This window comes from Spirillospora sp. NPDC048819 (genome assembly GCF_040650055.1).
In the GTDB taxonomy this organism is placed as follows: domain Bacteria; phylum Actinomycetota; class Actinomycetes; order Streptosporangiales; family Streptosporangiaceae; genus Spirillospora.
In genome coordinates this window covers 111,415-167,098 of sequence record NZ_JBEZGN010000019.1, presented here as the reverse complement: position 1 = coordinate 167,098, position 55,684 = coordinate 111,415, and the positions used below count along the sequence as shown (strand labels likewise).

At 63.8% G+C, this 55,684-nt stretch carries 33 protein-coding genes and 1 pseudogene (1 of these 34 cut by a window edge); 22 read left to right on the top strand and 12 right to left on the bottom strand.

The features are described from left to right. Positions 1 to 815 precede the first annotated feature (815 nt). The 5 genes from AB0C35_RS24830 to hisS all read left to right on the top strand — a co-directional run bounded on the left by AB0C35_RS24830 (position 816) and on the right by hisS (position 6,964). Positions 816 to 2,159 carry a tyrosine-type recombinase/integrase gene (locus AB0C35_RS24830; protein ID WP_358459997.1) on the top strand — a complete coding sequence of 448 codons (1,344 nt, stop codon included), beginning with the start codon at positions 816 to 818 and terminating at the stop codon, positions 2,157 to 2,159. Positions 2,160 to 2,282: 123 nt separating this feature from the next. Next, positions 2,283 to 2,819, top strand: a complete 537-nt coding sequence (locus tag AB0C35_RS24825) for a hypothetical protein (RefSeq protein WP_358459994.1) — start codon at positions 2,283 to 2,285, stop codon at positions 2,817 to 2,819. 301 nt (positions 2,820 to 3,120) lie between these two features. Next, positions 3,121 to 4,431 (top strand): hypothetical protein, encoded by a 1,311-nt coding sequence (locus AB0C35_RS24820; protein WP_358459992.1) that lies wholly within the window; start codon positions 3,121 to 3,123, stop codon positions 4,429 to 4,431. A gap of 623 nt (positions 4,432 to 5,054) precedes the next feature. Then, positions 5,055 to 5,516, top strand: a complete 462-nt coding sequence (locus AB0C35_RS24815) for an NUDIX domain-containing protein (RefSeq protein ID WP_358459989.1) — start codon at positions 5,055 to 5,057, stop codon at positions 5,514 to 5,516. Positions 5,517 to 5,647: 131 nt separating this feature from the next. After that, on the top strand, positions 5,648 to 6,964 hold the full coding sequence (gene hisS, locus AB0C35_RS24810) for a histidine--tRNA ligase (RefSeq protein WP_358459986.1): 1,317 nt from the start codon (positions 5,648 to 5,650) through the stop codon (positions 6,962 to 6,964). Between the two features lie 125 nt (positions 6,965 to 7,089). On the opposite strand, the gene AB0C35_RS24805 is transcribed toward hisS, so the two are convergent. The 6 genes from AB0C35_RS24805 to AB0C35_RS24780 all read right to left on the bottom strand — a co-directional run bounded on the left by AB0C35_RS24805 (position 7,090) and on the right by AB0C35_RS24780 (position 20,178). Continuing rightward, entirely contained in the window at positions 7,090 to 8,820 is a 1,731-nt protein-coding gene (locus tag AB0C35_RS24805; protein WP_358459983.1) for an Hsp70 family protein, read from the bottom strand. After that, on the bottom strand, positions 8,817 to 9,962 hold the full coding sequence (locus AB0C35_RS24800) for a hypothetical protein (RefSeq protein ID WP_358459980.1): 1,146 nt from the start codon (positions 9,960 to 9,962) through the stop codon (positions 8,817 to 8,819). The genes AB0C35_RS24805 and AB0C35_RS24800 overlap by 4 nt, the downstream gene beginning before the upstream one ends. After that, a complete protein-coding gene (locus tag AB0C35_RS24795; protein WP_358459978.1) occupies positions 9,946 to 11,256 on the bottom strand; it encodes a hypothetical protein in 1,311 nt (436 codons plus the stop codon). Before AB0C35_RS24795 ends, AB0C35_RS24800 begins: the two co-directional genes overlap by 17 nt. A gap of 458 nt (positions 11,257 to 11,714) precedes the next feature. Continuing rightward, on the bottom strand, positions 11,715 to 17,177 hold the full coding sequence (locus AB0C35_RS24790; RefSeq protein WP_358459976.1) for a DEAD/DEAH box helicase: 5,463 nt from the start codon (positions 17,175 to 17,177) through the stop codon (positions 11,715 to 11,717). After that, complete coding sequence (locus tag AB0C35_RS24785) at positions 17,177 to 18,145, bottom strand: hypothetical protein (protein WP_358459973.1); 969 nt, start codon at positions 18,143 to 18,145, stop codon at positions 17,177 to 17,179. The genes AB0C35_RS24790 and AB0C35_RS24785 overlap by 1 nt, the downstream gene beginning before the upstream one ends. Next, a complete protein-coding gene (locus AB0C35_RS24780) occupies positions 18,142 to 20,178 on the bottom strand; it encodes a hypothetical protein (RefSeq protein ID WP_358459970.1) in 2,037 nt (678 codons plus the stop codon). Before AB0C35_RS24780 ends, AB0C35_RS24785 begins: the two co-directional genes overlap by 4 nt. Positions 20,179 to 21,040: 862 nt before the next feature. On the opposite strand from AB0C35_RS24780, the gene AB0C35_RS24775 reads away from it, so the two are divergent. Both AB0C35_RS24775 and AB0C35_RS24770 read left to right on the top strand, forming a co-directional pair. Then, positions 21,041 to 24,616 (top strand): ATP-dependent RecD-like DNA helicase, encoded by a 3,576-nt coding sequence (locus AB0C35_RS24775; protein ID WP_358459967.1) that lies wholly within the window; start codon positions 21,041 to 21,043, stop codon positions 24,614 to 24,616. Positions 24,617 to 24,972: 356 nt separating this feature from the next. After that, positions 24,973 to 25,272 (top strand): DUF6082 family protein, encoded by a 300-nt coding sequence (locus AB0C35_RS24770; protein ID WP_358459964.1) that lies wholly within the window; start codon positions 24,973 to 24,975, stop codon positions 25,270 to 25,272. A 211-nt stretch (positions 25,273 to 25,483) separates the two neighbouring features. Here the strand turns inward: AB0C35_RS24770 and AB0C35_RS24765 are convergent, their stop codons facing one another. Further along, positions 25,484 to 25,693, bottom strand: a complete 210-nt coding sequence (locus tag AB0C35_RS24765) for a DUF397 domain-containing protein (RefSeq protein WP_358459961.1) — start codon at positions 25,691 to 25,693, stop codon at positions 25,484 to 25,486. A gap of 13 nt (positions 25,694 to 25,706) precedes the next feature. Then, on the bottom strand, positions 25,707 to 26,552 hold the full coding sequence (locus AB0C35_RS24760; protein ID WP_358459958.1) for a helix-turn-helix transcriptional regulator: 846 nt from the start codon (positions 26,550 to 26,552) through the stop codon (positions 25,707 to 25,709). A gap of 413 nt (positions 26,553 to 26,965) precedes the next feature. Between AB0C35_RS24760 and AB0C35_RS24755 the strand changes: the two genes are divergently transcribed. The 6 genes and pseudogenes from AB0C35_RS24755 to AB0C35_RS24730 all read left to right on the top strand — a co-directional run. After that, on the top strand, positions 26,966 to 27,361 hold the full coding sequence (locus tag AB0C35_RS24755; RefSeq protein ID WP_358459955.1) for an ATP-binding protein: 396 nt from the start codon (positions 26,966 to 26,968) through the stop codon (positions 27,359 to 27,361). A gap of 1,330 nt (positions 27,362 to 28,691) precedes the next feature. Continuing rightward, entirely contained in the window at positions 28,692 to 29,024 is a 333-nt protein-coding gene (gene mobC, locus AB0C35_RS24750) for a plasmid mobilization relaxosome protein MobC (protein ID WP_358459952.1), read from the top strand. Beyond that, complete coding sequence (locus tag AB0C35_RS24745; RefSeq protein ID WP_358459949.1) at positions 29,021 to 30,562, top strand: hypothetical protein; 1,542 nt, start codon at positions 29,021 to 29,023, stop codon at positions 30,560 to 30,562. The genes mobC and AB0C35_RS24745 overlap by 4 nt, the downstream gene beginning before the upstream one ends. Before the next feature lie 221 nt (positions 30,563 to 30,783). Then, positions 30,784 to 31,350 (top strand): hypothetical protein, encoded by a 567-nt coding sequence (locus tag AB0C35_RS24740; protein WP_358459946.1) that lies wholly within the window; start codon positions 30,784 to 30,786, stop codon positions 31,348 to 31,350. 2 nt (positions 31,351 to 31,352) lie between these two features. Continuing rightward, the gene (locus tag AB0C35_RS24735) at positions 31,353 to 31,562 is read left to right on the top strand and encodes a helix-turn-helix domain-containing protein (RefSeq protein WP_358459943.1); all 210 of its coding nucleotides are present in this window, start codon (positions 31,353 to 31,355) and stop codon (positions 31,560 to 31,562) included. 531 nt (positions 31,563 to 32,093) lie between these two features. Then, positions 32,094 to 33,392 (top strand): annotated as a pseudogene (locus tag AB0C35_RS24730) (IS1634 family transposase); the annotation flags it as partial. A 340-nt stretch (positions 33,393 to 33,732) separates the two neighbouring features. On the opposite strand, the gene AB0C35_RS24725 reads toward AB0C35_RS24730, so the two are convergent. Further along, a complete protein-coding gene (locus AB0C35_RS24725) occupies positions 33,733 to 34,065 on the bottom strand; it encodes a hypothetical protein (RefSeq protein ID WP_358459941.1) in 333 nt (110 codons plus the stop codon). 850 nt (positions 34,066 to 34,915) lie between these two features. Here AB0C35_RS24725 and dpdE point away from each other — a divergent pair. The 9 genes from dpdE to AB0C35_RS24680 all read left to right on the top strand — a co-directional run bounded on the left by dpdE (position 34,916) and on the right by AB0C35_RS24680 (position 52,843). Further along, on the top strand, positions 34,916 to 38,230 hold the full coding sequence (dpdE, locus tag AB0C35_RS24720; protein WP_358459938.1) for a protein DpdE: 3,315 nt from the start codon (positions 34,916 to 34,918) through the stop codon (positions 38,228 to 38,230). Continuing rightward, complete coding sequence (dpdF, locus tag AB0C35_RS24715) at positions 38,217 to 40,808, top strand: protein DpdF (protein ID WP_358459935.1); 2,592 nt, start codon at positions 38,217 to 38,219, stop codon at positions 40,806 to 40,808. The genes dpdE and dpdF overlap by 14 nt, the downstream gene beginning before the upstream one ends. Further along, entirely contained in the window at positions 40,808 to 41,707 is a 900-nt protein-coding gene (gene dpdG, locus AB0C35_RS24710) for a protein DpdG (protein ID WP_358459932.1), read from the top strand. Before dpdF ends, dpdG begins: the two co-directional genes overlap by 1 nt. Continuing rightward, positions 41,700 to 44,717: a protein DpdH gene (gene dpdH, locus AB0C35_RS24705; RefSeq protein ID WP_358459930.1), complete on the top strand. Its 3,018-nt coding sequence runs from the start codon at positions 41,700 to 41,702 to the stop codon at positions 44,715 to 44,717. Before dpdG ends, dpdH begins: the two co-directional genes overlap by 8 nt. Further along, the gene (locus AB0C35_RS24700; RefSeq protein WP_358459927.1) at positions 44,710 to 45,393 is read left to right on the top strand and encodes a hypothetical protein; all 684 of its coding nucleotides are present in this window, start codon (positions 44,710 to 44,712) and stop codon (positions 45,391 to 45,393) included. The genes dpdH and AB0C35_RS24700 overlap by 8 nt, the downstream gene beginning before the upstream one ends. Then, a complete protein-coding gene (gene dpdJ / locus AB0C35_RS24695) occupies positions 45,390 to 49,880 on the top strand; it encodes a protein DpdJ (protein WP_358459924.1) in 4,491 nt (1,496 codons plus the stop codon). The genes AB0C35_RS24700 and dpdJ overlap by 4 nt, the downstream gene beginning before the upstream one ends. Continuing rightward, positions 49,877 to 50,407 (top strand): phospholipase D-like domain-containing protein DpdK, encoded by a 531-nt coding sequence (gene dpdK, locus AB0C35_RS24690; protein ID WP_358459921.1) that lies wholly within the window; start codon positions 49,877 to 49,879, stop codon positions 50,405 to 50,407. Before dpdJ ends, dpdK begins: the two co-directional genes overlap by 4 nt. After that, the gene (dpdD, locus tag AB0C35_RS24685; protein ID WP_358459918.1) at positions 50,404 to 52,368 is read left to right on the top strand and encodes a protein DpdD; all 1,965 of its coding nucleotides are present in this window, start codon (positions 50,404 to 50,406) and stop codon (positions 52,366 to 52,368) included. Before dpdK ends, dpdD begins: the two co-directional genes overlap by 4 nt. Before the next feature lie 331 nt (positions 52,369 to 52,699). Continuing rightward, complete coding sequence (locus tag AB0C35_RS24680) at positions 52,700 to 52,843, top strand: hypothetical protein (RefSeq protein WP_358459915.1); 144 nt, start codon at positions 52,700 to 52,702, stop codon at positions 52,841 to 52,843. Positions 52,844 to 52,989: 146 nt separating this feature from the next. Here the strand turns inward: AB0C35_RS24680 and dbpB (AB0C35_RS24675) are convergent, their stop codons facing one another. The 3 genes in view from dbpB (AB0C35_RS24675) to dbpB (AB0C35_RS24665) are tightly spaced (at most 29 nt apart) and all read right to left on the bottom strand, a layout consistent with a single transcriptional unit that may run on beyond the window. Further along, positions 52,990 to 54,099 carry a DGQHR domain-containing protein DpdB gene (gene dbpB, locus AB0C35_RS24675; protein WP_358459912.1) on the bottom strand — a complete coding sequence of 370 codons (1,110 nt, stop codon included), beginning with the start codon at positions 54,097 to 54,099 and terminating at the stop codon, positions 52,990 to 52,992. After that, the gene (gene dpdA, locus AB0C35_RS24670) at positions 54,096 to 55,322 is read right to left on the bottom strand and encodes a tRNA-guanine transglycosylase DpdA (RefSeq protein ID WP_358459909.1); all 1,227 of its coding nucleotides are present in this window, start codon (positions 55,320 to 55,322) and stop codon (positions 54,096 to 54,098) included. The genes dbpB (AB0C35_RS24675) and dpdA overlap by 4 nt, the downstream gene beginning before the upstream one ends. A gap of 29 nt (positions 55,323 to 55,351) precedes the next feature. Further along, positions 55,352 to 55,684 carry the 3' end of a DGQHR domain-containing protein DpdB gene (gene dbpB / locus AB0C35_RS24665; protein WP_358459906.1) on the bottom strand. Its footprint extends 816 nt past the window's final position, so only the last 333 of its 1,149 coding nucleotides appear in the window; its start codon lies beyond the right edge, outside the window; the stop codon is at positions 55,352 to 55,354.

Genomic DNA, 55,684 nt, shown 5'->3' with positions numbered 1-55,684 from the left:
GACCAACCACGCCGCAGCCTGCGACCACTACCGCGACCGCCCTGACCACGCCCTTCAGCTACTCGGTCTCGCAATATGAGAACGCATCAGCCCTGGGGTACAGGTGCGGGCACCAGAACTGGAGGAACAGCCAGACTCTAGCGCGCTGACGTACGTAGCCGATCTTGTCTCCCAGAGTTTGGACGCTTGTCTCCAGGCCGGAGATGGTGGAGCGGGGGCATGGAGGCGGTTGGCCAGGCCGCGTTGTGTCCAGCCGTGGGCGAGGCGGGCAAACCGTACGAGCAGACCGGGGCCGCGGGCTCATGGCGGCCCCCTGATCGACGAACTCGGGAGAGTCATGCCTGTCGAGGGACTCGTCCGCAGCCCTGGTGAGCTGGCCATGTCGGGTCGGTTACGAGGTCCGGCCGTCCTGGGTGGCTCGGTGTCATGAGCGTGTGGGCGGCGCGCGTGAACGGGGTTCGTGTTTGAACGCTGGCAGACGAGTCGGTTGTCTCTCACTCACGGACACCGTCCGCCCATCGCCACCAGTGAGGCAGCGTTCGCGGACGAATGTCGCACTAAAATTGAGGCCGGTCTCCTAACAAGAATTGGCCTCCAGCACGGCGTTATTTATCGGGGTCGCGGAATTTGAACCCACGACCTCTTCGTCCCGAACGCCAAAACATGGCCATTCGGGGGTCATGCAGGTAAAGCTGATTCGCGTTAAAATCCCAGGTGGACGGCGGGTTCCGGTGTCAATCGCTCACGGACAAGGATGGCCGGTTCGTCACCGTCCACGGACAAATCACGGACGGATGATCATGGGAGATCGCCTCGTGGGATACGCGAAGAAGCGCAAAGGCAACAACGGAAAGTACCGCTACACGGCCTGCTATGTCGACATCAAGGGTCGCCTGCGGTCAGCCGGGACATACTCCAACAAAAGGGAAGCCGACAAGGCATGGCAACGAGCCGAGGTGGAGGTCTCAAGAGGACGAACCGGCGACCCGGGCCGCGGAAAGCAGCGGTTCAAGGATTACGTCGAGCAGGTCTGGCTCCCGAACCACCAGGTCGAGGCCACCACCCGTGAGAGCTACACCTACGCGATCTACAGGAACATCATGCCGACGTTTGGCTCGATGCGGATGATCGACATCCTCCCCGAGCACGTCCGCGCATGGATCACGGCCCTCAAGAACCAGGGCATGAAGCCCGTGAACATCCGCTACAACAAGATCGTCCTCAGCGCCATCTTCACCACGGCGATGGACGACCAGGTCACCTTCATCCACCCCTGCCGCGGCGTCCGCACGCCCCCGGTCGTCCGCAAGCCCCTCGAGATCATCACGCCGGAGCAGTTCGACGACGTCTACAACGCCCTCCCCGAAGGCACCTTCCGCCTCCTCGCCGAAACCGAGATCGAGAGCGGCCTCCGCTGGGGCGAACTCAGCGAGTTGCGCGTGAAGGACGTCAACCTCAGAACCCGCATCCTCACGGTCAGCCGCACCGTCGTCGAGCTGAACCCGAAGTTTCACCCGGAAGGCCGCCACTTCCTCGTCAAGGACTACCCGAAGGACAAGGAGTTCCGCCGCTTCAAGCTCAGCACACAGATCATCGAGAAGCTCGAAGACCACATCCAGGCCGCCAACCTGACCCAGGACGACCTCCTCTTCCAGATGCCGCCCCAGGACAAGCCCCGGGCCCGCATCACCGAGATCCCAGACCCGGAGACACTCGGCCGCACCGAACCGAACGAGAAGGGCCGCACCTACAACCACGGCACCCTCAGTGGGTACACCGCCGGCCGCTGCCGCTGCGACTACTGCCGAGGCGCCTTCACCCTCTACCGAGCCGCCCGCCGCGCGAACGGCAAGGACAACCCTCGCCCTCGCCGCGTCCGCGAGACCGACGGCCACATCCCGAACGACTGGTTCCGCCGCAAGATCTGGTACCCCGCCCTGGCCGCTGCCGGTCTCAACTTCAAACCCACCATGCGCGACCTACGCCACGCCCACGCCTCCTGGCTCCTCAACGGCGGCGCCGACCTCCAGGTAGTCAAAGAACGCCTAGGCCACGCTTCCATCGCCACAACCGAGCGCTACCTACACACCCTCCCCGACGCCGACGAAACAGCCCTCGAAGCCCTCGCCAGGACGCGCAACCGCTCAACCGCCCGTTAGACGAAAGAGGTCGACGAGAAGGGCCGGACACCCCGGCCCTTCTCGCTTCGGAAGTCCTGACCGCGAGCTCGCGTGAGCCTGAACGATCCACTCAGTCTGCAACTCTGCAGCTATCGTGCGGCCGTGACCGGATCCAAGCAGCGTCCGCTCCTCTTCGTCGATGTCGACGGCCCTCTCATCCCCTTCGGAGCCGCGCCCGGGGAGTATCCGGCCTACCAGGCGCGCTCCTCACGCCATGCCGAAGAGAATCCGCTTGTGGCCCGAATCAATCCCGAGCATGGAAAACGGCTCTCGGCGCTCGACTGCGAGCTGATCTGGGCCACCAGCTGGATGGACGACGTGAACGACTGCATCGCGCCACGCCTCGGGCTGCCTCAGTTGGCGATCGTGGCCTGGCCAGACGCACCTGCGACCGAAGAGCCGGACGTACGCGACAGCAGTGGAAGACCCGGACCCTCGTCGCCGAGGCCGGAGGGGCGCCCCTTCGTCTGGCTCGATGACGAGATCACCAACAGCGATCGTGTCTGGGTATCCGCAAACTACCCTGGCCCAGCCCTCTTGCACCGAGTCAACCCAAACAGCGGCCTAACCCACGACTACTCCGCTGTGGAGGAGTGGCTACGCACGATCCACACCGCTCCGCCATTGGGTGTGCCGTGAAAGCCCCAACGAGGTCCGCCAACAGCAGAAGACATCGCCTCTATAGGACCGTCGCGAGTTTTCGAGGAAGCTCGCCCTTGTCTGGGCTTCTTTTATTTTGTGGGCATGGCTTACGAACCTCGTAGCCTAGGTGATTCTCCGCTGATTGCAGCAAGTCCAACGAACGCCTGAGGCCAGAGGTTGTTCACCGTCCCAAGGTTGCCGCCTGACCTGTCTGCGCCAGCCATCGACCTGGATAGGTTGCTCGACTGAAAGCAGGCGGAACAGGTATTAGGCTCTCGGTGGAGGACAAGGGGAGACGATGACTGACGACCGCACGGCAATCGTTCCGGTGTGGACGCTGGCGACTGGTGACGTTCAGGTGCCCTCTCTGACCGGGGACGAGTCGATGACGGCTGAGCGCCTGGCTGAACTTCGCAGCGTGCTGGCAGTGCTGGCCGACGAGCCAATCGCCACACTCGAGGTGCATCCGCTGCCCGAGAAGCTCGACCGCAGCCCGGGTCTCCCGTTAGATGCAGCGAGTCCCTTGGCGCAGCAGTTGTCGCAGCTCATCACGCAATCAGCACAGCGTTCCTCCGCGGCGGCCACGGCGACCTCCTCCGGCGAGGGCTTGTATCGCATGGTGGTCCCGGCGAAGTTCGCCGCCCAGTTCGGGCAGGGCATCGTTCGCCCGATGGCGTCGAAGACGGTGGCCGGTGGAGTCCGCGGTCCACTCGTGAACTCAACGGGCATCGTCGGCGGCGCGACGTTCGTGCCAGTCGGCAAAGTGGCAGCAGCGGGCGCGGCCGGTGGAGCCGGTACCACAGCCGGCGTCGCGGTCGGGGGTAGCGCGGCGCTCACCGTGGCCGCGCCGCTCGTACTCATGGCCGTAGCGGTGGGGGTTAGCGCGCACGCCGACTACAAACGCCAGCAGGCCATCGAGCACATCACAGTACTGCTGGAGCAACTGCACGAAGACAGGCTCGAGGACGAGCGCAACCAGCTCGACGGCTGCCGCGACGCCATTGACAAAGCCACCGCTATCCTGCTTGACCAGGGCAAGCTCGGTGTCTCGCTGGGACTGGACTCGGCGTCGTACGCCATCAGCACAGCGTTGGTCGCTGCCGAGCGGCGTCTTGCCAAGTGGCGAAGCGCGCTCGACACGCTGGCCGACGGCGCGCCCGTCGAGATCGGCACGCTGACCAAGTCGTTCCCCGGCCTCGCCGACGACCGTGGCGGCATGTTCCGCGCCCACCTCGAACTCGCCGCGCTGGCGATCGCGCTGGAGCGGCGGGTCATCGTCCTCCAAGCCGTCGAGCATGCGCAGAGCGACCCCGGAAACCCGTTCAAGAACTTCATCCGCAACCTCGAGGACCACCAGCAGCGCCTCGACAACCTGGAGTCGGGCATCGCCAGTGTCCTCGTGCGCCTGTCGGTGTTGGAACTGGCGCGCTCGTCCGGTTTGCGGCCCGTCTTCACGACCGGTGAAGTCGAGCGCCTGATGCGCGAGGCGCACAGGATTCGCAAGTTGGGCGACGGCGTCACATTCGACGGCCGCGCGAGGGACGTGGCGATCGAGATCGCCCGCGACAAGGACGGCTCGGTGGTCGTGTTCCCTGCGCTGCCCGCGTAGGTTGAGTGCTCACCCGCAGTTGGTGCGTCGTGCGAGAACGTGTTTGTGAGGTGGTCGTTTCGGCTACCGGAGGTTTCAAGGGACGGCGGCCGGGGCGCCAGGCAGGCCGGCCTGGGGTGACCTGGCGGGCCATCCGGGCGATGGCGGCCCAGTGGATCAACGCCTCCGACATCGCCGGATCACGCTCGTAATCGCGGACCAGATGGCGGTGCAGCATCAACCAGCCCAAGGTTGGCGTGCTCATCCCGACCGGCTCCGATCGGACCGCCACCTTCTACACCTTCGGTGTCCACGTCGACTCGCAGACCGCCGGGTTCTCTCGCGATGATCTCCGCTGCACTCTCCGGCAGTGGGAATACGGCGAGATCAGCACCTGCGACACAATGCGGTCGTTGCACGCCTGCCGCGTCTTCGCCGCATCCACGCCACTGGTCACATCTACAAGACGTCCCGTATCCGATGTGAACCGCACCGTCAGCGAAGGCCTGGCCGCCACCTACCTACGGATAAGGTTCTCGCCGAAGCCGGACCGCACGGACGCTCCTACATCGATACCGAATCAACATGCTCGACCGAGTCCTCAACTCCCTCGCCTCGCCGCCCTGCCGGACTATCCTGCCATCGTGACCACTGCATCGGGCCTCGACATCCAGCAGTTGCACACGGACGCCGACCGCGACGGAATAACCAAACTCGTGGTCGGCGCCATTGTCCATGCCGATGGCCAAGTGCTCATCCTGCGCCGCTCGGCCGAGGACGCGTTCATGGCCGGCATCGAGGAACTCCCCTCCGGCGGCGTCGAGCCAGGTGAAAACCTTCTCAGCGCACTGGAACGCGAACTCGCCGAAGAAATCGGCTGGACCGGACCACTCACTCTCGATCCGGGCTTTGTCGCCCATTTTGACTACATCTCCGGATCTGGTCGCAAAGCCCGCCAATACACTTTCGGGCTTGCCCATCACGGTCGGTCCATCGTCCTGAGCACCGAACACACCGCCTACCGATGGCTCCACCCCGCTGCCCTGACCCACTCCGACGTCACTGACGAGACCGCTAAAGCAATCCGAACATGGGCTGCCTTCTGACCTCGGCAGCGCAGTGAGGAAGCCGTCGATACGATCGGAGAGTTTGGTCTTTGGAGCGCTCGGCGTCCGGATGCGGCCGGGTTCTCTGACCCATCTACCGCGATGAGCCGTCGCGTTGATCTGGAGTTCTCATGGCGTCACAGCAGTTCGAGCCGCCCTCGGGCACCCGGGACTTCCTCGCCGGTGCGCTGCGCACTCGTGAGCATGTCTTCGCGCAGATCCGCGGGGTGTTCGAGCGGTACGGGTTCGAGCCTTTGCAGACGCCGGCGTTCGAGCGGCTGGAGACCCTGACCGGCAAGTACGGTGACGAGGGCGACAAGCTGATCTTCAAGATCCTCCGGCGCGGAGAGCACGAGGCCACCGGCGAAGCCGACCTGGCCCTGCGATACGACATGACCGTCCCGCTTGCGCGGGTTGTCGCCGGCTATGGGTCACAGCTTCCGACGCCTTACAAGCGATACGCGATGGGTCCGGTGTGGCGTGCCGACCGTCCTGGGAAGGGCCGGTTCCGCGAGTTCGCGCAATGCGACGTGGACGTGGTCGGGTCAGCATCCCCGCTCGCGGACGCCGAGGTGGTGTGCGCGCTGACCGATGCGCTGGATGCGGTCGGTCTACGTGACTACCGGGTGCTGGTGAACTCGCGCCAAGCGCTCTCTGGCCTGCTGGAGGGTTACGGCGTTCCCGTCGACCTCGGCGGCGGCGTGCTCATCACCCTGGACAAGCTCGACAAGCTGTCGCCGGAAAAGGTCGCGGCCGAGCTGGTGGACGCCCGGTCGCTGGCCCCCGGCATCGCCGAGGTCCTGGTCGGTGACCTGACGGCCGCCGATGCGGTGGAGCGGATGCAGACCGCCTTGAAGGACAGCGAGGCCGGACGCGCGGGCCTGGAGGAGATCGGCTGGCTGCTGGAGTTGGCGTCGCCGAAGGTGGGCGAAGACCGGATCGCGTTCACGCCGAGCCTGGTCAGGGGCCTGGACTACTACACCGGTGTGATCTTCGAGGTGGCCGCCGAGGGCATGCGGGGTTCGATAGCCAGCGGCGGACGTTACGACAGGTTGATCGCCGCGCTCGGCGCCCCGGACGTGCCGGCCTGCGGCGGCTCCCTGGGGGTCGAACGGATTATCGGCCTGCTCAGCGACGACCACGGTGACGCGCACAGAATTGATGTTGCCGTCACAGTGATCGCCGAAGACACCGCGTCCGAAGTCATGGGTTTCGCCGCGCGGCTGCGGGATGCGGGTCTGCGGACCGAGGTGTATCTGGCCGCCAGTCGCAAACTGGCCAAGCAGCTGAAGTGGGCTGCCGACCGCAGGGCCCGCTTCGCGCTGATCTACGGGGCGTCCGACCACGAAGCGGGGATGATCACGGTCCGAGACATGGATTCCGGGGAGCAGGCCCATATCCCAGCCGACGGGATTGCCGAGCATCTCGCCAAGAGATGCCCACGGTAGGTGGCTGTAGGGCGACCACCTGTTCGGCGGTGTATCAGCCACCACCCTGGTCATCAAGATTCCGGTCTTCCGGCTGAAACTTCGCCGGTTTGCTGCCGTAACGATTGTAGGTTCGAGGCCGGATCCTAAAGTCGTGTCTGCGGTACCCCATTGACTGTGAGTGCACCATCCAAGCTTCCTGCAGTGGGTGGAGAAACGGTTTTCGCGCTCGGCTGCTCGACGGGTCCAGTAGTCTCCGTTTTCTCAGCGCGGGGGGTCGGCTCGGACTGAGAAGTGTTAGGGAACGGGGTCTCGATGTAACTGAGGAGGCGCTCGAGTTCGCTATCCAAGCCCTGTTGGAGAGGAGTTCCGTCCTTGCCGAAGGAGTCGATCTCATTCTCTCTCAACACTTGACCAGTGCGTTCATGGGTGACTCTGACGTGCAAAATTCCGCTGATGTCGTAGCGAAAGTGAATGAGAACCGCGTTGTCGTCCGGAATGCGCTCGGGCTTGGGAAGCCTGACCTCAAGCCGCGAGAGTGGAAAGGCGCGGTCGCTGTCGGCTGGGTACCCTTCTTCTCCTTCGATGATTTCCACGTTGAGTGAGGATGCACCAGGCTTCGCAGGAATGAAGCGTTCCTCACCTTTCGCGATCAACGTGCTGTTGCGCTTGATGATCGGTTTGAAGCCCTTACGGGCTCCCGCGGCGAAGGCCGTTCCGAGGGCGTGGCTGCTGACGAGAGTGAACTGTTCGTACTTATCGGGATCGTCCAGGGCCGCTGAGTAGATGGCTGCGCCCCGGGCCACCGCCGTCATCGGATGGCACAGCCCTGGATCGACGATGCGGTCCTCACCTAGAAGTTGGCCGACGGCCTCGCGGGCTTCGGGTATCTGTGATGTGCCGCCGATCATCAGGACGGAGTCGATGTCGTCAGGGCCGTAGCGTAGGTCGTCTAGAGCCTGCTGGAGGGGCTCCATGGCGTGATGAATGAGCGGGGTGACTGCTGTCAGATACTCATCGCGAGAGATAGTGACCGTGGTTCCCAACTCGGGGATGTCGAAGGGGATCTCCTTCACCTCACGGCGGGACAGCGCAATCTTCGTAAGTTCGACATTGCGGCGCCACCGCTGGCGTTCTTGGCGGGTCAGACGCTCAGGGACCTGCCCCAACTTTCTCAGGATGACACGGGCCAGGGTCTCGTCAAATTCCAGGCCACCGAGCGCAGAGACACCACGGGAGGTCTGTTCCTCGAAGTACTTGCCGTCGTACTCGAGGATGGTGACGTCAATGGTGCCGCCGCCCCAGTCGAACACCAGCAAGTTTCCGGGGATGTCGACGTCGTTGACGTAGGAGATGGCCGCCGCGGTCGGCTCGTTGAGCAGGGCCTTGACCTTGATGCCCGCCAGTCTGGCCGCAGCGCGTGTCCGGTAACGGGCACCACCCGTCGCGTGTGCCGGGACGGTGACGACGGCTTCTGAAAGCTCGAGGAGATTACGTTCGCCGGCGGACTTCATCTGCGCGAACAAGGATGCTGCCACAGCGGTGCTGCGGAAGGGCTGGTCGGCGATCCATACGTGTTCCTCGCCCAAGTGCGGAGTTCCCGACTCGTCCAGGTCAGTACCCGTCGCGGCCCGGGTGCCCAGTAGCCGTTTGACGGCATCGACGGGCTCGCCTCGCGTCGTCTTGGCTGCCCAGCCGAAGCACAACGTGCGCTGCAGGTCTCGGACCGAGAGGACGGATGGGAACAGCGCTTCGAACTCGGGCTGGTACCACTGGGCCGGCACGCTCTCGCTGCCGACCGGCAGTACCTCCGTACCGGCGTCGTTGTATAGGGCGACGACCGAGTTGCTAGTGCCGAAGTCGATTCCGTAGGTCAAGGTCTCCTCCGAGGCTGCGGGTCGTCAGCCTTCGCGGTGCTGAGTTTCTGAGGAAGAATGCGCGCTACTGGAACGGAGCCAGAAGCCGTCGGATTCGCCGAAGCTGCCTTCGTGCCAGGATGAACGGGGATAGCTTCGCTATCCTTCCCGGCGGAAGGCTCCCCTGGTGGCGACGGTTCCTCCTCTGCTAGGCCGTCTCCCAGGGGCGAAACCCCATCGCTGCTTGTAGTCCGGTGCCCTCCAGGCCGCCCTTGCCCCTCGCCAGCATGTGTAGCAACAGCGGATTGCCGGCTGACCCCCTTCGCCTCTTCGTTTTCAGCCGTCGTTCCGCTGTCCTTTCCATGCCGCTTGGTGCCGTGTTCCCGCGACAGTCGGCCGTGAGCTTTGCCAGCGGGTAGGAGCGAGGCCTCAGCTACCTTGATCCACCCGCGTTCCACTATCCGGCCGGAGTCGGCTTCGACATAGGCGGGGGTGACCAGCTCGTAGTCCTCTGGGCTGTCGGTCAGCGCAGGAGACGAACCGGGGGCAACCGCCAGATTGAAGGGGGACAGATCAGCTAGGTCCGAAATTCGGCGCAGTCCGGCGTGCTCCATCTCAGCCGAGATTCGAGCTTGCAGGCTGGAGAGACTGTTCGCTTGTGCGGCGGCGCGGTCGATCACAGCCAGTTGCGCCAGGTGTCGTTCCCGTACGCGCATGCCCTCCACGATTCCAGCGCGCACTGCTTCGGTGATCTGCCGACCGACGGCCTGCACTGCGCGAGCTGTCTCGGTGTCGGCCTCGGGATCGCTCGTGTTAGGGACGGCGGCCTCGGTCAACGCCGCAAGCCTCTCGTCAATCTTTGGCTCGACAGCAGCGAGCACAGACTTCAACAGCGCGGCTGCATCGTAGGCTTCCGGTTCTACCCTCGGATGGCCATGTCCGACGGTGACCACAATCTGTGGGGAGGTAACATCCGTTGCTTTGTTGCCCTTGGTTCCCCCGCGGCGTGGCTGGGATTTCCTCCTCTGGACGGCCTCCTGCTTCTTTGGCTCCTTGGCCGATCGCTTCCGATGATTGCGTCGATGACCTTTGTCCTTGTCAACTTGCTTGACGCTGGCGCTCTTCTTGGGAGATTTGGCGGCTCCCTTACGATTCTTGTCCATCGCTGATCATCCTCTGGAAATTAGCTTCTGTTGCTCGCGTTTCCGAAACCAAACCAACGTATCCGCAGGCCGCCAAGACGATGCCCTGTGCCGCGCGACTGCGAGCAAACTCCTGTTCATGGGGGGCAGGTGGCGGGGTCCTGCGATGCATAGGCGTCCAATCGCCGCCAGTGTTGCGGCCATTGGTGCGCGGATTTGCCCACTTATCCGGCATCAAGGGCAGGGCGAAGGGTGCCACGGGAGCTCGTCCGCGTTCCCATCCTTGGATCGCGTCTTTGGCTTCATTGACTTTGGCTTCCCCGTCTGCGTCGAGAGACCTACGCAATTCTCGCCAGCGATCCTTCCAACCTGCAAAGCCGTCTGGTACACCGAGAGCGGCATAAGGGTTGAGTACGGGAGCACTTTGATGCTGGTCCTTCAGGGTGTGCAGAATCTCTCGGTTTGTTGCGAGGCGCAGTTGTGCCTCCTGTGGAAGCTTGTCCTCGCTCAGCGCCTGCCCTGGCGCCGGGGTGAGAACATCCAAGGCGTCATCGTACTTCGGTTCGCGTCCCGCGCGGATCACCTTGAGGTAGGCAAGGGCATTCCTGGCCTCCCAACCTACTGGGGCCCGGGAATCCTCCAGCGACGTGGCGTTGTCCCAGGCAGTCCGGAGCATGACCTGGTACTTCCGTTCGTCTCCGTGTAGTCGCGCCAGGTGGGCTACCCGAATGCCTTGAAGGATCCGGCGTACCAGCAGCCACCGCACATATGGCTTATGCTCACGCAGGCTGACCGCAGCGTTGGGCGCGAGCCGTTCCAGCGCTGGCCACAACCACCTCTGATCTGTGAGCTCCCTCGGGAGCTTGCCGGTGCGGCGTACGTTCTGCAACGCGATGGCCAGCTGGCGCTGACCACCCCTCAGCGCGTCTATATCCTGCAGCATCTCGACATCGCCGCGGGCGAGCCGGGCGCTGAATTCGCGACGAACCAGCTCCTCACGCCAATCGAGTGTTAGCAACTCTTCCCCCTTTATCCGCCGGGGGGCAAGCCGAGCCAGCAGGTAGAGGCGGTGTTCCCCGCCTTCAGGGATGGCCTTAGCACTGACTCGCCCGGCGTCGATGAGGTCGTCCACGACTGGTAGGGGAAGGTACTCGAATAGCTGATGTTGCCGTTCTATGGGGATCTGGACATACCTGCTGCGCTCATAGTCTGCGTACAGCTGCCACGCCGTCTCCACGTTGGGGTCTGCTTCGGGACCTTCCTGACTGGTGACCATGCCGGGCGATCGGTCGAGCAGTGCCTGGGCGCGTGCCATCTGGTGCATGGGAAGCACCGAGAGCCCGGCCTGATGGCCTTGCCATAGAAGCGAGACGGCCGAGACCGGTGGAAGCGGGAGGACTGCGCGGACCACGGCTGCCGCCAGCTCTGTCGCTGACATCGAAGCCATCGCTAGATCAAGTTGTGCTGCAGAATGCCCAGCCTCACGTACGGTCTGCGCCACCACAGAGGCGGCGTCGAGAGCCTGCTGCCACTGCCGTTGTGAGTTAAACCCTGGTGGGGGCCGCTGAGGGCTCGGCGTAGTCGCCACGCCGTTCGCCGGACGCCCTGTCTCGCGGCTTTCTGCAGGAGCGTTGGCTGCTGGCTGTCGGTGCTTCCGTTGCTCGATCCGTGCCATGCGCCGCTGCCGCTCAAGGCGCAACAGCTCATCCCGATCGGGCAGCGTTGGCCCAGAGTTGTCCTCCGGGTCAGCATGTGAAAACAACGGTCTCGTGGTCACGGCTCCTCCTCGAACGCGTTCAGGTCGCTGGTGACCACGGCCGGGGTACGGTCAAGGCAATAGGCGTCCACAAAGGCCACACGCGTGGCGAGTTTCTCCTGGGCGACGTAGCGAGTCCACTCCCGCAGCCGTGATGCCATACAGTCCTGGAACGCGGCTTCCAATGGATGCTTGACGATCACAGCAGTGGCCTCCTCGGAGAACTCCGTCTCCACCAGGGCGAGGCTCCCGAGCGGTGTGCTCTGCACCTGGGCATCGAGTTCCGAACGGTCCTCCGCCCAGCGCTCCAGCAGGATCCCGTGCCGTTCGACGTTTACCTGGAGAGAGGCGCCGCGCAGGACGCCGATGAGGTCCCGCGCCAATCGCCAGTCCAACAGCGGGTGGAGCCGGGTGTTGGAGTAGTCGCGCAGGCACTGGTAGCAGGAGCTGCCACAGATGGCCGCGTGCTCCTCGCCAAGGGTCTCGCTGTAGTCGCCGACCGCGTCCAGGAACTCCTCGATCCGGGCGGGGGACCCCAGATAGGTACTGAAACCCGCCCCGTTCTCCAGGCTGTCGGAAAGGTACGCCATGACGGGAGAGGAGGCCGACGCCGAACCGTGGATTCCCGCCAGCAGTTCCTCTGGCTGCACGTCCAGTAGCGGTGCTGCCGCCCGCCGTAGCAAGGCGGCCAGCGAGTACCAGGCGGCGCGCCGCCCGTGGTAGGAGTCGGGGAAGCCATCCGACTGCACAGTGCGTGAGATGTCGAACCGCAGGCCCCGGCTGGTGTCGAGTGGGCCGCGGGCACCGATAAAGAGCATGTCGGTGTGCTCGGTGGCGCCCAGCGCGGTTTCGAGATCGAAGGAGGCCCGCGAACTGTCGAGGGCGTAGTACCCCTGCCATGCGGACTCCGACCGTTTGAACCGGAACAGCCGGCCATGGTTGCTGTTGATGGTGTAGCGGTCACCGGTCCCGCAGTGGACGACGAGCCAGTCATCCGCGCTGCGCACCACTCTGGGCGCGTCCTTTTCCAGGTCCGTCGCGGTGCGTGAGCTGGCACCGCCCTTGCCCCATTCACGTATGCCGTCGTAGTCACGGGACGTCCCGCCGCGAAACCCCGCCGGCTCGCGGACAGGGAAGGCGGAATAGTTGCCCTCACCCGCGCCACAGGCAGGGCAGAACTCGGGTTGTGCGTTGGCCTCGGCTGCCTGGATGTGTGCGCACACTCGGCACATGGCCAGTTGCCGCTCCGGCCCAAAAGCCTCTGCTGGCTTGGGCTTTCGCAGCCCGGGAGTGAACGAAACGACTCCCATGGATCGATACAGGCGGCCGTCCCGGGGGGTCTCCGCGCCTGGTGCGAACTTGCTAAGTGCCACGCTCAAGTTGCGATCGATGGCTTCGGGGGGCGGCCAGGGAAAGCTGCGTTTGGGCAGGTCGGTGAAGAGCAGCCGGACCCGGGTGGGGAACCCGAACATCGGGAGTAGGCCGGCCTCGGCGAGGCGCTGGCTCAGCTCAGCATGGCCAATGGCATTGACTACCTCGTCTACCTGGTCCAGGAGTTCCTTGACGCAGGCCACCGGATCCAGAGAGGCGACCGACTCGGGCGTCTCCGCCTGTAGCGCGTTCCCCACGGCTCGGATGGCTTCTTCGTTCTGCCCTATCCAATGGAGCACAGCGTCCTTATGCGCGGGCCAGTCCGCAGCAAGGCCGAACCGGCCGTGGATGTTGTGAGTCAGCTCCAAATCATTGAGGGCGGTGTCCGCAGCGATCGTGTCGAAGGCCTGGCGCAGGACCTCACCGAACAGAACGCGCTTAAAGATCACGGGCATGCCCAGCGCGAGGTACGGCGCGGGGGTGGCGGCGTTGGTGATCTCCTCCGGCCGAGTGAAGTAGTGCTGGTCGTGGCTGTCCCCGCGGCATACGGTCAGGGCGATGGCAGAGGGGCTGTCCCGGCGGCCGGCGCGGCCGACGCGCTGCTGGTAGTTGAAGCGGGTGGGTGGCATGTTCGCCATAAGCACCGCGTTGAGGGCGCCGACGTCGACACCAGCCTCCATGGTGGTGGTCACTGACAGCACCTCGATGCCGTCGGTCTTCGGTTCGTCCTGCTGGTCCAGGAAGATGTCCTGAAAGCGGGCCTGCCGCGCCTGCGCCTCCAGGCGGTCGGTTTGGCCGGTAAGTTCCGCCGTGCGCAGGGGGAAGTTGCCCGTCCGGTTCCTGGCCTTCCAGGCGTAGTAGTCCTCATTGAGGACGCCGGTGAATCGGCTGTGCTCGGTGGGCAGAGGAGTTTGACATTTGGTGCACAGCCCGGCCCCGCGGTGCAGATGGGGCCGCTGGCAGGTCGGACACGTCCAGAACCGGCCGTCTCCGGGGCGCAGCGCCACCTTGGCGGGGTCGATGGCGTACTGGATGACCGCAGGCCCCCACACGGAGAGAACTCGATCTTGGATTTCCTGCACCTCGACGCCCAGGCGCTGCGCAACGCGCTCCCAGTAGCGCCGCAGCGGGACCGGAGGCCTCGCACTTCCGGGACGCATCTCGGTGAATCGGCGCATCTGGCCGAGAATCCGCAGGCTGGCGCGGGCCATTGCCAGATCGGAATCCTGGGTAACGTCCAGAGGGCGGCGGTCGTCAGTAAGGCTCAACCAGCCCAGACCTAGCGACTCGAAGTCTCGGCCAGCGCCGGAGAACAGGGACAAAAGGAACTCCCGCCGCAGGTTGTCGTCGACCCGCTGTAGGAACTCCTCCTGTTGCGGGGTGAGTCCCGCCTTGATCTGCCGGTTTCCAGACCAGTCGAAGAGCGTTGTCCAGCGCACCCCGTCACGTTCCTGGAGGGAAGCGGCCGGTCCACCGGGATGAGTGCCATGTTCCAGGAGCATCCCGCGCAAATCTGCCTGGAGGTCATTGAGTGACGGCAGACGGCCGAGAATGGCTTCCAGCTCCGGCTGCCTATCCGGCTCGGCCATGACATCGTCCGTCAGGATGTCCCGCAGTGCGGAGAACTCTCGTGGGTAGCGAGCACGCAGTCGCTGCATTGCGGCCTTGAGTGCCTCTTGATCCGTGCCGCGTCGATCCGCGTAGTACTGCTTCACCAGTTGCAGGTCGGCGTGGGGATCTCCCTGCTCGGTCACGGCTTGGGCGGCCAGGAGGCGCAAGAGGTCCTGGTAGTGGCGCAATGTCAAGCCGCTGGCCAGCTCGGAGGCGGCATCCCTGCTGTCGGAGAAGGCGATGACCTTGCGTTCGTCCTTCGGTAGGTGCCCGAGCACCTCGCTGATCAGCACCTGGTTGAGCTTGTCGAAGCCAGTGCGCATCCGGCGGATGGGAGCGGCGAACAGGCGGTCTTCCAACTCCCGCCATGAGCCGTCGGGATCCCGGTTGATCTCACGGATATCTCCGCATGCTGGGCAGCGGGTCGGAAAAGGCGGAAGTTCCCGAAGGTCCAGGGCTGGCTTGCCGTCCTTCCCACGCTCAGGGACGAGGTGGAAGGACCATCCCGTGTAGTCCACCTTCTTGTTGGCCAGCCGCCCGGTGCCCGGCTGGTAGCTGCTCCGCCGGAACTCAAAGCTCACCGAGGGGCCCTCGCTGAGGCGGGAGGCGGTCCAATGCAAGGACTCGAGCACCGGCTGATCCGTACGAGGCCAGTAGACGATGTAGTTGCCTGCGTTGGGTACCCCGCTCGCCTCATCGGGAAGTAGATCGAATTCTGGGAAGTCGGTGTGCAGGAACCCTCTGAAGGACTCCTTGCCCAGGTGGGCAGGATTGGCAAATCCGCCAAGCATGAGATCACCGCAGTTCTGGCAGCACAACAGCTCCAACACACGGGCACCGCAATTGCACCGCGAGGTCGGCTCGCGGAAGAGTCGGCCGACGCGGCGCCGAGGATCCTTGTCGACTGGGACGTCCGGGCATTGCGTGTCCGAGCATGCCCAGATCCCTGGGACGTTACGGAAGAACAGGTGAGCTCGAAGCTTGGGCAGCGCTGGGTCAGATGCTTTCTGCAACGCAAGCAGCAGACCGTGCAGCGCCTTCTCTCGCACCCGCTCATCCGACACGCCCGTGAACAGTTCGTCCGCGACCTGGGAAATCGCAACTGCCCTTGGCTTGCCTCCAGGCGCCAGGACACGCTTCACTGCCGACCCTGCGTGGGTGTGCTCGAGCAGTGCATCGGCTTCCGATGTCGACGGGGTCCGGTCGGCGGCGGTGGACAGTTCACTTGCGTGCGCGCTGAGGTCCGTCTGGCCGGCCCTGGGCAGGACCATCGCCCCGGGGATGACCTTGTGTCGCCCTCTGGGCAGGGCGAAGAACGTTTCGAGAAACTCGTCGTCCCGACCGGCCTCCAGCGAGGCGGAGGCTGCCAGCACCCGGAACTTCTCCGGCGTCTGGTCCAAGCCAAGCCTGTGGCGCAGGTTTCGCAGCAGATAGGCGACCTCGGTGCCGGCGGTGCCCCGGTACATGTGCAGCTCGTCCATGACGAGGGTGAAACGGGCCTCGGGGGTGTTGTGCAGCCATCGGCGAGTCGCCTCGAAGATCGATGCCTCCTGTGGACGCAACAGCATGATGTTCAACATCGAGTAGTTGGTGATCAAGATGTCGGGCGCCGTGGCCTGCATGTCCCATCGCGCGTGCATCTCCGCGCCACCGACCCGAGGAATGAAGCTCAGAGCCTTTTGCGCGGCTTCTTTCTCGGCGTCCCCCGTGGCTTCCGCGACCTTCCCTTCGGCACGTCGCCGGCGGTTCTCGAGCTCCTCCAGGTAGTCCCGGAGCCGGGCCCGTCCCAGATAGGAGTCGGGCGGACCTGCGACCGGCGTGGCGCTGGTGTAACGGCCGAAGTAGAAGCGGTGGCCTGACCGGTGCTGGTCCAGCCAATCGTGGGCCTCGTCACTGTCGAGCGCACGGCGAAGACGAACCAACTGATCGTCGGCCAGTGCATTCGTCGGGTACAGGATGAGTGCACGCAATGCTGCGGGGTGTCCGCGTTCGCCGGAGCGGCTCGGCACGTGCTCTTTTCCTGAGCGCCACCAGGCGGGTTGGACAGCGCCGTGGCCTTTCCAGCGGGCCGACTCGGCGACCAGATCGGCGATAACGGGCAGCATGAACGCTTCGGTCTTGCCCGAGCCCGTTCCCGCCGTCACGACGAAGTCGCGGCCCTCGCCGCACGCGGTGACGAGCGCTTCGTGCTGGTGCCGGTAGAGGCTGTCGACTCCCTCCGGCAAGGCAAAGCGAGCGAACTCCGCGGCCTGCGGATGCGCGTCGGCAGCCAGGAAGGACTTTGCCAGAGACATGCCGCTGGAGACGTATTGCGGACGTAGTTCCAGTAGTGGCTCTCGCCAGGTGCCGCCGTCGGTGTCGAGCAGGGCTCGCCGCTCGGCCATGACCGATGAATCGTCGACCCCGAAGGGAGTGTCGTAGTAGCGCATCAGAGTTTCCCTGAGCGCCTGGAAAGTGCTGGCGATGTCGCTGGATGCCTGGGAGACGCTGCCTGCCATCACTTCGCCTTCCCGGGTGCAGACTTCGGCTGCAGGACCTCGAGTTCTTGTTGAAGGGATCGTGCCAATCGCTCAGCTGCCGCGAGGGGCACGTTGTCATAGCGTGCGGTCTGGGCCAGGTCACTGAAGCAGGGGTGCAGACCCGTGCACAACACGACGGCGCGCGCATGGAGCGGGGGAAGGGGAGCACCCCAGTCCACGAAGAAGGTTCCGACCCGCTCGCGGCCAGTCCCCGACTCGGGACGCCACCGCATGACACCTCTTCTGAGCCGGGCAAGCTCCAGGTACACGCCGTATTCGTGCTCGGTGCTCAGCCATCTTGTGCCGCGCCGGACCTGGACCAGCCTTGACCAATCGGAGCTGCGCCACCGATACAGCCCGTCCTCGTTGTAGGAGGCGGCAGACAGGTAGGAACGTTCTTCCAAGTCGTAACGCTGGATGGTGTGGATGTTGCCCGGCGCTGGCGGTGCCGCTTCGTCTCCCTGCACAAGATCCGGCAGGAGGTCGAACATCTGCAGGGCCGCACATGGGGTGAAGGAGAATCCTGCAGCGGTCGCGCTTTGTGCCAGTTCATCGGGGGAGTCGTACTGCACGAGCAGGGAATCTGGGACGGGGATGTCCCCCTCAGCCACCTCGTTCATCACCTGGTGGACGATCGCCCACTCTTTCCCCGCGGCTTCTACAGCACGTTCGTCTGCGACGGTCCGGCGGCCGATGATCAGCGCTAGCCCGTCCGAGTACGGCAACCGAGTCAGCGTGGGCGGGGCGATCGACCAGATGCCGCGCCGCCAGTCCACATCCAGGTGACCGAGCGCGGAGACATCACGTATCCACCGTCCCTCCGCGCCGTCGCGAATCTCCAGCCCGCGACCGCGGGCAGTGCGCAGGATGCGGGCCCGCAGATCCGTTACCTTGCCGCCGCCGAGCTCGCTGACCCAGCGCAGCAGCAGGTTGCTGATGCTGATCATTTCTCGACCTCCTCGGCAAGGCGGACGCAGGCCTTCCACAATGGGTCACGGCCACCCTTAGCAGCCTCCAGGACAGCAGCGGCCCAGGGAAGGTGCTGGGGACCGGGCTGGAAATTCGGCTCGACTGGGAAGGCCGGTTCCACCTGCCAAGTGCCTTTGCGCCACTGCACAATCCAGCCACCCGGACCGTGGAGTTCGAGTTCGAAGTAATAGCCGGAGGGTGCGTCGTTCAGCCGCGACCACCATGCGGGCGGCTCCGGCTCGGCCACCGTCCAGGCACGCCCGTCGCAGGAGACGAACAAGGTTTTCTCTGCGCCCCTACGGCAAAGGACAACGCGAGGCACGACATCCACGCCTGCCAGACCGACCTCAGCACCCCTTATCAGCGCCGCTGTTGACTGGTCAGTGGCTGTAGCGAACCCTTCGGCGGACGCTTCGGCGACGCGGAAGCCCACTACCTCCTTCGGCGCTACCAGGTCCGGGAGTCCTTCAGCAGTTATGAACGAGACCTCAGTGCCCTCGATCTCGACGGCGTGCCTGCCGGCTGCCAGTTGCCGTGTCCACAGCCGGATCGACTCACCCGGATGCGGGAACGCTGGGTCAGGCGGCTGCCCATCGAGCAGTACTTGGCCGGTTGCGCCGTCGGGCATCACGAGATCGGGCTCGCCCCCGGTCAAGTAGAGGCGTTTGTTGATCTGTGGAGCCAGCGGCAGCCCACCTTCCAGGTAGGGCTTGTACCGCGGCGCGGGTTGTGTCGCCAGCATGGCGCCTTGTACGTCGCGGATCGCCTGCTTCAATGTGACCGCGTCGTCGAAGAGAACACGGAAGCGCAGGGACCAACCTTCCGGTACCCACGAGAGCTTCCCGGCCTCGCGAGCCTTTCCGGTGGAGGCGGCGCGCTGCAGTACGGCTTCCAGGTCTCCCTCGGCTTCGGGAGCCGCGAGGATCATGTGCTCTTCGCCGGGGACGAACCGGTCGACGCTGGTGCGGCAGTCCAGCAGGGCGTTGTGGCACAGGACGACCAAAGACGATGGCGGACGGCTCACCGTGACATCCTCACCACGGAGCTGGACACCCTGCCGCAGCGTGTGCGCATCAGGCAGCTTGAGCCCATCTACGTTGTAGTACTCGGTGTCTCCAAGCCTGCGCAGCGTCACTCCGTCAGGTAGCGAGTACTCTGCCGCCCCCTTACGGGGAAGCCGCGCCAGCCAACCCAGCCTCCGGTTCTCGAACCGCACGAGCAACTCGGCCCGGGGAATCCCTAGCTTGACGTACTCCGGCGAGCCGTCCCACACGTTGGCGAGGTTGCCCAACAGGCGTTCCACAATGGGACGAAGCTCCGGGTCGTCCATGGCACGCTGAAACCCACGTGAGAATCTCTCTCGCTGGCCCCAGTACATCAGTAGGCGCAACAGCCTGCCGCCTGGTAGGGGCCACGCCGCGTCATCGCGCTGACGCATCGCGTAGAAGAACTGTGGCAGCAACTGCCGGTCCGTGCCCCGCAGTAGCGACTGCGAGATCGCGTAGCCGATCCGGCTTTGGTTGCTGGGGAGATCCTCCGGGGAGGGAATGGTGCATAGCCCGCGGTAGGCACCCCACTGGGTCTGCCAGGAGGCCAGCCGCTGCCACATGTGCGCGATCGGGAGATAGTTGTGCGAGGCCAGGACACCATCTCGCTCGGTGAGCAACTGCGAGAACTGGTCGTGGTAGTTGCTCGCTCGATGCCGCCCATCGTTGGCCATCCTGGTTGCCGCAATGACTGAGCAAGCGAGCAGCGGCAGCACGGCCGGCGCGTCGTCGCTGTTGCGCACGCGTAGCTCGTACTGCTCGATGGCGTCGTAAGGCTTCGGGCGCTCCGGCCGGACAACCTGCTTCACCGCCTGTACGAGAGGCAGGTCCATGTCGAAACGCTTCTGTAGAGCAGCCGCCTCCGCGTCATCGACGTACATGACGACAGGATGGCCGTCCCAGTCCGGGCTGAAGAAGGCCTCCTCCAGCGCGTGCTGCCACGCTGCGTACGCTCCGAAGCCCATGCCCCCACCGCTCCCGCCCTCGCCGACAGCCCGGCTGCAGATGCCCCCGGTCCGCCGTCGCGGTGGCTGCCATGATGAAACTTACGAGGCATCGCGGGCAAACCATACTTCGACGCGACAACTTTGTGAACAGCATCGTCCATCGATAAGTGTGAAGGCAGGCCACTGCATACCCCGGAGCTCGACCGGGCCCCAGGACGATGAGACGGGTCTGCGTGAGATGACGGAGTCGGCGCGCTGGTCCATCTGTCGCCTTCGACCGGTCATGGCTTTGGAGGCTCTGGTGGAGGCGGGGTTCGGGTCCGCTGTCGGGGACAGGTGACGCTCCGCACTGTTGCCTCCTGCGAAGATGAGGGGGTATGGATTCCGTCTGATGTGAAGAATGGGAGTCATCAGCCACGCTCCCGCCAGGACCGCCCTCCCACGTCGGCGTCAATTCTTTGATCAATTACGTTCATGTATGCGCTCATCGATCGACGGACTCTGCACGCAGCCTCGGACACCGCCGCGTTGAACCCGCTTGCGTCAGGGCGTCATCTGGGACGCGCACGAACGACTCGGAGTGACCACCGAGCATGATGACGAACCATGGGGCTGAACGGAAGACTGTTCCGGCGCTAGATGATAGACCTGTTGTGTGGCCGTAATTCAGCACCTCTCGATGAGGGTCCCCTGGCGAGACCGTCCGTGGGATCAGTTCATCTGTGACGACCCCTTGAGTAACTCGTCGTGCACGTTGCTCGCCGCGATCGGCAGGCGACGGGATGATGCGTTCGAGGTCACCCACTCGAGCGCTGGGATCGATAGCCTCGACCAGGACCGGCTACCCTGCCTTAGCGAGCGCGCGACATTTATGTCACCGTTGGGCTACTCGGTCGTCAAACAGCACCCGTACCGGCATAACAGTGCGCTAAAGGGCAAGCTGTACGACACCCCGGTCACTCTTCCTGGGTATGCGTTCGAGGCAGTTCCGTTCCGCTGGATGAACCGCGACTCCTTCGCGCAGGAGATCGGGCGTGATCGAGTCCCCTCCTTCAACCTGACCGCGGAAGAGGCTGCTGATGCCACACTGAGGTATACCCCGCCTTGGGTGATGGACGGAGAAAACCAACGTGCCATCATGGAGGCATTCTTCGAGCCCGTCACCACGGGCGATTCGTTGGTCTTCGCTTACCTGAAGCACTCGCCGCTTCAAGAACAGCGCACCGACCGACTACTGGTCGGTGCCGCACGAGTCACGCGCGTCACTCCGCCTGCAATGTGGAATCAATCGGAAGACGCGCCGTTCAGGTCCTCCATGTGGGAGACGATCGTCGAGCACTCGCTACGTGTCGACATGACCGACGGGATCTTGCTGCCCTACCAGCAGCTCATTCCTCTGATGGACGAGGGAACCGACGTCGACCCGGCGCTCGCATGGGCTCCTGAGGGGCGCACTGTCGAGTTCTCGTACGTGACCGAGCATCTCTCCGACGATGCCGCCCTTGAGGCGCTGGCCTCTCTCCAAGCAGCTGCCGAAGGCATGCGGGGACTGGGCATCGAGGTACCTGACGCTGGCTGTGAGTGGCTGCAGGGTCAGATCGAGCGACTCTGGCAGCTGCGTGGCCCCGTTCCAGGCCTACCGGGCGTGCTCAAGGTAATCGGCGTCCAGCAGCCGTACGTGGCAGCGCGAGCAGTGATCGGAGAGGCCGGAGACGAAACTGACCCGTGGGATCTCTTGCAGACGGTCTTCACCGACCCGTCTGGCGCGCCGAGCACCATAAAACCGCACATCGGTGCCCTCCAGGCCAGGATCTGGAAGAAGGTGACGTCCGAGCGTCAAGCTGTCCTGCGGTTGCTCTCCGGTTTCGACATCTCCCCAGCCCAGGTGCAGATGCTGCTCGAAGGTGAGACCGAGATCGAAATGGTGGCCGAGGACCTGCTGGAGAACCCGTACCTTGCATCGACATGCACTTACGGCATGATGGAGCACGTTCCGTTCACGACCGTCGATCGGGCCTTGTTTCCGTCGACACACGTCACCTGGAAACCGCCGATTCCCGATAAGCTCGAACTGGAGGGCCATCTCGACCGGCGCCGGATCGAAGCACTGCTGACCGATGTGCTCGAACGGCAAGGACGGCAGGGTGACACGGTCGTACCAGAACACGAAACCCTCACGCTGGCAAATGATGTTGCACTTGCCCAGCCGCCTGCCCTTACCACGACGATCTTGGCAGGTCTCGATCTGGACCATGATGGACTCAACGAGTGGAGCGAGTGGTCACCACTGAGAACCCTCTCGCTCGCTGAGGGCCAACCCGCGTACAAACTCACACGCTTCGAAGAAACCTCTTCCGTCATCCGGGACTGGGTCGGGGCTCAGGAGAGCCGGGTCCCCTTCGGGCCGGTCACGGATGCCAGGACAGCGCTGGACAATGCGCTGGACCAGAACCAGGATGTCACGGGAGAGATCGACGAATTGGAGGACCGCGCACGCACCGAGAAGGCTGCCGGTCTGTCTGCGCTCCATGTGGCGCCGCTTTCGGTACTCATTGGGCCGGCGGGAACCGGTAAGACCACGCTGCTACGTGCCTTGGTTGAGTATCCCGAAGTTGCCTCCGGAAACGTCCTCCTCCTTGCGCCGACAGGTAAGGCAAAGGTCCAACTGGAAACCAAGGTCAAGTTGCCCGCCAGGACACTTGCGTCTTATCTGAGCAGCACCAAGAGGTACGAAGGGGATACGGGCCGTTATCTCGTGTGGGGAGAGCAGCAGCCACGGCACAACTATGCGCTGGTCGTCATCGACGAAGCATCGATGCTTACAGAAGAGATGCTCGCCGCTACCCTTGATTCCCTTGCTGGGGTCAAGCGACTCATCCTTGTCGGCGACCCGCGCCAGCTACCACCGATCGGCGCTGGCCGTCCCTTCGTCGACCTCGTCAACAAGCTCCGGCCTGACAAGTTCAGCAGTTGGGTTCGGGTTGCACCCGGCTACGTCGAACTACAGGTGCCTCGGCGCCAACTTGCCGATGGTAGCCATGGTGTACGGCACGACCTCGAGCTGGCGGCCTGGTTCGGCGACAACACCCGAGGGGCGGGCGACGAAGCCATTTGGGCAGAGCTGGCCGCCAACCCCGACCTTCCCACCGTGCGATACGTGCCCTGGAGCGACCGGACTGCTGTTGAGGTGCTGACTGACGAGCTTGAACATAATCTCGATCTCGACGGCGACCCCGACCCGATACGAGCCTTCGCGCTCACCTACGGCGGCGTCATCAACGGCCCCTACCTGAATTGGCAGGTCGGCGCGGGTAAGGACGCCGAAAGGTGGCAGATCCTATCCCCGACCCGATCACGAGCGTTCGGCACGGTTGAGCTGAACCGCCACATCAAACGCACTTATCGGGGCAGCGACACCTCGTGGGCACAGAAGAACACCCCGAATGGCAACATCCCGAGACCTATTGGACCCGAGCTGATCGTTCGCGGTGACAAGGTCATGCAGACCACCAATAAGAAGCTGTCTGCGTGGCCCAAGCAGAATGCAATGAATTACGTTGCGAACGGCGAGATCGGCGTCGCCATCGGATATGTTATGCCAGCGAAGAAGGCGCCGAAGAATAGGCTTCGCCTCAACGTCGAGTTTTCCTCACAACCCGGATTCCAGTACTCGTACTGGCCGACGGATTCTGATGACGCGCTACTCGAACTCGCATGGGCGGTCACGGTCCATAAGTCGCAAGGATCAGAGTTCGACACGACGTTCCTCATTCTCCCTGCTCGGGCCAACGTCTCTCGCGAGCTCATGTACACCGCCCTCACCAGGCAGAAGGACAAGGTCGTCATCCTGCATGAGGGCACACTCTCCGACCTGCGGGAGTTCGCGCAGCCCTGGCGCTCGGAGACCGCTCGGCGGCTTACCGACCTGTTCGACGTTCCACACCCGGTAGAGCTGGAGATCCGGGGCGCGGGTCGCCGCTTCGACCGGAAGCTGATGCATGTTTCAGCAAGCGGTATCCCGATGGCGTCGAAGAACGAGGTCATCATCGCCGGGCTTCTCGACCGACTTGTTCCAGGTCATTGGCGATACGAAGAACCTCTGACCGGTTCCGACGGACGCGTCGTCCTCCCTGATTTCACGATCGCGGCTGCTGATGGGCGAACGGTGTACTGGGAGCATGCGGGCATGCTCGACCTACCCGACTATGCCCGGAAGTGGGAACTCAAGAAAGCCTGGTACGCCGACAACGGCATCCATCCGCACGACCAGGGTGGCGGATCGAACGGCTCACTCATGTGGACTGACGACCTCGACGGTGCCAATGCGAAGGCCTGGTTGATGCTCGCTTCCGAGGTTTTGGGGGTAACGCCGGCCACGATTCCGGGGTCATCGGGCGACGAACAGAGCCAAGCACGGCGAGTCAGGAGGCAGGCGCGACGGCGTCCAAGGCAGTAGGGAGCCGCGATCGGTGCAGGTTGCCAACGAGCCGAGTGCCAGGCTGGCACAGCGTGCGACTTCCTCCTTGGTGTTTAGCATCTGAGCACTGGCTTCCGGGTGGGCGGGGCCGGTGGAGTGGGCGTCGCCAAGAGACGCTGCACGCCCCTGGCGGACATCGCCGAACGACTTGCGCACCCGCGGCGAGCAGATGCGGCCACTGGAAGGCATTCCGGACACATCTCGCGCCTAACAGAGCGGTGCCATGACAGGCAGAATGAGGCGCACTCTCCTCACGGGTCTCGCGATCAGCGCGGGGCTCCTCATCGTGGTCCTCTGTGTCCTCGTCTCGATTCTTCTCCTGCTTCGGTTGGAGGATGACGAGTTGGCGCTGTTCGGACGTCGGTCAGGCGGTCAGTCCGGTCGCGGTCTTCTTCTCCGGTGCCGCCTTACTGGGCATCATCGCGGCGCTCATGATGCAGGGCCGTGAGCTGCGAAACCAGCGTGAAGAGTTGAGGATCGTCCAGGAGGAGCAGTTGCGTAACAGCGAACTCGCGATGCGCGAGCTGCACACCGACCTGATCAAGACGGCCATCGAGGACAGTGAGCGTCTCTCGGTCTGGTCGGCCCCCGCACCCGATGAGCAAACGACCCGCAGGACCACTACTGCAACCTGATCCTCAAGACGCGGCGTACACCGACACCATCGCTCCGTAGGGTTTGCCCGGCGGATACTCGCCCCGCCCCACAACGTGCCGAGCCGGCCTCCTGGATGACTATGCCGCCCGAGTTCCCCCCACTATGCAAAATGGGGCCTCCACCAACTCGCGCAACATCTCTTGCGATGCGCTCGTGCGGACTCAGATGGGCTCACCCGCCGCCTGGACCTCAGAGGTCGTAATCACCTCGGCGAATCTCATCGACCAGCAGCGTGAACGCCGAACGCGTCATCGTCACGTCGCGTCCGGCAGGGCGCTTGGAGTCGCGCACGGCGATCACGTCGGCCATGGCGACGAGCTCAACGCACTCGTTGCCCGTCGCGGTGCTCTTGGAGGCTTTGCGCCATACGACGGAGGAAGGGTCTGCGGAGGGGGTCATAAGGTCAGGGTATCTACAGCTCTGCGGCGATTGCGGTGATGAGAGCTGCACTCTGGTCCTCGCCAAGGGCAGCGTCCCAGATGGCATCGAAGGCGGCGTTGCATCGGGCCACGTGGTCTGCGCCTTCTATGTAGACGTTGCCGTAGATGCCTTCGGAGTAGCCGATGTCAGGGTCCAGCGGGTCGGAGTAGCCGAGGATGACGAAAGAACCCTCGACCCCGGCGCGGGCGCCGACCGTGTACGGCAGGGCGCGGAGGTCGACGTTGGGGCGCTGGGCGACTCGGGTGAGTTCGATGAGTTGGTCACGCATCACCTGTGGGCCGCCGATGAGTTGCCGGAGCGCCGATTCGGCGAGCACGGCCTGGAGTGAGGGTGCATCCGGACGGCTGAGCAACGTCTTGCGAGCCATGCGTGCGTGCAGTCGCTTGTTCACCTCGTCCGGGGCGTTGGGGACACCAGCGGAGATGATGGCCCGTGCGTAGTCCTCTGTCTGGAGCAGGCCAGGGATGAGCTGTACGTGGTAGGTGCGGATCTCTGATGCTTCATCCTCCAAGCTGACGTACCCACCGGTGAAGACGCCGGAGTAAGCGGTCCACCATCCGCGCTGGCCGGCGTCGCGCGCCAGTTGGACGAGGGCGGCATGCACGGAATCCTCGGTGCCGTAGAGGTCGAGGATGCGGCCCACGTCCGCTGCTGTGGCTCTGGTCTTCCCGGCCTCGATCCGGCCAAGCTTGAATCGGTTCCAGCCGAGTGCTGCGGCCGCCTGGTCGAGCGTCATCCCGGCGCGTTCGCGGTGGGCTCTGAGTTCGCGAGCCAGCCTGCGGCCGCGAGCGGTCAGGCTGTGGGGTACCGGTGCCATGGGCTCAGTCTGCCGGAAATCAGTAGCTCTGTGCACACTTTCAGCAACACAAAGCTAAAAAGATCATGCACAGTGCATTGACGCTTAGCTCGGTGCGTGGTCAGATGCTGCCGAGTACGCAGCGAAAGCATGAACTCGAGCGGACCACCGCACGCACAAGACAGCCGCGCGACCGGACAACGGATTGGAGCCCCTGGCCGGCCGCGCGGCCTCCATCCCCCGTGACGGGAGACCAGATGAGAATAGCCCCAAGGAGGCCCACGCCCTCCGGTCCCAACGACCCGACTGGCTCCTTGCACGTGGTCGAGACGCATCCCGACCAGGCGTCCACTGAGACGGAGGCGGACGCAGTCAGAGCCGTCCGCGATACCGCATCTCTCCGGAGCAACGTCCCTGTCCTGACTAGACGAAGGATGGCACCGAGCGGGACCGATCAGCCGTGGTGCATCGATGTGTCGGGCCGTGAAGAGGCGATTCCGCTGGTACGTCGCTGGGTTCGGCTGCTGCTCGCCGAAGAGCCCGAACTGGCCGAGGCGTTCGAGTTGATCGTCAGTGAGTACGGCACCAATGCGCTCTGGCACTCGGCCAGTGGCGCACCCGGTGGCCGCATCAGAGTCGAACTCCTCATCAGCAACCGGCAGGCGCTCCTCACGGTGCTGGACGACGGCCCTGTCCCCGTCCGCACTGATGAGGAAGCCGATCCCGCCGAGCACGGACGCGGATTGATTCTCGCCGACGCGTACGCCGACGAGACCGGTCAGGACGACCGCGCCGACGGCCACGCCGCCTGGGCCCTGATCAACCACTGAGACCAGGACGCGCGCTGCACCCCCTGGTGCGCGTCCTTCGCCGACCGTCCTGGTCGGCCAGTCGTGCGGTCGGTGGCCTGTTCCCCCGGAATCCACCGACCGCACGACGCCCATTCGGCCGTCCTGGCCATCCATCACCTGACGAGCGCGCCTGCCGCGTTCGCTCTGGAGGTGACGTTGTGACTTACCGTGAGTACGCTGCCCGGCCCAGCGGTCTCCCCGATGCTGCCGCCGTGTGGAACCCTTGCCTGGCAGGGGAGCTCGATCTTGACCAGGCTGTGGAAGCCCTGCGGCGACGGTACCCCGGCATGTGCATCTACTGGGGCGAGTACACCGGCTCCCTTTGGGCCTTGCTGCCCGATCAGCTGGTTGAGGCGAAGAACGCATCTGATCTCGCTCGACGCATCGACTCGATTTTCGAGTGCCCGGCTCTCCGGAGCGTTAGAAGCCTCCACGTCCAGCACGAGGTATCACCACCTCGGGCGCTCGACGGCACCTGGGACACGCCGAAAAGGAAGGCGCCTCCCGCAAGGGATCAGTTCTGGCCGGCCGACCCAGAGCCACGCCGCCGGCGTGGCCTCCTGGGCTGGCTCCTGGTCGGTTGCCGCCGGATCAAGCAGGGTCAATTGCGCCTGGCGCCTCCCGTCCGCTGAAGCGGCACCGGTGGCAGTGTCAACGGCGGCCTCTTGCTCGAGATGGTCTGCAGTCATGAGGCGCAGCGAGGTGCGCCCCCAGAGGAAGGGCCGTGGCCGTGAGGCGCGGTGCCGTCGCATTCGCCGACGAAGTACTCGACGCCATCCCGGCTGGGAGGCCCGAGCGAGCAGCCGAGTTCGGCTCAGGGCCGCCCTGATCAACGATCCGGGCTGCATGCTCTCTTCAGCAGTCGCATGGATGGAAGTCACAGGCAGATCTTCTCATTGCGGCTCTGCACCGAGAGTCGTTCTCCTTTCGGGTATTACGCAGGCTCCAGTGAGGCGTGGCGGCGAGTTGTAATGAGCTACTCGGTCGAGAGGAGTAACCTACTAATGGCCTTTCATAGCGATGGCCTAGCCGTAACTCTGCGGTCCGCCGCCGCCCGCCGCAGCAGCGTAAGAGCTTGAGAGGGATGCGCTGGCACAGTTTGGGCGCCGCGCTGTTTAGAGGCTGCAAGGTAGGGCCGTGTCGCGACACGTTGTGGATTCATGGAAATCCACCGCAATGTGGTGCGGGACCGGGCGCGGTCCTGGACGAGTTGATCGGAGGTGCAGTCACGAGCGAGGTACAGCTCAACCAGCAACGCAAGCTCCAGCGACGTTCGCAGCTCGGCGGAGGACGCCGACGGGACCGGGAGATGAGGTTCCGAGTCAGCGACCAGGAGTACGAGGAAATCTGCGCAGCAGCCCAGCGAGCAGGAGCCGCCTACGGCACCTTCATTACCCAGACCGTACAGGCAGCCATTCGTCAGCACGAATTAGGACTGCAACCAACCGCGGAACTCTGCGAAGAACTGCGCGGCATCGCGCGACAGCTGAACCGAATCGGCGTGAATCTCAATCAGCTGGCGCGCATAGCGAACACGACAGGACAGGTGCCCTGCGAACTGCCCGCCGCATTGCCGTATCTGGAGAACGTCCTCCGCAGAGTGGACACCTCGTCCGTTGAGATCGGCCGGCTTCTGCGTTGATCGGTAAAGTAACCCGAGGCGAGAACCTCGCAAGGCTGCTGTCCTATCTCTACGGCCCCGGCAGCCGAAACGAGCACGTCGATCCCCGCATCGTCGCCGGGTTCCGGCTCCCCATGGCCCTGGAACCTGGTCTCGACGCCAGAGGCCATCGGGACTTCCGCCACCTGGTCGGTGTCATGACCTCCCCGCTCGACACCCTCCGGCACACGCCACTGACCTCGCCGGTCTGGCAGTGCTCGGTCCGAGCGGCCCCCACAGACCGAACCCTGTCGGACGACGAATGGGCCGACATCGCCGAGGAGGTGTTGCACCAGACCGGATTCGCCCCACGAGGCGACGACCAGGCATGCCGCTGGATCGCCATACGGCACGCCGACGACCACATCCACTTGGCCGTCGTCCTGGCCCGCGAGGACGGACGCAACCCCAACGTCCACCGCGACTACTACAAGGTCGCCGACGCCTGCCATATCGCCGAGGAACGCTACGGCCTCACCCGAACCGCACCCGCCGACCGCACAGCAGCACCCCGACCGACCCGAGCCGAGACAGAACTCACCGACCGCAAGAACTGGCCGGAGCCACCCCGCATCACCCTCCGCCGACGGGTGGCCACCGCAGCTGCCGGAGCCGAGAACGAAGAAGCCTTCTTCGCCGCCCTCGAAGACGCTGGAGTGCTGGTCAAGACCCGAGAGAGCACCCGCAACCCCGAAGAGATCACCGGTTACGCCGTCGCACTTCCGCACCACATCAACCAAGAAGGCCAACCGGTCTGGTTCTCCGGAGGCAGACTCGCCGCCAACCTCACCCTCCCCAAACTCCGCCACCGGTGGTCAGCCCCACAAGGAAGGAACCTGTCCTACCAACACACGTTCTACAGAGGGGAGATGACCCACCAGGAACGATCCGCGGCCTACCAACAGGCCGCCCGAGCCGCCGCCACAGCCACCTGGCAGATGCGCCACATCCAAGACCCGAGAGTCCGCGCCGACGTGGCCGCCGCAGCTGCCGACGTCCTCAACGTCACCGCGGCCATCACCGGCAACCGAGAACTCGCGGAGGCCGCGGACTTCTACGACCGGGCAGCCCGCGAACCCTACGGATACCAGCCACCCCACACGCCCTACGGAACGAACCTCCGCACGGTTGCCCGCGCGCTGGCCCTATCCGAAATCCGAGGACGACGAGGTCATCGCCCGAGCCTCGCTGGAGTCCTGCTCCATCTCGTCGTGCAGGTGGCAGCCCTCATTGAGGCGATCGCGGAGGTCCGGCAGCTGCAGCAGCGTGACGCCCAGGCCGCTGCCGCCCGAAATGCCGCCGCCCAGCTCACCAGCCTCAGCCGGCACACTCCGAGACCGCCGTCCCCGACGTTTCCAAGGACGCCGCCGAACCTCACAGCCGAGCAGAACGCCGCGCGTCTCGCCGCCACCAGCTTCCCGATACCCCTCGGCCATCAGTTGAACGATAACCAGGGCCAACCCGTCAGACCCGCGTCCTCGCAACCTGGCTCGCACCGCCGCCGCGGTCCATTGCGGTAGCCCGACAGCAGGACCGGACGCCACGCCGGACGCAGTCGTGGCGTAATGATCAACGCAGGCGCATACTAACGGAGCGTAAACAGCTTCAACGATGCGCAAGCAGTACACGGGCGCGGCGTCCGAGACCGCGACCTGAGCCACTTCATCCCCACCGCATGAGAAAGGCGAGGCCATGACCGACCACAGCCCGAACATGGGACCCACATCCACAAGGACGCCACATGACCGACTACACGCCGGCCCCCGACGTCGCTGGTAACGACGACGAGACCGTCCAACTCGCAGCCAACCTGTACGAACACGTCCGCCAGCTCAACTACGCCACCGCCGGCCCGCCGAGCCTCACGCAGCCCGCCACCGCGTACGCCGTCCTCGGCAACCTCAGCGCAGCCACCTACGGTCTCGATCAGGCCCTCGACCAAATCAACCGCTTCTTACTGCGCGAACTCCAGGCTGGCCGTCTCGGCCACAACCACCGCGAGGACCTCACCGGCGTCCTGAGCCGCCGCAGCCAAGCTCTGGCCGAAGCCAGGCACTACACCCAAGCTCTCTGCACGGCCCTCAACGAAGCCCAATCCGCTATCAAGACCGTCCGCTCGCGCCCCACCAGAGGGCGCAAAGCGGACCTCACAACCCCGGGCGAAACGGACGAACAAGATGCCGGAGTAGCAGCGGCAGCCGACGACTTCCCGAGACCGATCAGCGATCCACCGCTCATCGAACCGCCTCCCACCAGCGCACGGCACGCCTCGATCCGCACCTGCCGCACAAACATTCCGGAGGTCTGAGCATGGAGTTGATGAGCCGCGAGGAACTCGCCACCCTCCCCACCACAACCACCATCGAAACCGCTGCCCGCGCCCTCGGCCTCGGCCGAACCCGCGCCTACCAACTCGCCCGCGAGAACCGCTTCCCCTGCAAGGTCATCCGCATAGGCACCACCTACCGAGTAGTCACCGCCGACCTCCGGCGCCTCATATCCAGTAACGACGGCCCTTGATCCGGAAAGCCGCCTTGCTCGGGCGCGTTCGTCGGCTCCAGTGCCAGCGTGTTTGCTTCAACGGGACGCTAACCCAGCAGCGCCCGAACCTGACTTCGGTCATTCGTTCCTGATTCGGCCGGGTGTAGCGCGTTGACCCGTGGCGATGCTCCGTCAGAGGGCTGATTTCAGGCACTAATTGGTGCCCTACGATCGGGGTGGCGTCGGTACAACGGGTGCGGACGGCCTCGGGCGCGACGGCGGTACAGATCGCGGAATACGTCGATGGGCGTCGTCGGATAGTGACGCACGTGGGCTCGGCACACACCGAGGCCGAATTGGGCCTCCTGCTTGAGCGTGCCCGCGGCCTACTCGCGATCCCGGGCAGGGCGAACTCGATCTGGGGATCGAGCCTGCGCCAAGGAAGGTCCGCTGGTCGCGCCCGCCCTGCAGGAGGCGGGGTTGTTCGCCGATCCGGCCCAGGGCGGCCGTCGTGAGCGGCAGCGTGAGCAGCGCCGTGAACGGCCACGGGTGTCGGCCCCCGAGGTGACCGGCACATCGTCACGGCTGTTGTTCGACGTGCTCGCCGCGGTCTACTCGAGCCTGGGGTTTGACGCGGTCGCCGATGAGACGTTCCGTGACCTGGTGATCGCCCGCATTGTGGAGCCCACCTCGATCCTGGACACCGGGCGCGTCCTGATCGACTTGGGGCGCAAGTCCGCCAGCGACAAGACGATGCGCCGCACCCTGAACCGGGCCCACAAACTCGGCTACCGCGACCAGATCGCGACCGCCTGCTTCAACCATGCGACCACGAGCGGTGATGTGTCGCTGCGCCTCTACGACGTCACGACCTTGTATTTCGAAGCCGAGAACCAGGACGCGCTACGCAAGGTCGGCTACTCCAAGAACGCCGCGTCGACCCCCAGATCGTGGTCGGGCTGCTGGTCGACCGGCACGGGTTCCGCTGGAGATCGGCTGCTTCGAAGGAGACCAGGCCGAGACTCACACCATCGTCCCGATCATCAACCGGTTCGCCGAACGTCACAACCTGGCCCACATGGTCGTCGTCGCCGACGCCGGGATGCTCTCGGCCAAGACGCTGACGGCCCTCGACCAAGCCGGCCTTGCCTTCGTCGTCGATTCCTGGGCCAACAAGGCGCCCATCGACCTGGCCTCCCATTTCCGCTGGCTCGGGGACTCCTTCACTGACCGGCAGATCATCGACACCATCACCCCAAAAAACACCCGGACCATCGAGAACGACCCGGCCAAACGCGCCGAGCCGGTCTGGGAGCTTTGCGACTCATCCCGGCTCCTGGCGGGCGGTGTGGGGCCTACTCCACCAAGCGCGCCGTCCGCGACAATAAGACCCTCACACTCCAGGAGAACCGTGCCCGCGAGGTCATCGCCGGGAAGAAGAAGGCCAAGGCCACCAGGTTCGTCAATACCAGCAACGGCAACCGGTCGCTGGAGGAGGCATCGCTGGCCCGTGCCCGCCGGCTGGTCGGGCTGAAGGGGTATATCACCAACATCCCCGCTACCGTCATGCCCGCCGCCGAGGTCATCGCCGGCTACCACGACCTCTAGCACGTCGAGCAGTCCTTCCGCATGTCCAAGACCGACCTACGAGCACGGCCGATGTTCCACCACACCCGCGACGCGATCGAGGCTCACCTCACCATCGTGTTCACCGCCCTGGCCGTCAGCCGCGAAGCCCAGAACCGGACCGGGCTCGCGATCCGCAACCTCGTCCGACAACTACGGCCGCTACGCAGCGCGACCATCGCCATCAACGGCACCCAGCAGACCCTCCCACCCGCCATCTCCGACGACCAACAAAAGATCCTCGACACAATCAAAACTGCCATGGCTCAGGGACTAACCCGAATGACCGAAGTCAGGCCGAAGGATCGAGGTTCAGCACTCTGCGATATCGCTCCCTCACATTGAAAAGCTCGACGACGGTCAATTCCACCCCACGGACGCGCGTCAGGTTCGCAAATGGTGCATCGCGGAGCAAAGCCGAACAGAATACCGGCGGAGTGTCAGATAACCGTACAGACCTCTGGCAGGTGACCGACGAACCAACGAGCCGGGCATCCGGTGGGCAGATCCCATATCAGGGTGATCGCGTCAGCGCAGAGCCCTCTGCAATGGCTCTATCGGACACAGCGGCCGCTGATAGCCCTCATTCAGCTGGGAAGACCCGGCGGCTCTCCTGATGGATCACCCTGAACTGCTCGCTGAGGAAGTCATCCACGCTACCGGTGCCGCACACGAGCGCTGGTGGAGCTGAAGCTCGGGTCCGCGTGTGACTGTAGAGTGTGACGACCGAGAAATCATCGAATCGGTATGCGCTGAACAGGAACTCGCCGGAGCGGAAGTAGACCTCTATCTGCGCTCCACCAGATACGCTGATTCTTTCGTAGAATTTGCAGGCGTCTCCGATTTTTCCCTTCAGACGATCTATCTCTGTGTCGAACCTCCAAGCCAGGGGACGGAGAGTGTCGGAATCCTCCATGTTCGGAAGATAGACTCTCATTCTGTTCTCTGGACGTGCGGCAAAGGAGATCAGATGCCGAGCATGAAAGTTCCGCCAAGTCTGCCCATATGCAACGAGAATATCAAGATTTCTGCTGCGTGAAAATGTCTCGCTCCAGTTATAGTCACTAAGATAGGAATCGCCTACCCATAGAATGCCCGAGTCTCCAGGGGGGCGAGGTGCAGAAGTGGTAGACCTTCCACTTCCAGACGCCAGCCCTGTCTGAAGGCGTTCCCATGCCACCACCCACGGGTCCACAGCACTACGGTCAACACCGCACGCCCTGACAAAGCCAGACACAAAATTCTTGCGAGGTGCACGCTTCTTCGCGAGTACGTCACTGATGGTGCTGCGCGCCAATGGGTATCCGTTCCGCTTTCCCCAGCGCTCGATACTCCGTATCGATTTGTCTGCTCGGCGCCTGAGAGCCTCCAGCATTTCGACCATGTCGCCGACAGACTCGATCCGCCGCGGGTCCAGTCCCGCCCCGTCCTGCCCCACCACAGCCCCCACATGTCCTGTCCAGGGATGTCCGGAATCGTCCGGTGAAGTGCACGTACGATAGCGGACGGTGACGGCTTCGGCGAGGACAGGGCCGCTTCAGGCCAGGAGACAGGTCCGATTATGTCCGATCACGTCCGATGCACTGGCGCAACGCGCCGACTTGGTGTCTCCTCGTACGGGTACGGTCGGCTCCCACCGTCCCACGAACGGCCTCCAGTACGACCCCCGCCTAAGCGCACTCACCGCTGGTCATCAGGTAGTGGGCACGAAGCCCTGCCCGCCCATCCACGCGGGTTGTCTCAGGATGAGAGGAAGGGAGCGGTTAATGGCGCGTCTAGCCGTTGGTGAACTCGTTGAGTACCGAAGTTCACCCGGTGTCGGGCGAGTTATCGAAGTTGACGGAGCAAAAATATGCGTTGAGTTCTTCGAGTCCGTCGCCACCCCGCGGGCAGCCACGCAGTGGGTACTGGCCGACCAGTGCCGCCGCACGTCCTTGGACCTGGAAACCAGGATTTTCTGGCGAAGGCCAGATACTGGAGACTGGCTGGCCGGGCGAATCAAGGGACATGTAGACGGCAAGTACTACGTGCAGTTCCCGAACTACACTTCCCACTTTCCCGTTTCCGAGCAAGAACTACGCGTGCGCTGGGACCGTCCCGTGGTCGATCCGGTCTCGGTCCTCACCTCCGGCGGCAACGAGTCTGCCTATTACTACAACGCACGCATGCCGTTCCTGCGGAATCTCGTCGAGCAGCGCGCCGCGAGTGCCAGCATTCCCGCCTTGCTTTCCGCCGGCAGCGAAATCTTTCCGCATCAGGTGAATACTGCCCTCACCGTGCTCTCCGACCCGGTGCAACGGTATCTGCTCGCCGACGAGGTCGGCCTGGGGAAGACAATCGAGACCGGACATATTATCCGGCAAACGCTGATCGATGACCCGCACGCCAAGATCTGCGTGCTGACCCCCGATGTGCTGAGGCGCCAGTGGGGCAGGGAACTCGTTGAAAAATTCTTCACCGACGACTTCCCCATGGCCGTGATCAAGATCCTCGCGCACGAGGCGCCGGAGCGGTGGGCGGACCACCATGGCAGCGATCTCGTCGTGGTGGACGAGGCTCACCAGTTGGCCGCCACTTCTGACCCCAACACCTCGCCCTACCGCGAACTTGCGGCTCTCGCGCACTCGTCGCCGCGGTTGCTGCTGCTGTCCGCAACGCCCGTGATGTCGCACCGCACCACCCAACTCGGAATGTTGCACCTGCTTGACCCCGTCCTCTACCAGTGGAGCGATCAGGAGGCCTTCGAGCACAAGCACCGGTTGCGTTCCCGTTTGGCGGACAGCGTCAACAACCTCGACGCCGAGTTCACCTATATGCTTCCCACCGCGATCGAAGAGATCCTCGAAATCGTCCCTGCGGAGGACACACGCTGCGCTGATCTCAGCAGGGCCGTTCTGGAGTTGCTAGACGAACAAGATGAACTCCGGCCCGACGCCGACCTTGCGGAATTGAAGGCCCGCACTGAAGGACTACGCGCCCACATCAGCGAGGCGTACCGGCTGCACCGGCGCGTCATCCGGCACCGCCGGTCGACGGTCCTGAAGGACGACCCCGAATCCGACTTCCTGCCTTACGAAGTTCGCGGCCGCCGAACCCCCCAGCCGCTGCCACCGCGCGGCGGCGTGGACGAGATGCTGCGGGCTGGCCTGGCTGGATGGCGCTCCGGTGTCTGGGACCACCTCGTGGACCACGAGCGTGAGGACGATAAGCCCAACTACGCCATGGCGCTCGCGGTCCTGACTTCTCGGGCCACCGGCCACCATCAGGACTTCCTGGACGCGCTTGCCTGGCGCCTGGAGGGCGAGGCCATCGCTGCAGGGCGAGCCGGGCTGACCGCTGAAGAACGTGCGCTGCTCAGCGGACCCGACATCCTCGATGTCGAGCGGGCGATTTTCGACGATCTCCACGCTGAGGCCGCTGGCCTCAAGAGCGAGCGGTCTCTCGATGAACTGATCTCGACGATTCTCCCTGGGCTCAAGGGCCGTAAGAGAGCAGTGGTGTTCTGCGGCCCGGGGCAGTTGGGCGGGCAGTTGGCCGACCGGCTCCGGCAACGTTTCCCGTCTGTCTCCGTCTTCGAGCACACTCAGCGTTCTGGCCCGGAGAAGTCCGAGCAGGCCGTGACCTGCTGGGCCGGCCGCGCCGAAACCGGCCAAGGCACTCCTCAGCCCGCTGTACTCGTCGTTGACGACTCAGCCGAAGACGGCCTGAACCTCCAGGTCGCCGACGCCGCTGTTCACATCCGGTTGCCATGGTCCCCGAACCGACTCGAACAGCGGCTCGGCCGAATCGACCGCTATCGCGACACCAGCTTTCCCGGTCAAATCATGGCCGTGGCCCAGTTCAGGGTGGGTGATCCGTTCGCCGAAGACTCCCTGCCTGAGTCCTGGACGACGCTGCTGACGGAGGGGTATGGCGTCTTCGATGACTCGGTGTCAACACTTCAGGACGCGATCGCGACAGGTCTCACGGCAACTTGGTCGGGCGCATTGGAATCCGGTGTGGAAGGCTTCACCAACAGAACCGAGGCTGTCAGCGCGGAACTGAAGAAGGTGCGCGAGGAAATCGACAAGATGGACATGCTCGAGGCGATCCATGACCACACCTTGGAGGAGCGGAACATCGCTGCCGATCTGCAGGTGTTCGAGTACGGGTGGAAGAGCGCACAGAGTGCCATGCTCGACTACACCGGGGGCGCGGGCGGAGTTAAACTCCGCACTGCCGTACGGACCATTGCCGGGAACAAGCAGCAGGTCTTCGATTTGGCGGGGTCTCAACCGTTGATCGATCCCCGGCACTGGCGTGACATGCGGGCCCAGATTCCTGCTGCTGCGACGCAGGGGGTTTTCAACCGTTCGGTGGCGGTGCGGTCACCCGCAACCCGCCCTTTCCGGTCCGGAAATCCGCTGGTGGACGCTCTCTCAACGGCGATCTACCACGATGACCGCGGGCAGGCTTCGGCCTTCCGCCGGATCGACCGGCGGCACCAGGACGCCCCGGTCCCTTACTTCGGCTTCGATTTCCTGGTTGAAGCCGACCTCTCTGCGGCTCAGGAGTTCGTCGGCGACCAGCCTCATGTCGCGGCGGCACTGCGGCGTCAGGGCGACCGGCTGCTCGCGCCCTTCACCTTGAAAGTGTGGATCGAAGCCGGTGTGGCCACGCCGCTGACGCACAAGGGCGCGATCGTCTGGCTCGACCAGCCCTATGACAAGCGGCGGGACAAGAACTACAACGCCGCCCGCCTCCCCGGGCTGATCGAGATCTTCGGCGGCTGGGACGGCTACCGCGAAACTGCGGAACGGGCGGAACAGGCTGCGCGCAAGCATCTCGCGGATGTCACCGACCTAGAGCAGCGCTGCGCCCAGGCCCAGAGCCAGGCTTTGCGGCATATCGCGGTCATCGAGGCGCAGGCGCAGACCCGCAAGGCCGCCGGGCATCTGCTCGGCGACACCGAGAGCCTGCTGACCGATGTGGCCGTCACCGAGGCGCTGACCAAGGGGTTGACCACCCCCGTGATCAAGGTCGTAGCGGTGACCTGCATCGTCCGCGCCGGGCTGGAAAGGATCGGCAGTGCCGTTCAGTGAGTGGGATGAGGCTCGACGGCTCTTTGCGGCATGGCCGGGCACCACGGCGCTCGACAACGCCGGCGGAACCGTCCGAAGACTGGCCGACTCCCTCGCCGATCTGCCGAACGGCGATTCGGGCTGGCGTGACATCGTGGCGTTGACCCGGCAGATCCTGCTGAGCGCGAGGGTCCGCGGTAATGAGACTCCATTGACCGTTCCCAGCGATTCGCTGCTGCCCACTGAGGCCCAGTGGTGGGAGGGCGGCTGCCAAGCTCAGTTGGTCTCGCCTGGGAGGCTAAACGTCACCGCGCAGTTCTGGTCTCCAAGGGTACCGGCCGGATGGGCCCCCACCGCCGCGGAACATGACATGAAGGAGGTTGCTCTAGGGCCGGAGTCATCGCTTCGGCGTCGGCTCGACGGCACACCAGGCGACCCTTTCTGGTCGGAAGCCCTGGGGTACGAGCGGTACTACTCCATCGGCCAACGGCAGGCCGCCCGTTCCGTGGTGCTGGCGCCCCCCGGCAGCACCACGATCGTGTGCCTGCCCACAGGGCACGGCAAGACCCCAGTGGCGCTCGCCCCCATCCTGCTTGGCCAGAAACTCGGCGGAGCGTCCATCGTCGTAGTGCCCACGGTGGTGCTAGCACTCGATATGGAACGCCGAACTCGCGAGTTGCTGCGGAGACGAGGGGTTGAAGCACCCAGCGGCCACTACGCCTATACCGGTTCTCTCGCCGAGGAGACCAAGCGGCAGATGAGGGACGATGTGGCCAACGGTCGGCAGACGGTGCTGTTCACCTCGCCCGAGGCGATCTCCACTGGGCTGCAGAAGGCGCTAGACATCGCAGCCGAGAACGGCTACCTGCGCTATTTCGTCATTGACGAGGCCCACCTGGTCGAACAGTGGGGGAACGACTTCCGGCCCACCTTTCAGACGATCGCCAATCAGCACCGTAACTGGTTGCGCCGCGCTCCGGCCGGCCGGGAACCGCGCACTGTCGCGATGAGCGCGACGCTCACGGCCCAGCAGGTTGAGACGCTGGAGAACCTCTTCGGGCAGCCCGGGGCCACACAGGTCGTCTGGGCTTCACAACTCCGCAGCGAGCCCAGCTACTACATCGACACGTTCCCCGACGAGAAGAGTCGCCGCTCCGCCATCGTGGAAGCGCTGACGCGTCTGCCTCGGCCCGCGATCCTCTATGTAACCCGTGTTGAGGACGCCCGCCTGTGGGCTGAGGAGTTCTACGATCGCGGTCTGCGGCGCGTTACCCATGTCACCGGCGAATCAACCCCTGAGCAGCGCGGCGCTGCCATGAAGGGCTGGGCAGGACGGACCGCTGGCGGCCCTGTTTCGACCCGCTTTGACATCATCGTAGGGACCTCGGCCTTCGGGCTGGGAATCGACCTTGCGGATGTCCGGACGGTTGTGCACGCGTGTGTGCCCGAGACAGTGGACCGCTACTACCAGGAGGTTGGGCGGGGTGGACGCGACGGGAACCCGTCGCTGGCCTACATGGCCAATGCCCCTGGCGACTTTTATCTCGCCGAGAAGTTGAATAAGAATGCGATCCTCAGGGCCGACACGGCGTGGGGCCGCTGGTCTGCGCTCTTCCAGAACCGCCTGGGTGAAGCGGATGGCACCTACCAACTGGACCTCGACATGGTTCCCCCGCGCATGGCGGTCGGCTACGGCAAGAACCGCGACTGGAACACCAAAACGCTCAACCTAATGTCCCGCGCCCACATGATCGAGGTGACGGCCCCCAAAGTTCCGGTCCAAGGGGAGGGCGAGCCCGACGCCGCATGGGAAGCACGCCTCGCTCTGTATTACGAGACCCTGCCGTCCCGCGTCGACGTACGGCTCATGGACGGCCAGACGAACGATCCGGCCTACTTCGAGCGGAAGATTGACGACACGAGGACGCGCATCATCGACAGTCAGCAGGATGCACTGAACCAACTGCGGAAGGCGATCCGCAGCGACCGCTGCATCGCCGACGTGCTGGCCCAGTACTACCTGCTCCCCGTGGAACGCGGGGTCCTGCGTACTTCGGCAGTGTGCCGGGGGTGTCCGCATTGCCGCCGGCAACTCGAACCACTAGAAGCGGGGCGTTTTTACCGCATGGCCGCACAGCCCCATCCGGCTCTGGCCTATTGGCCCCCGACCTCGTCGGCCCCGCTCAGCGGCTTCCTGGGGCCCAATACGTCGTTCCTGAGCATCTGGTGGAAGGCCGAGAGCCCAGAGCATCGTCTGCTCGGTCAACTGGTGGAGCAACTCGTCCGGCGCGGTGTGCACGTGCTCGGCGGTCCGGGCGCGGCTCCCCTGCTCACGGCAATCCAGCGCGACGTGTCACCCGAGCCGCTCATCCTGGATGCTGATGAGGAACTCCTCCACGATGACCGCCGGCCGCTCCTGTGGGTTCTTGAGGACTCGGATATATCGCTGAGCACCGCCGAGCGTGATCGGATCGACGGTGGAGGAATGACCTATCTCCTCCACCCGGACCATCTCATTCATCCAGACAAGCCGATGTCCCGTCTCATCGATATGCACAGCGCCAACATCTCCATCGAAACCGCACTGAGGTCCCTTTAATGTCCCTGCTCAACGTCAATGACTCCCTGCCAGCGTTCCTCTGGGCCACCGTGCGGCTGCTCGCCACCGAAGAACGGCCCTACAGCGCTGAGAAGGCAAAGGCGTTGCTTGTCCCCCCCTCCATCGGAGGGGAGAAGGGTGGGGCCTTCAACGATGCGGTGTCGACTCTTGAGGGCCTGAAACTTCTCACAAGCCACGAGAACGGCACGCTGGAACTCGTGGGTGCTGCGCGGAACCTGACCGGCAAGGACTACATCGAGTTCGTCAAAGTGCTGCGCGATGCGGTCCTCGATCGCCCCGTCAACACTGAGATTGGCGCCAATGCCAGCCAGGTCGGTCCCCGAGACCTTTGCCGCGCGCTCAGTTGGTTCCTCACCCAGGACCCCACTGGGCCTGCGTTCAACTGGGCCTCGGTTCAGCAGGTCCAGCAAGGTGCCTTGTCCGAGGAGGCCGGCACCCTTGCCGTCATCAACGACACCCGGTGGGCACGGTTCACCACTTGGGCGCCCGCGCTCGGGTTCGCCGCCGCCGCACTGGCGACGAGCAACTCAGCCAACTATCTGGTCCCGGACTGCACGCGTGCCGTACGGCAGACCATCTTCTCCCGGTGGAAACCGGACGCGACATTGACCAGTGCCGAATTGCTGCGCGGCTTGCGCGAGGAACTTCCAGTGCTGCCGGGAGGTGAGTATTCGCTGGCGGTTGGTCTTCCCGCCCCCGCAGACATGTCTGCGGGGCCTGCGCTCTCGCATGCTCTCCTCCGCGGCTCGGAAGAAGGCTGGCTGACGTTGGAGCGCGACGCGGACGCTCGAAACTTTCTGCTCGTTCACGACCCTGATCGGCCGGATTCGCCCCGCGCATACAGCACGATCAAGATCCTCAAGGACCTCCATGTCTGACCTCCACAACACACTGTGTTGGGATCCCGAGACCGCCTCCGCAACCATCAACACCGAAGCGGTCAACCCGTCTCCGGCCGTCTTCCTCGCGACACATGCGCCGCTCCGCATCCGGCAGGCTGCCGTACGGGGACGCGACCTGATTCGAGAGGACATCGAGGTCGGCGAAGAGGACGTCCTCAAGGACTTTCTGACGAGGAAGGCGGACACCGGCACCCTGCTCATGCCGATCGTCGGCGACTCCGGCTCCGGCAAGTCGCACCTGGTCCGGTGGGTGCGAGAGAATATCCGCGACAACGACAAGTACCAGGTCATCTACCTAGAGAAGTCGCGGACCAGCCTCAAGGCCGTCATCGAGGAGTTGCTGAGCGGTGTCCAGGACGAGTCTCTGGACAAACTACGCGCCGACATCAACTCCTTTAGTAGTGGGCTGGACGAGACCGCGCTAGCACGCCGACTCGTCAATGCCCTCAACGAAGCGCTTGCCGCCACGTCGCCGAGGGACATGCAAGGATCGGCGCGCAGCCTGGCAGGTCCCAAGGGCTTGGCGACGATTCTGCAAGACCCTTATATTCAGGACTACATCCTGGCCAAGGGCGGTTTCATCCCGACCCTGGCGTCACAGCTCCTCAACAACCGCACCGCAGGAGCCCCGGACAGGACACAGGGCTTCGATATCGATGACCTTCCGTTGGCGGTCGGTGACATCAGAGAAGCCGCCCGGATTCCCGCGACTCTCCTGGGCAAGATGATTTCATCGCCCGACCTACAGAGCGCGGCTGTCGACTTGATCAATCTGCATATGGATACGGCGGTCGGCAGCGTCGCCAACCTCGGAGGCGGCCGTCTCTTCGAGGCAATGCTCCAGGTCCGTGAAGCGTACGCGCGGCAGCGCAAAGAGATCATTCTGCTGGTCGAGGACTTCGCCCTCGTCCAGGGTGTGCAGCGCGAATTGCTGGAGGCACTCACTGAGGCTGCGACCCGCGAGGGCAAGCAGCGCTACGCGCCGATGCGAACGCTAATGGCGATCACCACCGGTTACTTCCGCGAACTGCCGGAGACGGTGTTGACTCGCGTTGCCGCGGCGACGGGCGGCCACATCTATGACCTGGACCGGGTCTTCAGCAAGGAGGACGACGGCGGCGCTCAGATCACCTCGTTTGTCGGCCGCTACCTCAACGCCGCTCGGATGGGTTATCAGAAACTGGAGCAGGCGGGCCTGCAGACCGTCCCCAACAAATGCACGATATGTCCGTTCCAGAAGTCGTGCCACGAAGCGTTCGGCAGCACTGAGGAAGGCTACGGCCTCTACCCCTTCAACGAATCGGCGCTTAAGCGTATGGTCCATTCGGTTGCTCCAAGCAACGAGCCATGGGCTTTCGTCCCTCGGACCGTTCTCAGTAATGTCGTCCGTCCCGTCCTCATCGAGCATGCCCGCGAGATTACCAGGGGCGAGTTCCCCAGCAAACGCGTCAAGGAGCGGTTCCGTACCGCTTCCATCGACTCGCCCCTGTCCACCGCGCTAGAAGGAGAGATCGATAACGTCGACAAGGTCAGTCCTGACCGGCGCAAGATCTTGCTCGAATTCTGGGGGGATGCGCCCAGTGATCCCAGCCAGATCGACAGTGCAGTACTGAAGGCGTTCGACCTCCAGCCTCTCCCCAACAACAACGGCATGCCGCGGCCTGTTACCAAGCCAAATCTCGAGAAAGAAATCCAGCCCCCGAGCACAGGGGGGTTGTCTCCCTCTCAGCAGCGAAGGATTCAGGCCCTCGAAGACTGGACCCAGCGCCAGGAAGTCCTTCCGCAGGACATAGCGGGTGCGATCCGAAGCATCGTCGCTGACACTGTCTTCCGGCGCTACGACTGGTCGGCGCCATTGATGCGAGAGCTTTCGCGCAGCGCACTTGGCAACGCCTGGTCGAACCAGGCCACGGTGGTCTCCATCGAAGGCAGCATCGAGCGCCTTCCCGGCACTGACCGTGCCCCGATCAAGTTCACGCGCACCCCAGTGAACAGCCAGTTCTTCCAGAGCCTCTATCTGGCCAAGGAAGGCAGCACCGAGGCACGCGGAGAGCACATCCGCCGCCTGGCCAAGATCGCCGACGACTCTCGGAGCAAACTCTCCGAAGCCATCGTACGGCACATGGAGATCTCCGATGAGGAACTCACGATCGGGTTGCGCGCCTCTCTCATCGGTGCGGCTTTGGCTGGCAAGGCCGCACCGAAGATGAGCGTTGAGGAACTCCTCGCGGTGGCCCTGGACGACGGCGCCACCTGGCGGCGCGGTGACATCGCGCTCCGGACCGACGGTTGGCGCAGTCTTCTCGAAATACATCTGGGAGGGCGTCGCCCGCTCGTTGAGCGGCTGCGTGCCGCACTCGGCGTGGCGCAGGGCACCGGCGCGGTGCAGATGATCGATGCTGCTCGCGTATTTCCGCTTCTGCGAGACGCACAGCGGACTTGGACATGGGAAACCCCGGAGAAGCTTCCCTCCTGGGTGAAGCCTGCGGTCGCCGGCTTCGGCAGCTGGAATTCCCACGTCATGGAGCAGTTCGACGCGCTCGCGCTCGGGATGAACGAGATCCGGAAGACCTTCGCCCAAGACGAAAGCGGACCAGAAGTCGTGAAGCAGGTCCGGTCGGCGTTGACCGAGGCGGAGAAGGTCGGCCTCGGACCAGGACAACACGATCAGTTGCGAGCACTTCTCGCTTCGGCGGAGTCCGCCGACTGGAGGGCCGTGGCAGCCCTTGAGAAGGACATCAACGCGGCCACCTCCAGCGATGACCCACGCGCACTGGATGCCGTGCTGCTGGCGGTAGCTCCCGACCGGGGTGCGGCGCTCATGACGATCAGCGAGTTCTTGAGGCAGGCGGACCAGTGGCTATCTTCGGCGCTTGCGGTCGCTGCTCGCCGCAGCGACACCTCCGGTGACGCGGCGGTCACGGCCATGACGAACGTGCTGGGCGACTGGACCTCGCTGATCGAAACGCAGGGGAACAATGTTTGAGAATACTTCCGTCCTTGAAAAGGCGACCCGCCTCCAGTTCGAAGCCAACCGCATCTACCTGAGCCAGGCAGGAGCGCACGAGGCGGAGCGGGTACAGAACCGCGTCCACTCGCTCAGTGCGGCAATCGGCAAGTTGCGGATGTTGACGAGGACCGCGCAGTTCCTCATCGAGCGAACGGAAGCCAGCATCGACCTCTCGATGCTCGGCCAGGGGTACAAGGAACTGGCCAAGCATGCTGACCGCGGTTTTCCGTCGAACCAGGCGTTCGGCCACGCCGAACGCCGCCTCAAGAGCACCGCGGACGCGTTGGCCACCGCGATCCAGGTGCAGTGGAAGGGCTGGGCGGAGGACCAACTTGCCGAACTCAAACTTAGCGGGATCGCGATGCTTGGCCAAAAGCAGCAGGAACAGGCAAGAATGCTGTTGAAGTCGCTCAAAGTGACTGCAGCCTCCCCGTCACCGGACATTCCCCAGATCACTGGATTCATCAACCAGCACGCCCTGCTTTCCGAGGAACTTCAGCAGGCCCCGGACGTTCCCGCCGAACTTCTTGCTCTGCTGAACAGGCTCAACAACGGAGGCGTCACTCTCGCCGACGTCGCCGACGAGGAGATCGCGCTGCTGCGCGCCCATGCGATGGACCCGCAGATTGAGTTGAAGAGGAAGTTGTCGTGACCGACGTGGAATGGCGGTTCGCCGGTCATCTGCTCGACCGACTCGAAGACTTGGAGTTCCCGGTACTTTCCTGGGGGGCGACGAATGGCGCGCTCTCTGAGGAGGAAGTCCTCGACATCATCGAGGACGCTTTGGCCACACATCCGGGTGCACCTGATGCAACTGCTCGTCAGGTCGTCGACTGGCTGCTGGGGCTGAGCCTGCTGCACCAGATACCTTTCACTTCACCTCCGCGCTACCGCACACGCTTTGCGGAAGCGCTGCGCCTGGCAAGCCAACTGCGCCAGCTTTTCCCCTACCAGCAGGGGAAGAACCAGCAGTACCCCGATCTCGGCTGGTGGCAGCGGGGTGCGCGGCTGGTCGCCGACTACCGGCTGCACGTCGCCAAACGTCGGTACCCCAAGCGGAACATCTCTCCGTCCGCCGCGCTCACTGAGTTCAGCGGGCTCTACGGATGGGGTCCGCTCCAGGACGGGATCGCCACTGCCTTGATGAGCGGATGGAACCTCTCCCGTTTCCAGGTGGACGCGACCAAAGCCATCTACACCGCGTTCTCCCTCAAAAGGTCGTCCGGCGTGATCGTCGGAGCCGGCACTGGTAGCGGCAAGACCCTCTCCTTCTACCTGCCCACGCTGACCGACATCGGCGCCACCGCTCGCCCCACCGCCGCCTACGTCCATACGCTGGCGCTCTACCCGCGTAAGGAACTTCTTCGGGACCAGTTGCGCGAGGCGTTGGCCAACGTTGATCGGATCGAGCAGACGCCAGGACAGCAGCATCGGCGGCCGTTGCGGATCGGTGTGCTCTATGGCGACGTCATCTGGTCCGTTGACGACCTGACCAGGAAGACCCCCGCCGCACGCGCTTGGAAGCGCCGGACGGACGGCTTCGTCTGCCCCTATCTCACCTGCCCCAGTTGCACGGTGGGTCTCCTGATCTGGCCTGCTGAGAAGCACGCTGCGAAGGTTGAGGGCCTTCGCTGTGTGGAGTGCGGTCACGAGATCAGGTCCGAGCAACTCGCACTGACGCGCAACTCGCTCAACGCCAGGCCGCCGGACCTCCTGTTCACTACCACCGAGATGCTGAACCGCAACAGCACCGACCCGAAGTTGGGCAAACTGCTCGGCTGGGTAGGCGGACGCACTCCGCGCGTAGTGTTGCTGGACGAGGTTCACACCTATACCGGCGTGCACGGCGCGCAGGTTGCTCTTCTCCTGCGACGGTGGCGGAACGCCGTTCACAAGCCGGTGTCGTTCGTCGGCCTGAGCGCAACGCTGCGGGAAGCGCAGCGGTTCTTCGCACAGTTGACTGGGCTTCCCGAGACCGATGTCACGCACATCGAACCGGACTCGAAGGACATGGAGGAGGAAGGGCGCGAATACGCGCTGGCCCTCCGCGGCGACCCGCTCTCCGGCGCAAGCCTGCTCTCCACGTCGATTCAGGCCGCCATGCTCTTCGGCCGGGTCCTTGATCCCCGGGGCAGGGAAGGGCTCTACGGCTCTACCGGTTTTCTCTTCACTGACGATCTCGATGTGACGAACCGGTACTACCGTAACCTCCGCGACGCAGAAGGCCAGGGCACAGGTCCTCGGCACCAGCGCAAGGTGCTCGCGGGGCTGCGTTCACCTGGCGCCGGCCACCGTGCGGAGCGCTATCAAGACGGTCAGTCCTGGGATCTTGTCGAAAAGATCGGTTCCGTTCTCGATCCCGAACTGAGAATGGGCGAACTCAAGATCGGACGTACCTCGTCCCAGGACGCCGGGGTGAGCCTCGACGCCCGGCTCATCGTCGCCACCGCGTCGCTGGAGGTCGGATTCAACGATCCTCGCGTCGGCCTGATCATGCAGCACAAGGCTCCCCACGACGCGTCGTCGTTCATCCAGCGGCGCGGTCGCGCCGGACGACAGCGCAGGACGAGGCCGCTAACTGTCGTCACCTTGTCCGACTACGGGCGTGACCGCCTCACCTACCAGGCGTACGAGACCTTGTTCGCTCCACAGGTCACGGCTAGCAGCCTGCCGATCCACAACCGGTACGTCCTCAAAGTCCAGGCGGCGCAGGTTGTCCTGGACTGGCTGCAGTGGAAACTCATGCCTTCGCTCGGCCACCGGCTCAATGTCCGGAGTCTGTTGGCAGCCCCCGCCGGCTCGTACCCGGAGTATCCAGCCCACAACTCCGTCGTGCAGGAACTGAAGGACCTGCTCGACGAGGACCCGGAGAACAGCCCACGCCAGGACAGTCTCGCCCAGTACCTGCAGAAGGCTCTGAAGATCAGCGCCGACGAGGCGCAGGCCCTCATGTGGGAACAACCCCGGTCACTCATGCTTGCTGTGGTTCCCACCGCCCTGCGCCGCCTGGCAACACGTTGGCGTCCCGTGCGCTCTGATCCCGGGGCCGCGCCGTACACGCTGCTGCCCGAGTTCGTGACCCAGTCGCTGTTCGCTCCGCTCAACCTTCCGGAAGTGGAGTTCGAATTGCCCTTCGGCTCCGGCAAGTCCGGTGAGGAGGAGCGGATGCCGGTCGCCCGGGCGCTGCGCGAGGCTGTGCCGGGGCGGGTCAGTATGCGGTACGGCTACCGCGGCGACCGTGATCGGTCGTGGCTCCCAGTGCCACTGGACTCCGACACCGAGATCGAACTCGAATCGGGTTTCCTCAGCGAGTTTCAGGTCGAGGGTCAGTGGCGGGGATACAACGGCCCCGGTGAAACCCTCACCGTCCTCAGGCCGTACCGCATCAAGTTGGAAGTCCCTCCCAAGGAGATCGAGGATCGCTCCCAGGGCACGCCTCTGTGGGCCACCGACATCGCGGAGTCTCCGAACGCGCAGGGCAACAACCTTGAAGCCGCGGCGTCCTCGTCTTGGCTGAAGGACGTGCAGATCGGCTTTCGGACGCATGCTGGCGGAAATCCCGTCTCCGTCCGGCGTATGGCGTTCGGCGCGGACGCCACCGTCGCCATTGGCCGCGGCAACGAGCACCGGAGCCGGGTGCGGTACACCTACCAGGGCTCCCCCGCCGCTCTGGGCTTCGAACTGCTTGTCGACGCCTTCAAGGCCACCCTCCCGCAGATCGACCTGGATCTGCCTCAGGTTCAAAAATACCTGCGCTCGCCCCAGTGGCGATCACAGGCCTTCTACCGCGCTGTGGAGGAAGATCCAGTTCTCGTCGAGCTCACGAACGTCTTCAAACGAGGTTGGCTCGCTCTGATCTACTTCACCGCGTTCTCCCTAAAGGGACTGGAGAGTTCGCGGACCGCTCAGGAGATCTGGACGGCCATGTCCGACGGGTCCTGGCGCGATGAGATAGAACGCATCCTTCAAGTGCTGTACCGCTCCGAGGACACCACGACCGACGCTCTCACCGAAACCCGGCTGGTGAAGGGGCTTCGGGAGTTGAGCCAGGAGCAGCCCGTGGTGGACGCACTCAACCGTGCTGGGGAGTTGCTCTTTGCCAAGGACATCGCCGAGCGGACCCAGCAGTTCGCGCGGCGGGGCTACCAGGACACTATGGCAGCCGCGATGCTCGCGGCGACGCTGCGACTGTGCCCCGACGCCCAGGAGAACGACGTGATCGTGGACGTGATCCCGGGTCAGGACCCGGACGGTCCCGCAACGATCTGGCTCAGTGAGACCTCCGTCGGGGGGCTCAGCGTGATTGAGCAACTCGTGCACGTCTACTCCGTCGCGCCACAGCGCTTCTGGTCCACCGTCATCGCGGCGCTCAAGCCCAACGAGTACGAGTACACCGACGCGGCCGTCACCCGGCTGCTGCGCAACATTGTCGATGAAGAACCCGACGGCATCGCGGCGGTGGCCGTCCAGGCGATGCGCGATGCCATCTCCATCGTTGAGACCGAGACGGCACTCCGGGAGATCCGGGTCGCTTGGACCAAACTCGACGGCCCGCCCCGGCACAGCGCTGTCGCGACCCTGTCAACCCGCGTGCTCCGGCCGGGCAGCGGTCCCGGCACCGATGCGGAGACGCTGCGACTGCTCGACGCGTGGACCGACGCCGAACACCGGCTCGGGTTTGAGGTCGATGCGCGGGTCATCGCCTACGCGGTGGGCACCGGAACCATCCGGACCGGAGAGCGCCGACTCCGTGCAGACCAGGCGTTCAGCATGCTGTGGCCGCGAGGTTCGCAGGCCCGCAGTTACCACCTCCGGCATTACCAGCCGTTTACCCCGCTGGAGCAGCCGGTCGTCCTTGACCGGCTGCTCGTGGAGGCGGCGCTTGACGAACGACTGCCCCGCATTGACATCACTCAGCCAGGCTGGGAGGGACAGTACGAACAGGGGATGGCCGAAGCCGGCGCGGTCGATCTGGTCTGCCCGGTGCATGAGCGCGGAGCACTAGGCGATGCGCTGACGCTGGTTCCCTTGATCACGGTCGACCGTGATGTGCTCCGCCTGCACGGCGAGGTCGATGCGGTGAGCCGGGCAGGAGAACGGTTCCTGGTGCGCGTGGTGCTTCGAGAGGTGGATCAGTGATCGAAACTGAACGCAACATCCGCCCCAGCCGGGCGACCGGCATCACGGTGGACTCGGTCATGCGGGCCGCGCTGCTCTCGGAACTGGTGCGTCCCGTGTCGGAAGGCCGCACATTGTGGCTTGTGTCGGGATGGGTCACCGAAGTCCCGGTCATCGACAACTCCTACGGAGCGTATGACGCGTTGCTCGGCGACGACTTCCCGGCCGTAGCCAACCTCTCCCATGTTCTGGGCGCCATCCACCGCCGTGGCACGTTTGTCAATCTGGTCACGATGCGCCTGCCCCGGAACGAGGTATTCGCCAACCAACTTCGCCGGGCGGCCGGTGATACCCCTGAGCCGCATATCACCGATGGCGAGGTGGCTCACGAAAAGACTCTGTGCACCAATTCGTGGCTAATCGAAGGTTCCATGAACTTCACTCGGAACGGTCTCGGTGTCAATGACGAGTCTGTCAATTACACGACGAACTCGGCTAAGATAGCCAAGGCTCTCATGGATTTTGCAGACCGTTGGGAGGGGAAGTGACGACCACTGCTTCAGTAGACAAGTTCGACCCTTCTAGGCTGGCGAAGTTCCTCGAAGTATTCCTTTCCGAGCCCAACGACATCGCAAGATACGAGTCAGCCGTAGTGGCACTGCGCGAGCAAACCAGAGCAGACGATGACCTGATCGTCCTGCCGCGCGCCCACATGTCAGATGACCTGGCGTACGTATACGTCGTCGCCAGGCGCTCCATCAGCACACGCCAGGTGCAGGAACTCATCGCCGCCTTCGCTGGAGCGAGTTACGCCCGCACCGGGGACAGGGTTCCCTATGAACTCGACCTTTCCGATCCACTTGACAAGGCGGTTTCCGAGTTCATTGAAGGTGAAACTGCCACTGTTTTCCGAGTGAGCAGCATCAACAATGACCAAAAACGCAGAGAATTGCGCAACGCTCTGCAGAAGATGCGCGACCTCAGCAGGAAGGCACCGACCCGGTCCTGGGCCTTGGCACGTCCTTTGGGGCGTCTCATCTCTGACTTCGACGCTGCTTTGGCAGCGGGCGGCAGCATGACATCGGAAGCGATCTATCAGCAGATCGTCAACCGGGGCGGAATCAACGCGACGAACCTTGCTCATCTGCGCATCAAGCGGTTTGACCGCCTCGGCCTCAGCAGTGAACTGCTCAGCATGCCCCGGCTTTCCTACGTGCTCGCGCAGAACCCTCCGCGCCCGGTCAAGGAAGCAGTGCTCAACGCCGTCTACACGACGGCCCTCGCCGCACCGTTGGACGACGGCGACATCGACGCGGCCGTCGCCGCTCTCTCCAACATCAGAATCTCGCTCCCAGTCCGCGAAGGGGCGACCCACTGTGGCCCCGAGGCTGTGGCCGTTCTCCTCACCGCGGCCATCGGCCGGGGAGACGCCGAACACCTTGCGGTGATGCTCGCGGATCTGGTGGACAGCGAGTCGACCACGGCGGCCCTCCCTGAAGCCTTGCTGACAACGGCCCGTGCACTTGCTCCCTTCAAAGCCGTGCAGCCAGAACCTCCTCAATACACTTCTACATCTACAGAATCTTCGACTATCTCCCCTTGGCTTGACCTTTTCGAATCTGCTTCGATATCAGAAGTCGAGAACGTAAGAGAAAGCGAAGCATGGCGCGATTGGGAATCGCTGTCTGACGTCGATGGTCAGCTTTCCGATTATCTTAGCCGTCTTAGTGACAGTGAGTGGTCAAGAGCATGGATACGTGTAGGCATTATTCTTGAGGCGCTTGACTATCATTCGAGTGTCCCCCGGACAGCCCGCGTTTTCATCGACTACGCACTGCTCGCCGACAGGTTTTCGCCGGGGGACCTACTCACCCTCACCGCCCTCGCCGACGCGTTTTTCAGGACCGGACCGTCTCAGGCCGCGTACCACGGACTACTCCAAGAGTTGCTGGACACTGTTAGCCGGTGGTGCTCGGTAGAGCAAGCAGACATCGCCCTCGACCTTGTTGACCTGCTCGTACGCATGCCGTGCCCCGATGAAAACGCTCGGCTCACCCTTGCTCTCGGCATTCTTGACCCCATACATCGTCATCAGAACCGACTGTCAACCAGCACGCACGCCTTCGCCCGGCAACTCTCCAAGGAACTAGACCTCGGCCTAACCTGGCAGACTCCGGACGACCCAGAAGAGACGGTGCAGGACCTCTCGGGCCGCACCGTGCTGCTCTACTCCCTGGACGAGGGAGTACTAAAGCGGGTCGCGGAGGAAATAGGTCGGCAGTTCCCGGATCTGCGAGTGCACCTTTCGCACGACAAAGTCGGCAGTCCAGCCCTTAAGGAAAAGGCGCAGAACTCTGACGTCATCGCCCTCGCGGTCCGATGCGCCAAGCACGCCGCGACAGGCTTCATCCGGGAGCACGCAAAGAGTAAGCGCGCCGTCTTCTACGCTAACGGAAGCGGTTCGTCGTCGCTTCTCACCGCAGCCATGAAGGGCTTTGCCCAGCAATAGTCATGTGCCACCGGCACCCTGGCCGCATCTGGTCAGCCAAGCCTTGGCTGGGCATATGCGAGTAAGTGGGCACAAGGTGTGGTAATTTATTTGCCATCCAAAAGTAGGGAGAAGTGTATCTAAAACCTGCACTGACGTGCGACGTGAAGGGAGTGGTTCGAACACTCTATTAAGTTTGCCCGAAAATAGAATACGGTCTACTCGGCGACCAAAAGGCGAAGCATGCACAAAATCGCCAAGGCGAGCCGGTGGAAGGTGGCAGCCTTCCACCGGCTCTATGGACCCCTTTTTTGCAGCCACCGACACGCATGCCGGTGGGGGAAGGATCCGCATGCTGTACTACCCGGACGAGCCGTGGGAGTCAAATCCGGACGCGCTGCCGTGCCTCCACGTCTTCGAGGAGGCAGACGAGGACGGGGGGTCGGTCTGCGTCCTCTGCGGACTGCTGGAGCGGGAGTGGACAGACCTGGGCTGATGGCAGGGGTTTCGCGACCACGACGGACTGTGACTGGTCCAAAGCGGTAGTCGGGACGGGGATGGAGGCAAAGATTGCTGCCCTGCTCCCCGTAGGGGGCAGGGCAGCGAGCCGTCCTGTTGGCCATCGAGGGCGAGCGAAGGAGCTCAGAACAGCGGGTTCTGGTCGACCATGACGAGTAGGCCCTTGGTCAGCCACTTCACATCGTTAGGGGTGTTCTGCAGGCCGTTCCACCTGCGTTCCTCGTCCCTGCCGAAGTGCCAGCTTCCCTCGGTCCAGGCCGCTACGACCTCGATGTTCTTCAGCTTTTCAAGGATGTGTCCGCGGTCGAGCTCCTCGGCCGGCTCGTCTTCGGTGAGCTTGTCCATTACGTAACCCATGCCCTGGATGCCGACGCCGTGGGTCAGCCGGGAAGAACGGGGCGGCTTGCTCCAGGCGTTCGGGAAGACCTCCTTGACCAGGCCCCAGAACGTGTTGAGGTGGAGCAACATACGTTCGACGTCTCCACCACCCCGCTCATCGCGGTACTGGTAGAGCGCTCCCTCATACATGCTGTTCTCGATCATCTTCAGGACGCTGTTGTCCTTGATGTAGCCGTCCGGCGAGGTCGGGGTCGCGATCGCCTTGTAGAACGGGCCGGCTGCGGTCCCGTTGAGCCGGGTCATGAGCACCGCCGGCAACTGACGGCGGGCATACCCCGGCGGCAGGTGGCCCTTTGTGTTGGGCAGCAGTTCATGGATTAGGCCCTTGGGAAGCGGCTTGGTGTTGTTGACCAGGATGAACTGGGCACGCTGCTCCGCCTCGTCATCGGCGATGAAGCCCACAGCCGCAACTGGGAACGTGTCGACCTCCGCCTCCCGAATGGCAGCGCTCCGCTGCTGTCCGTCCACCAACCAAGCGGGCTTTTGATCTTCGGGAAGCTCCTCGTCCACAGGAATGATCAACTCGCCGGGCGCGGAGTAGCCCCCGCCGGCCTCTGGGGCCGTAGCCTCGAACTTCACCCGGCTGTCGAACGCCAGCACGATCGCGTTCGGCAACATCGCCGAGGGGGATTCCAAGTACCGTTTGATCGCCTTGATGTGGTTGGAGACCTCGGGACGCTGGTAGCCGTGCAACTCCTCTTGGTCGTCACGCCGGATTCGCGATACAGCTGCGAACTCGTGCAACCGCTTGCCGTCCACCGCGAAGCAGTAAATGCGGCGATCACCCTGCCGAACCTCCAGCGCCGGAAGACGAAGCGTTTGCTGGTCGGTCATTGGTTCTCCTGACTAGGTGCACGGCCGACGTGCTGAATCTTGGCGGCGAAGATGGCGAGGTTGTGGAAGCCACGGCTTTTATTGCGTTCTGTGCCCCGGAAGATGGCTATTTCAATACCAAGCTTGCTACACAACCCGCAGTTACATGTCTTCCATGGCTTCTCTTGGAGGAGAACCTCATATTTGGAAATGCGAGGCTTCTTGGCATTCTTCTTGTTGGGATCCATCTTGTCGCCCTCGACCAGTTGCTCATACTCGCGGAGGGTTTCGAGCACCTTCTCTAGGGGGGCATCGCCTTCGTCGTAAGCCCGCAGCAGGCGAAGCGTCTCGCGTTCGAGCCGCTTCGCGTCGGTTTGCGACACTTCACCGGCCAGTATCTTGCGCTTCAGTGCGGGATTGCCGTCGACCTGCGGGATCCTGATGGCCATATGAGCGCCATCAGCGGTGTGGTAGTTGTTCTTGTCGTCCATGAACGACTGCCGGAACGGCGATGTGCTGTCAAAGCTGGTGACCCCGAGAGTGGCGAACTCTTCGATGGTGCCGACCCGAGTGATTCCCAGCAAATGCAGTTCTGCGTTCTCCCGCACCTTGTCTACCTCATAGAGACAGTCCAAGATCTCCTGCGTCCGCAACGGCACCATTCCCCCGAGCGCGATGCGTCGATAACCCATCTCTTCGAGTCGGCGGACGCTGTCAGCGTAACTGGCGGGACTCCATCCCTGGGCGGCGCCCATCGGGACGATAGGATTGCCCCGGTTTTTCACCTCATCGAAGAAGTCACTTGCGTACTGGAGGGTGATCTCACGTCGCTTAGACCACTTCGCCGGTACGGTCAACTCTGTAGCGTCTGGATCATAATGGAAGATCACATGGTCGACGCTAACTCCCTCTTGAAATCCACAACTCTCATAGAAATCGACCACCTCGGGGACGCTGTACGGTGGGTCAACTTCATCAATATAGTTGAAGGCGCCACAGTCGCCGAGTGTGGTGAAGTTGTCGGGGAGCCTAAAGTACTTTTGCACACCCAGCCTATACAGCCGCTCCCGTTGTGGCATCGTGTACTTTCCAGAGCCCCGCACTGAGCCGTCCACAATGGCCTTGCTGACCAGCATTCCGTGATAGGGCCGTTCGGCCAGGACCTCATGTGCGTACTTGTCGTCCCGCTGTCGCACGCGGTATGGCGAATATTCTTCATTATGAAAATCGTACGTCGGGCTCACCTGGTCTTGACTGTCTGGAAAGAAAAACTTCAAAGGAGTTCCCTGCGTGCGTTCTGATAAATACGGATCAGGTAGTTGGAAAGTTCTTGGACATGCTTTCCTACATTCTCGATCTCGTTCCAGCGGTGCCCGAGTCCCTCCCAGGTCCCAGCGATCCAACGACAGTGTGGAGCGACAAGTTCAAGGTGCCGGCGAATCTGCTCGTATGCATCATCGCGTTGAGGGTCAATCGTACCGAGAATGCGATCCATGAGGCGGCCCATTGCCTTGATTCCGGCGCCGTGCATCAACCGACTTCTTTCGGGCGCCTTCCCCCATGCTTCTGGGAATGTGTCACGGACTGCTGTCCAATAGATGATCAG

What these genes read in the sequence shown, in the direction of transcription:
- AB0C35_RS24790 (WP_358459976.1), bottom strand. Translation starts at nt 17,177, where the DNA reads ATGGCAGGCAGCGTCTCCCAGGCATCCAGCGACATCGCCAGCACTTTC.
- hisS (WP_358459986.1), top strand. Translation starts at nt 5,648, where the DNA reads ATGGCGTCACAGCAGTTCGAGCCGCCCTCGGGCACCCGGGACTTCCTC.
- AB0C35_RS24765 (WP_358459961.1), bottom strand. Translation starts at nt 25,693, where the DNA reads ATGACCCCCTCCGCAGACCCTTCCTCCGTCGTATGGCGCAAAGCCTCC.
- AB0C35_RS24735 (WP_358459943.1), top strand. Translation starts at nt 31,353, where the DNA reads ATGGAGTTGATGAGCCGCGAGGAACTCGCCACCCTCCCCACCACAACC.
- AB0C35_RS24785 (WP_358459973.1), bottom strand. Translation starts at nt 18,145, where the DNA reads ATGATCAGCATCAGCAACCTGCTGCTGCGCTGGGTCAGCGAGCTCGGC.
- AB0C35_RS24780 (WP_358459970.1), bottom strand. Translation starts at nt 20,178, where the DNA reads ATGGGCTTCGGAGCGTACGCAGCGTGGCAGCACGCGCTGGAGGAGGCC.
- dpdG (WP_358459932.1), top strand. Translation starts at nt 40,808, where the DNA reads ATGTCCCTGCTCAACGTCAATGACTCCCTGCCAGCGTTCCTCTGGGCC.
- dbpB (WP_358459912.1), bottom strand. Translation starts at nt 54,099, where the DNA reads ATGACCGACCAGCAAACGCTTCGTCTTCCGGCGCTGGAGGTTCGGCAG.
- AB0C35_RS24755 (WP_358459955.1), top strand. Translation starts at nt 26,966, where the DNA reads ATGGCACCGAGCGGGACCGATCAGCCGTGGTGCATCGATGTGTCGGGC.
- AB0C35_RS24795 (WP_358459978.1), bottom strand. Translation starts at nt 11,256, where the DNA reads ATGGCACGCGCCCAGGCACTGCTCGACCGATCGCCCGGCATGGTCACC.
- AB0C35_RS24725 (WP_358459941.1), bottom strand. Translation starts at nt 34,065, where the DNA reads ATGGAGGATTCCGACACTCTCCGTCCCCTGGCTTGGAGGTTCGACACA.
- dpdE (WP_358459938.1), top strand. Translation starts at nt 34,916, where the DNA reads ATGGCGCGTCTAGCCGTTGGTGAACTCGTTGAGTACCGAAGTTCACCC.
- AB0C35_RS24740 (WP_358459946.1), top strand. Translation starts at nt 30,784, where the DNA reads ATGACCGACTACACGCCGGCCCCCGACGTCGCTGGTAACGACGACGAG.
- mobC (WP_358459952.1), top strand. Translation starts at nt 28,692, where the DNA reads ATGAGGTTCCGAGTCAGCGACCAGGAGTACGAGGAAATCTGCGCAGCA.
- AB0C35_RS24770 (WP_358459964.1), top strand. Translation starts at nt 24,973, where the DNA reads ATGACGAGTTGGCGCTGTTCGGACGTCGGTCAGGCGGTCAGTCCGGTC.
- AB0C35_RS24700 (WP_358459927.1), top strand. Translation starts at nt 44,710, where the DNA reads ATGTTTGAGAATACTTCCGTCCTTGAAAAGGCGACCCGCCTCCAGTTC.
- AB0C35_RS24760 (WP_358459958.1), bottom strand. Translation starts at nt 26,552, where the DNA reads ATGGCACCGGTACCCCACAGCCTGACCGCTCGCGGCCGCAGGCTGGCT.
- dpdH (WP_358459930.1), top strand. Translation starts at nt 41,700, where the DNA reads ATGTCTGACCTCCACAACACACTGTGTTGGGATCCCGAGACCGCCTCC.
- AB0C35_RS24680 (WP_358459915.1), top strand. Translation starts at nt 52,700, where the DNA reads ATGCTGTACTACCCGGACGAGCCGTGGGAGTCAAATCCGGACGCGCTG.
- AB0C35_RS24800 (WP_358459980.1), bottom strand. Translation starts at nt 9,962, where the DNA reads ATGGACAAGAATCGTAAGGGAGCCGCCAAATCTCCCAAGAAGAGCGCC.
- AB0C35_RS24820 (WP_358459992.1), top strand. Translation starts at nt 3,121, where the DNA reads ATGACTGACGACCGCACGGCAATCGTTCCGGTGTGGACGCTGGCGACT.